We start from the raw sequence: 45,883 nt of genomic DNA, 5'->3' as shown, positions 1-45,883 counted from the left end.
AGCAATTTTACCTAGTATTGCTTTTAACACTACCCTTATCAGCAATTTTACCTAGTATTGCTTTTAACACTACCCTTATCAGCAATTTTACTTAGTACTGCTTTTAACGCACCTCTTATCAGCAATTTTGCCTAGTACTGCTTTTAACACTAACCTTATCAGCAGTTTTACTTAGTACTGCTTTTAACGCACCTCTTATCAGCAATTTTGCCTAGTACTGCTTTTAACACTACCCTTATCAGCAATTTTACTTAGAATTGCTTTTAACACTACCCTTATCAGCAGTTTTGCCTAGAAATGCTTTTAACACCACCCTTATCAGCAATTTTATTTACTATAAGGTTGTCTTCCCATTACAAACTTGAATACATGGAATTCTTTTAATAATATGCCTACGCCTAAACAACATCCTACGATAAAGAGTAAGGATACTGGTATGAATATAATTGTTTTTTCTTGGAATATGCTTGTGTATTGGAATATATATTCAAGTATGATTGGATGTAATAAATATATAAAGAATGAATACATACTTAGGATCTCGACTGAGTTATACATAAATGTTTCAAATTGCGAACTGAAATTGATCAGTAGTAAAAATGCAAAACTAATATATAGTAAAATGCGATAATCCATACTACTTACCATCCAGTAATCGTGATCTCCTACTAATTCAAAAGCTAAATATGCTGCTATTGTTAAAAATATAATTAACGCGATGTTTTTACTTACAAAGTATTTTATTTTAGCGTAATTATGCCCTAAATATGAGCCTAAGAAGTAGTAGAATATCCAACCAACTATAAATGTTTCGGGACTAAATGGATAATATGTCTCCACAAATTTCGTTACGCTGTCTATATTTTGATGACTATATAAATAGATTGTGTTGACGATAAATGCAATGATGAGACTCCATTTTGAATACAATATTTTAGAGTTAATTCGATAAATCAACCAGTTTAATAAGAAGAACTGAATTATGATAATAATGAAATAACCATACCAATTACCTTGAATAACATTCTCTAAAAATTGTTTTAGAAATGAATTATTTAATTTAAGGCTTTCAGAATAACTATAAAATGCACCCATAATAAGATATGGTAGTAAAATGAATTTTAAGCGTGATTTTAAATATCCTGGCTTTAGTTTCTCGTCATAATTTAAAGTTGTTAATAGCTGAGATAATATAATAAATGAAGGTGTCCCGATGATTAATATCATTCTAATCCAATATAGTACTTGGATTTGATTATCATCTGGTTCGTTTGTATTACTAAATTCTGTCAGGACATGCGTTAACACGATCAATAAACAGAGAAATGTTCTTAAATATATAAATTCTATGCGTCTTCCTTTATTCATGATTAAATCCTTTCCAGTTTTTAACGAGTTTGTTAAAGGCATCATCACTTACCATAACTCTTGGAATAATATAGTTGTCATTGTCTGCAACTACTGCTTTTTCTTTCAAAGTAAACCCATATTTGATTGAAGTGTCTGCTTTAAGTTGATCAACTACTTCATCACTCATTTGACCATATGGATATGCAATAGCGCGTGTATTACCATCTAATTCGTCTTTAATATATTGTGTGCTTTTATTCATATCTTTCTTAATACCTGTTGTTTCAGCTGATTTAATAAGTGTTGATGTCTTCTTTTTCATTGAATGCATATTATGTGTATGTGATGCAAAATCCCACAATCCACTGCGTTTCATTTTTAACAATTCTTTTTTAGACGAAAGACTAATATTGTGAAAATCATCAGACCCTACTTTACCTGTTATGACAAATCCTGTAGCGTGTACATCGTATTTTTCCATAATTGGGAAAGCATTGTCGTATATACTTTCATCCATGTCATCAAAGTTGATCCAAACACAATTTTTAGGGAATTTGCCATCTTCTTTATATTTTATAAACTCATCTAAAGTGACAAAGTGAGCTTTATGTTCTTTCAACCACTTAATATGTGATTCAAATTCTGTATCTGTAACACTGTAAATTTTCAATTCTTTACTATTTGAGAAAGCGGATAATAATTTATCAATCCATGTATCTTCTCTAACTCTATGATAATTTAATGCTAGACAGCCATTTTCTTCTCCACCCAATGATTTCTTTTTAGCAAAAGTAACGTCATCATGTGGATACAAAAATATACATAACAAAAAAACGATCATAAATCGTTTACATTTCATCATAAGGTAATACTCTCTTTCTTTTAACATTAAAGATAAAAGTACACATTAAATAAATAATGATGATTGCTGACCCTATCATGAAATAGCTAAAGATTGTAAAGATATCACCTTTGTCAATATTTAAAATCACTCTTACCATTTGGATAAAATGATTATTGTAAGGTAATAACGACCCAACCATTACAAATAAAACTGTTACACAATATAACCAAAGTATTGTTGATGCTATAAATACGATTGTTTCTCTATAAATATTTAATCTTGATTTGACTCTTTTAAGTTCCCTCTGTCTGGACTTGTCCATGTAGCAAACTCTCCTTTTTTACGTTTTAGTGCTTTTGGAAAAGCAACAATCACAACTAACGCATTGATTATCCAATAAAATGTTGGATACCAACTTAAGAAAATAACAAACAAATTATTTTTGCGCTCATACCTACTATCAATCATTAATGAAAGTGTAAATTGTATAATGTTAACGAATGTAAGTAAGAAGGCAGAAAGTAGAAAAATGTTTAATTGATAATCGTAAAAATAATAATCCAAGAAGTTTAACTGGAGAAGTGTGTACGCTAGTATGACAACTATTCCATACACCCAAACTACAGAGAGAATTTGTTCAAGAAATAGTAACCATAATGAAACATTACGTACTTTTAGCATGTTTTTAAAATCTCTTAATATAACTTCGTGCCCTCCTTGAGACCACCTTACTCTTTGTTTCCAAAGTCCATTAAATGTCTCCGGTACAAGCATCCAACATAACGCTCTTGGTTCATATTTAATTTTGTAACCTGATAAATGAAACTTCCATGACACAGCAATATCTTCTGTAATCATATCTGTATCCCAGAAATCATTTTTCTGTAATGCTTTTTTGTTAAATAACGAGAATACACCAGATATTGTATTAACATATCCATTTATTGTTTGTGCTCTTTTAATACTTCCAATCATACTTGCATATTCAATCGTTTGAATCTTGCCTAACAATGTAGACTTATTACGAATACGTGGATTACCTGTCACTGCACCGATTGAAGTGTCATTGACTAAACTTTCAATCATATAATAAGGTGCATCGTCATCGATAATGGTATCTGCATCCACACACATCAAATATGGATATTTCGCAAGTTTAGCTGCAACATTTAAAGCATTTGCTTTTCCTTTATTCTCTTCTAAATTGATGAATTTGATGTGATATTCATCTTCTAGCTTTAACAGTTCTTCTTTCGTGTGATCCGAACTACCATCATTAACGGCGATAATTTCTTTCAGTGGAAAAGATAATCCATCTAAATTCTTAATCGTGTCCGCTATTGTCTCGGCCTCGTTATAACAAGCTATAATAAACGAGATACCTTCTGACGGATGGTAGTTAATATTTTTACGCTTTAAACGCCTTTCGATAAAAATATAATAAATTAATGTCCCAATTATCCAAAAAATCGACATAGTAATGGGATAAGCAATAAAAAACATCAATAATAATTCCATAATTTTCCTCCTAACTAACGACCGGTAGTTTGTCAGATAATTATATCATCTTATTTAAAAAAGGCAATGCGTAATTTATTGAGTGAAATGTAAACGCTATACCAGATGATTTTTAGCTGATTTTGATGTATAGTTATCCATATGAAATAAAGGAGGCAATGGCAGTGAATAATACATCTGAGAAACTTATCCAAATAAGTATGAGAACCTTTTCTGAGAAAGGTTATTATGGAACATCACTAAATAATATTGCCAATGATTTAGGTGTCAAAAAATCAAGTTTATATAACTATATAAAAAGTAAAGACGACCTTTATGGGATATGTTTAGAAAAGTGTATGAAAAAAGGACTAAGCTTAATTGAAAACATTAATACACAATCAGATAATTTACATGAAGAACTTCTCTCCTTTCTTCGAAGATATATATATGATTCTGATTATATGGTGAAATTCTATTTACAATTATCATTTGCGCCATGTAACTTCACAAAAGATATAGAAGAATATAACGATAAATTTGCTGTCGTCTTTAGTGATAAATTAAGACAAATACATTCGTATAATCAACTAAAAATAGATCAAGACGATTTCGTGTTATTTGTTAATATGTTTGTAAACGGTTGGCTTTATAAAAAAGCCTTCGTACAATCAGCAACAACTCCGAAAAAAATTATAAAAGAATTCGAACAACAAGCTAATTTGTTGCTAGATAGTATCCAAAATAAAGAAAAATAAATATATTTTTTTATTACCGCATTCACAACCAAATAAACACATGACTTAAGTTTTGATTATTTGATGTGTAAAGAGGCTGGGACAAATTAATTTGTCCCAGCCTCTTGTCATTATATTTACTCTTAACTGATGAAGTGCTAACTAACAACCCGCTCATATATGATTATTTTATATAAATAAGATAATTTAAATGATGAATTTAAATACATTTGTGGTTAAATTTGTTTTCAAAACCTTTTGAATTATGTATAATTTGATTTAAAAAGAAAAGATGAAATAACTTTTTAAAAATTTTTAAAGTTTTTATTTACAGTTTTTGTTAGAAGTCTATAATTTTCGGGTATTACAATTATAGAATTTGTAGAGGAAGAGGTTTAACAATGGTCATGAAACATGGGAAAGACTATTACGAAGATATTAGTGATGATTTATTATATGTGTCTCAAGAAATTAATCAAAAAATTTCTGATGATGTATACAACTTGTCAGAAGAATTAGACACAATAAAAGAAATTATAGAAAGGTTGGAATCCCCATCAGATTAATTTATGAAAATTTTTTACTATAACTATTCCCATCATTTTTGGGAGTAGTTATTTTTTTATATACATTTCAACTTATTTCACGAACTGAAATAAGCTTTTATTAACGGTATTTCTTGGTTAATCAATTCTGTTTGTGACATATTCAATGCATCTTCTCCCCAAAATGATAAGGCTGATCCTTTCACGTTGTCACTGTCTACTTCTTGATAAGGTTCATTAGTGTAGAAAAACTTATTATATGCATATGCCCAACTTATGTAATCAGCTTGTTCTTCGATATCTGCATTAGTAAATTGATTCGATGGTAAAAAGTATAATGAATAAAAGTTATAATTATATATTTTGAAATCATCTTCCGCGAAATCTTCTACAGTTAAATCTGATTTACTGTTTTCATTTTGTTTCCAATATAAAATTGAGAACGTATCATTTAAAGACTTAATCCCTTCATGCGAAATCATATCGTTCCACATTTGAGGCTCATAACCTTGCCCTGCAGCGTAACTTCCAATGTTATTCATATAACTTATAAAATCACTTTGGTAAGCACCCCCGCCTGGCACTTCATCTCCACCTAATACTATTCTTTGCTGGCCATTATATTTTGGTTGATTAAATAATGTTGTTATTTCACCTATGTGTCGCTTACTTATAGCTAAAGCTTTATCATTTGAGAAAAAATCAAACGTATTATCACTATAGTCACTAATAATTTGATTATACAAATCTTTATCCTCATTCTTTATCAATGATAAAAGAGCTTTTGAATGGGAAGGAAAATCAATATCTGGAACTACCATTACATTCAACTCATTGCTGTATGCTATAAGTGATTTTATTTCTGCTTTTGTTAAATAATTTTCATTTGGAATACCTTGATGCGAGAAATAATCTGACTCGATTGCATAATTTTCATCATCAGAAAAATGCAATTGAAGATATTGTCCATTATTTTCATGAATAGTATCGACTATTTGTTTTAAGGACTCTAATGAGTATTCTTTTCTAGCAATGTCTACCGAAACACCTTCTTGAATACTTTCTGCACTTACATCTTTAAATGAAAAAGCAATGCTAAATAAAAAAGTTATAACAAGTGCAAAAATAAATTTCATATAGCCACCTATTTTCTATAGTTTGTAGAGACTGCGTTGAATATGAAACATATAATAAATGAAATAAAATATTTTTAAAAAAAACAGCAAACTAAATATAATACTAGTATAATGTTTTTACAATAATCAAAAATATGCAATATAATGTTCTTGGTATAGAAGTTCCCCTCTAATCCTAAAATAAACATTTATAATAGAAGAAATTTGTATGAAATAACCGAATTTCGTTTGCACATTAACTTTTAAATAAAATAATTTGTTTTTCCGATAAAATATAAATCATAGATATTATGCAGATTAACTACAGCTTGTATATTTTATAAGTTTGTTATGTAGCATATATAAGTGATTTTTAATAACATGAATATGAGAAACTACTGACAAGGGAGATAAAGAACATGAAGATATCAATTTTTGGTGCAACAGGAAGAGTTGGTCAAGAAATATTGGATCATGCACTTAACGACGGACATGACGTGACAATATTAGTTAGAAATAAAGAAAAAATAGCACACACACATAAACACTTAAATATTATAGAAGGAAATGCCTTAAATAAACGTGATGTGGAAGAAGCAATACAAGGAAATGAAGTAGTGATAAGCGCGCTAGGTACAGATGGTTCAACAACATTAACAGATGTTATGCCGATGATTATTGAAGAAATGGAACAAGAAGGCATCCGTCGCATCATCACAATAGGAACTGCAGGAATATTACAAAGTAAAACAGAAAGTAACCTGTTACGCTATCAATCAAACGAATCAAAAAGAAAAACTACACGCGCTGCAGCTGAGCACCATAAAGTGTATGAGCTGTTAAATCAATCTTCACTAGATTGGACAATTGTGTGCCCAACTTATTTACCAGACGGAGAACGGATTGGTAAATACCGCGTTGAACAAAATTATTTACCAGATAATGCTGTGAAAATATCCGTACCAGATACAGCAGACTTCGCTTATGCTCAAATATCGTCAGATGAATATATTAAAGCACGCGTTGGCATTGCATATTGATCATAGATTTCAATTAGAATATCGCGTTTCGCATTTTCGGGTCGATAAATTTTTTTATCGGCCTGTATTTTGTATTTTCGGGTCGATAATTTATTTTATCGGCCTGTATTTCGCATTTTCGGGTCGATAATTTTATTTATCGGCCTGTATTTTGCGTTTACGGGTCGCTAAATTTTTTTATCGGCCTGTATTTTGCGTTTTCGGGTCGCTATTTTATTTTATCGGCCTGTATTTTGCGTTTTCGGGTCGATAATTTTATTTATCGGCCTGTATTTCGTGTTTCTTGACCGGTAATTTTATTTATCGGTCCGTATTTCGCATTTCTGGACCGCTAATTTATTTTATCGGTCCGTATTTCTCATTTTCGGGTCGCTAATTGAATATGTCCATATAATTGTGTAATAAAATAAGAGCCATATATAGCTCACTTTATTACAATGTAATCGACGAAGAAAAAATTGTAGAGGTGACTATATATGACTCAATTAAATATTAACATAGACTTTGAAGAATCGACACCTAAAACATTACATAAGTATGCTGAAAATGTGCCTTAAACCAGATATATCAACACTTTAAGGGTAACTAGCCACGCCGGCTATAGTTACCCTTATTATCAAGATAAGAAAAAACTATTTTTAAAACCACAAAAAATCAATAAAAATACATTATTTCATTAGCAAATATAAAACATAAAATATAAGAATTATAAAAATAAAGATTGTAATTCCTTTTTTTCTTTTTACATAAGCGTAAATTAAAAGTGCTATGACAGATAAAATAACAGCTAAAGACGTTAACCATCCAATACCAGTTGCATAACTAATAAATACTAAGATTAAATAAAATATAAGTACACCAAAGCTAAAATTATCTCTCAACATAAACAAAAAAGTCCTTTCTAAAATTGAAATAAATGTCAAAAAATGTTAATTTATACAAAAATAGGTTATAACTAAATTATAACTTAATTTTAACTTAAAAAAAAGGAGATAGATTAACATGAAATTCCAAAAGAAAATTACAGTAATAACAAGTTCTGTTGTACTATTATCAACATTAGCATTGCCTATAGCAAGTGAAAAAACAAATATACAACTAGGACACCAAAACAAAAAAGCAGAAGCAGCTGCTGGTTGGAAAAAATTAACTACAACTACAGGAAATACTGCAGGTAAAAATTTAACTACAAAAATGGGTGCTGAAGCAATATTAGGTCTAGTAGGTTGGGCAGCCGGTGGAGCTCCTGGTACAGCAATGGCAATAGGTGGTTTCGACCGACTAAGCGAAGGTGCATTTTCAAAACTTAAAACAGCTTATTATACAGATGTAATATACGAAAGAAAAACACTACATGGCCCAGAATGGAAACATGTAATAACATTTTATAGTAACAAATCAAAAACTAAAAAAGTAGGAACTGCTAATGTTATTCAAAAAACTGTAGTTAAAGGCGAATTAGCTAAAAAAGATAAATAAAATTTTATATGTTCTTTATTCATTTCCCACATTATCATCTTACATATTCAGGTTTTTTTAAGATTCTAACACAAGAGCATAAGGAGAACAATGCCACTACGTTCCACTTAGTATAGCTGAGGTTTCTATTCCACCTTATGCATATTTTTAAAACATCACTGAGCCTAACCCCATAAAGTCATGGTGTACAAGTAATGGTTATCTATAAATAACAATATAAGTAATCACAAAAATAACTATAAAGTCAAAAAAATCAATTCCTTTCTTTGATGAAAGTAAAACATTTTTGACCATGTAGTTATTTTTTATTCCTTCTTGTCTCTTTAAAAACTTTGAAATCATAATGTATAACTTCAAAAACAAATAATAAACGACAAACACAACTAAAAATATAAAAAATAACTTAAACATAAAAATCCTCCTAGATCTAAAACCTTATTTTTCTATTCTAATTTTTCCAAAAAATTTTCTCATCATAAACGTCGATAATATTATTTATTCATCATACACATTATCATTTTAATATAGCTTCTAATTCAAAAAAAAACAGATAGAAATAAATAAATTATATCGACAGTATGAGAGCTCTGTCAGGTGAATCTGCATTTCTCATTTCTGGAGCGCTAATTTTTTTTATCGGCCTGTATTTCATGTTTTACTTCCATCCCACTAGAATGTTTCATATGAAACAGTTCTAGTGGGATTTTCTTATTCTATTTTAGTCAAATATGACTAAACATAATATAAAAAGAATACTCAATATAATAGCTTGCAATTATTTTTTATTATTACCTTTCATTGACAAAATACTCAAACATTTTATAATTGAGAATGTTTCTCACTATAAAATATATAAATTATAAAGGAAGTTGATTTTTTTGGAAATTGTTGCTAACGATTACATTCAAGATATACATAATTATTTTCAAGATTTCACTGTGGAAGATATAGAAATTCTATACAAGAAGGCTTACGACGAAGTTATTGGTCGTGTTAATCAACTTGCTAAATTTGAACATATTGATCAAGACTCTATTTTTAAAGATGCCCGTATTGTGAATGAAATTCGCAATTCTATTCGCAATTTAACGTTGAGTTATATTCAATTTGAACAAGACCATAACCAATATGCTAAGAAATATCATAATATTTTTGAATTTGTTGAGAATGAAGCACTAACTGAGGTCTTTTTTGAACAAAGTGTAACTGAGGGACATCCTTTTCATCCTATGACTAAGACCAAATTAGGTTTAGATATAAATGAGGTAATTAAATATTCTCCTGAATTTCGAAATTCAGTAAAAGTTATTCCTGTATTATGTGACGCGACAATCGTTAATGAAGTCCATACGACTCAAACTAATGAATTAGATAAATTTAAGCAGAGGGTTCATGAATACTGTCAGTCTCATCAAATACAGCTTAAAGATTATTCGTTACTGTTTATTCACGAATGGCAACTCGAATACTTCATGAGACCACAGTTTGAAGACTTGTTCACGAATCAATTTATGATACCTTTATACGATTTAGCTGTTGAAAGTAGTCCGCTATTATCATTTAGAACTTTAGATGTTGCAGAGCTGAATTGTATTGTTAAGACGGCAGTCAATGTACAAGCTACAAGTGCAGTTAGAAATGTCTCTCCCGCTTCTATCCACAATGGCATTGTACTTAGTGAAGCTGTTGAACGTATATACCGTGCAAATGGATATCATAAGAGTTATATCCAACGAGACTTATCTGGCGCTTATTTAAATGTTAATCAAGAGCATGCCAATAAATGTAGTTATATGTTGAGAGAACGTATACCCCATGATACTAATAGCCATCATTTAGTATGTGGTAGCCTTATTACTAAAAGTTTCATTACTAAGAAGCATATATTGATTGAATGCATTGAAACGATAATGAACGCTCAAAATGTATCATTCGAATCTGCTGCTGAGCTATTCTTAACTGAATACGCACATATTTTGTTAGAAGCTACTTATCGATTAATTTTAGAAGAAGGCATTAGTTTAGAGGCACATATGCAAAACAGTACGGTTGTAATAAAAGACGGCATGCCTATCTCTATTTATGTTAAAGACTTTGGTGGTGTAAGACTATTTGATCGAGATATAGACATTGATTCTTCTACTGGATTAATCACTGATTCATTTGAAGATTTATTATCCGTATTCTCTCACTCAGTACTTTATAATCACCTATTCCAACTGATACAAGTATTGGAATCTTACGGTTATAAAAGTGAAGATGGCTATACGATTATTCGAAGTATAATTGCTGAACATCACGAACATTGTGCACCTGAAATAAACATTTTGGAACAACCCGCTTTCAATATTAAATCATTATTAAAAATGAGAATTTTCTCTGAAGGTTACGACTATCAATATACAAAAATTAATAATCCGTTATTCATGGAGGACAAATAAATGCGTTGGACTAACGAGGTATATGCAAATACAGAAAAATACGAGCGCCATTACATCGAACAATGTATACAAGATAGCATTACGATCACATTCAAGAAATTATTAACATGTTTGTATGAAGAAGTCACACATCCCATTACACGTGTAGAAACAGTAAATGATATCTCAGTATTATATATTAGCGATCGTATATACATCACTTACGATTCACGCAATCATCATATTCAAATAATTGAAGGTGAGACTACGCTTAATATTCATGATCCACTTGAATTGATAAATTGGCTTAATCATCACAGCAATGACGCATTTAACTATCATAAATTACTTGTTGAAATAGAAAATCATCTTATCAATCAAGCAATGAGTTTCATTCACTGTTCGCATACACCTAAAAGTGATCATCCATTATTACACAGTGAACAGTATGTCATTACAGGACATAATATACATCCATGTGCTAAGACAAAATTAGGACTATCTTTCAAAGAAATCATGCAATATTCACCCGAATATAATCAAGCTTTCAAACTTAACTGGTTATTCGTTAAAAAAGGATTACTTTATAACAATTTAGAAACATCCGAAATGAATACAATAGCAGAATTTAGTGGCTATACGGGATTAATTCCAGATGGTTATGACTTAATACCTGTTCATCCTTATCAATACGAACATGTTATACCTAATGTTTATCATGAAGAAATTCAATCCAAAGAAATTATCCCATTACAACATAAAGGTGGTTTAGTTAAAAGTACTTCATCATTCCGAACTGTCTGTCCATTAGATGCCATTACACCCATTATTAAACTGCCTGTAAATTCACAAATGACTTCAACGATACGTTCGATAAGCAATAATAGTATTATTAATTCTAAAATTATTGGAGAATATTTTAAATTAATATATAAGACTGACAAACGTCTAAATGATATTAGTTTGCCTGTTTTAGAATATGGCGGTATGACTTACATTCACGAACAAGAAGATAAACAACGTAATTTATCATTTATCCTACGAGAAAATAACACGCAATACTTACAAACACAATCATTGCTTTATACTGCCACATGTTTATTTGAATTTAACGAAAATAACAAAAAAGTTTACATCGATGTTATTGAATCAGCTCGCGAAACGCAAACACCAATCGATTGGTTCGATCAATATACTTCGATATTAGTTGAGACTGCCCTCACACTTATGACGAAATATGGCATTGGCTTAGAAGCACATCTGCAAAATATGTCATTTGAATTTATTCACGGTGTCCCTACTCGTTTACATGTAAGAGACTTTGGCGGTCTACGTATTGATACGAGTCGCGTTCCCGAATGGTTAAAATTAAGCGATGCTTTAACAAACGCTACAACGGATAGCATGTACGAAAAAGTGCAAAACACTTTAATTAGCAATCATTTAAACACGCTCGTTCATCATTTTAGCGAAGATTTTCATTATGATAAGAAACAATTATGGCATCGTATTAATCGTAAATTCAAAGCTGTATTTGAAATGTTAAAAACTCAAAACAGAGAACATACTGAAGCAGATATAAAAGCATTCTACACAGAGACTATAAACGAAAAAGCATTGTTAACGATGCGCATATCAAATGATAAACAAGATATTTATGTACAAAGAGCAAACCCGCTCTTAATGAATGATGAAGTTAAAATTTAATCCTTATCATCGTTTTATAAGTTCTCAGTGTATCGCTCGAACGATTGATTGGGTAGATATTATTGCGTTAAATTGGATTACGTTGCAGCTAACGGGAAGTGCCATCTATATCGCTTATATTAACTTTGCAAGATTAATGCCACAGTTAGCCTTTGCGTTTATTATTGGTAAACTCATCGACACCGTTAGCTCAACAAAGTTAATGTATATCATCCATATATTTAATATGTTGTTAACGGTAAGTGTAGTTTGTGCATTTTGGCAAAAATGGAATATTTATATCATTCTATTTATCATTATGGTGCGGTCCTTCTTCCAAGCAATTGATACGATTCAAAGGAATGCGTTGATTCAAAGTTTCGTGTCACCTGACCGCTTGCATAAAGCTATCAGTTTAAATGCATTAATATTAAATCTTGCGAGATTGATCGGTCCATTTCTTGGTGGTTTATTATTAGCACAGTTGAACTCGAACGTCGTCTTATCATTGCCGATACTAGGAAGTTTAATGGTCATATTACTCAACCAAACTTTACCTGAAGTACATCATCAAAAGAAAGCAAAACATAAAATATGGTCATACTTAAGATCTAAACCAGTTATCATACTGCTGATGTTATCAAGTATGTTCTCAATGTTGTTTGGCTTTTCTTATACGATTATTCTACCTAGTATTGTAGACGAACAATTTGGTAGTCGCACGATGATTTATTCACTCTTTACAGCAATGATTGCAGCAGGTTCTATTATCATATTGCTGATTTTTATGCATTCAAAAGACATGAACAGTATAAAAAGTTTAAAACTATGGACTGTTATATTTATCATCACGATTGTATTACTCATGTTCATAAAAAATATTTATTTATATGCTGCGGTCCTATTATTAATGGGCTTCGCATCACAAGCCTTTAGAACAACTAATAGAATTCTTGTACAACAACATGTAGAAGCTAAATATAGAGGCTCTGTATTATCTATTTCCATGATGGATAAAGGATTCATCCCGCTCGGTGGTATTTTACTGAGCTTTATATTCGAACAGTTCAACATACAAATTGTTTATATCACAATGATTTCTGGACTGCTCTTAACACTCATTTGCGTCATGCTCATGATAAATAAGGAGAATCAATATGAACAGAATAGCTAAGACACTCGATGACCCAAATCATGATTATTATATTTACGATTTAACAGAATTAAAAAATAGAATCAATTGGATAAGGTCTGTTACTAAACATGATATTTATTATGCCGTAAAGGCGAACTCAAATCTCAAAATTTTAGAAACGCTTTTACCTTTTGTTTCAGGATTTGAGGTTGCCTCTTCAGGTGAAATTGAAAAAGTAAGATCGCTTTCTTCAGACATTCCCATTATATATGGTGGTCCAGTGAAGACTAAGAGACACTTAGAATATGCATTAGAAGAACATGTAAAGTCTATTCAAGTAGAAAGTCTATTTGAACTAGATTATTTAAAAGATTTACTTAAAGATTCTAACCAAACTATTGAAGTGATGATTCGAATTAATTTAAGCAATATTAAATCTACAGCAAAGTTGAAAATGGCAGGTGTTCCAACACAATTTGGCATGCCCTACAGTGATATCAATGAAGCCATGCAAATCTGCAAAGAAACGAAGGGTATCACATTCACTGGTTTTCATTTTCATTCAATGAGCAATAATTTAGATGAGGATGCACATGTAACATTCATAGAAAGTGCAGTCGAATTTACAAATCAATATAAAGCACATTTACCTGAAGACTATTCCATCAATGTAGGTGGAGGTATTGGTATAGATTATGATGAACAAAAGCTGTTTGACTTTGACTACTTTGCAACACGTATTCACCACTTACCTCGCTTAACATTTGAATTAGGTCGTTTTGTTACGGGACCAATTGGTTATTATGCAGCAAATGTATTTGATATTAAATCCATGCATGACAAGACATTTGTATTATTAAATGGTGGTACAAATCATTTCAGATTTCCTAAAGCATGGAACCATCATCAGCCTTATGAAATTTTAGAATCCAAAGATACAATTGATAGAACTAAATCAATCATTGATGATACAGTCGTATTTGCAGGTAAATTATGTACCCCTAATGACGTATTCGGCCAACCTTATAAAATTAACCATATAAAAACAGGAGATTGGGTCGTGTTTAAATACGCTGGTAGCTATGGATACGACATCAGTCATTTACAATTTTTATCTCATGAACTACCTGTCATACGCTATATTTAAGCACAACTATACACAGATTTCGTATATCCGAGTTTTATGGTATATTTATCACCATGTTCAGTATTTTAGTTCGAATATATACATAGGTTAGAATCACAATCAAATTTTATATTGACAAAAAAAGGAAATATTTTATAATTGATAATGAAAATCATTATCATAAATTTGACTTAGAAAGAGGTAAAGCAAATGAGAAGACTTTTATCATTATTATTAGTTTTAGTTGTAATGCTTGCAGCTTGTGGTAGTAAGCAAGAGGAATCTTCAAGTAAAGATACGCATGAAGTTAAACATGCTATGGGTACAACTAAAGTGCCTAAAGATCCTAAACGTGTTGTAGTCTTAACAAATGAAGGTACTGAAGCTGTTGTTTCAATGGGCGTTAAACCAGTTGGAGCTGCTAATTCATATACAGGTAATCCTTGGTATAAACATTTAGAAAAGAAATACAAAGGTATTGAGCCAGTTGGTGGAGAAAGTGAAATCAACTTAGAAAAAATCGCTAAATTAAAACCAGATTTAATTATCGGTAATAAATTCAGACAAGAAGCTCAATACAAGAAGCTTTCCGAAATTGCTCCGACAGTATTTTCAAACGAATTACGTGGAGATTGGAAAGATAACTTCAGTTTATATGCAAAAGCTTTAAATAAAGAAGATAAAGGTAAAGAAGTTCTAAGCAATTATGATAAACATGTAGAAAAAGCTAAAAAAGAAATTGGTGATAAAGCAAATTCAGAAGTTTCAATGGTTCGCTTTATGCCTGGAGACGTTAGAATATACCATAAAGATACATTCTCTGGTGTGATCTTAGATGAGTTAGGAATTAAACGTCCTAAAGGTCAAGATAAAGATGACTTTGCTGAAAAAGGTGTTACGAAAGAACGAATGAAAGCAATGGATGGAGACTATATCTTCTACTTCACTTTCCAAGAAGATGATAAGAAAGTATCTCAGTTAGAAAAAGAATGGATAAATGATCCAGCATTTAAAGACTTAGAAGCATCTAAGAAAGGTCATGTCTATAAAGTAGATGACGCTGTTTGGAACACTTCTGGTGGTGTGTTATCTGCCAATATGATGATTGACGATTTAAAGGAAAAGCTAAGTGAAAAATAAATACCTTTGGTGGTTTCTCCTATTCACTGGATTGTTTATCTTACTATTCATCTTAAGTATGATGCTCGGTTATAAACATTTCAGCTTTTTAGATATATGGCATCATTATATCAACGGAGAAACAATTAAAGATCAACGTGTACTCACACATTTAAGACTACCTCGCGCAATTTTGGGCGGGGTTGTCGGTGTTTTAATGGGTATTAGTGGTGTAATGATCCAAACCATTACCCGTAACCCATTTGCAAGCCCTGGCATCATGGGTGTTAACAGTGGTGCGAGTTTAATGGTAGTAATTGCTACTGTTGGATTCGGTATGAACGGTGGATTTCAATTAGCATTTATGGCTTTCATCGGTACAATCATTATTGCAACACTAATCATTTTAGCAACAACCTTACCTTACAAACCGTTTAATGCAATGGAATTAACTTTATTCGGCGCGAGCATTAGTGCATTTTGTATGGCAATTACACAAGGTTTGCTTATTTATAATGAATCAGCAATAGAAGAATTAATATATTGGTTAAATGGTTCTGTTGCTAATAAAAATATCAATATTTTAATCTATATTTGGCCATTCATTGTTGGCGGATTAATCATTGCTTTATACATGGCTAAACCACTCAATTTATATATGTTGAGTGATGATGCACTGAAAGGTCTTGGAGCTAAAATATTAACCATTAAAATATTTACAATGATTGCAGTTGTCCTTTTAAGTGGTACCGCAGTTGCATTAGCAGGGCCGATTTCATTTATAGGTCTTATTACACCACACGTTGCAAAATTGATATGCAAGTCACATAACCACTTTATCGTCATACCATTATCAGGTATATTAGGTGGCTGTCTTCTATTACTAAGTGATATTTTGAGTCGATATTTACTCATGCCGAGAGAACTTCCTGTAGGTATTACAACAGCACTGATCGGTACACCAATATTCATTTATTTAATTCTTAAACGTAAGGAGTTAACAGAATGAAGAAATTAATCACACTAATCATAATGCTCATGTTAACTACTATACTTACGCTCATGTTAGGAGATAGTTTTATCGCGCCACAAAATGTATTAAGCGGCCTCTTTAAATTAGGAGATCCTTATACAAATCTTGTTATTAATACATTAAGACTGCCAAGAGTCTTACTCGCAATCGTAACAGGTGCAGCCCTCGGTATCGCAGGGTGCGTCTTACAATTCATCACTAAGAATCCTTTAGCATCACCAGATGTCATTGGTATATCACAAGGTGCAAATGTTGGGTCTTTAATGTTTTTAATAGTGTTAACAACAAGTACAGAAGCGTTATTATTACCCATTACTTATCAACCGATATTCTCTATGCTAGGAGCTGTCATTATTACAGCACTATTGTACTTTTTAGCTTTAAGAAAAAGTTACAAACGAGACCGTTTAATCTTGATAGGTATTAGTTTTAACATACTTTGTCAGGCAATTGTTATGTTCTTAATTTTGACTTCAAATAAACGTAGTGCCCAAGCACAAATATGGATTACAGGTTCAGTACATCAAGCAGAATATAATCAAGTAATGATTGTAGGAAGTATATTACTCATCGTAATGTTTATACTGTTGTACTATGCAAGATCATTTGATGTACATTATTTAGGAAGAAACCTGTCATTTGCATTAGGTAATCCTTATCAATACATAACCGTCATTGCCCTCATTTCAATGAGTATCTTAATAGGTATATCGATGAGTTACGTAGGTGGCATACAATTTGTCGGATTAATCGCACCACATATTGCAATGAGACTCGGAGGACATCAATTTAGAAATCGCTTGTTATATAGCGCAATCATTGGTGCAATCATTATATTATTGAGTGACTTAATAGGAAGAACCATCTTCTTACCAAAAGAAATCCCAGCAGGAATATTCACAGCACTCATCGGTTCACCATTCTTTATGTATTTGTTAATCAAAAGTAGAAAATAATATAAAAACGAAGAGAATGGGACAAAATAGTTGTCTCAGCCTCTTCGTTTTTTGTTGTATATGGATAGAATGCTGTGGATCTAGGTAAATCTATCCGAATCGCACGAAGACTCTATTTACTAACTAGAATCCTGAGACATTGACTTGTCATAATAGTGTTTAATAAGTATAGAAATAACATATGCCCAAATATCCAAATAACATGTTCATTTAAGCTATATTCAAACATATCCCTTACTGACAATTTTATAAGAAATGGATACAAAATAGTGAAAGTGATTAATAATATTATAAAAAATAGCGGTTTTAAATTAATGTAATTAACATAAATAACAATAGTGAGGATTACTATGATTAAAGTAGTTAAGTAATGGTAGCTCAACTCTTCTATCAAAGTCATATTTTCATAATTCCTTATAAAATCTACGTTTAATAACACGTCAGAAGTATGAAAATTTGTTATTAAATCAAGAATTAAAAACAAAAAATATATAATAAGTGTAAGTATTAAACTTATAATTAATGGCGTTATGATTAAACGTGTTTTACTCATTCACACATCTCCTATACACAAAACAAATTTTTAAGTCATTACATATTTATCCTCTCACCACTACACTTTTTTAGTCTCTTACTATTTCATTCAAAATTTCTATTTGTTTGTCTCTTTCTTTTATAATTGAAGAAAGATTATTGTCATTTTTTAAATTGATTACGCGTATTGCATAATCTTGTATCTCCATATTTTCAGCTCCAATTTATATCTACCTTTCTTATTTATAAAGTTCTTGGAAGGTTTGTTATCACTATTTACTGTAAACCATGATTGTTGTTATTGAACAATAAAATCACTAATAAATCATTCCACTATATACCTACATGGGGTATATGATATACTATGATTATTAACTAATTATTTTAAAATTTTATAAATAGGAGGTTTACTATCTTGAATAAAGAAAACGAACATAATCATGGACACCATAACCATCAAGATCATGAAACCCATGGTGATCACAGTGATCACGCTCATCACCATGGTGATTTTAAAAGTAAATTCTTTATTTCATTAATTTTCGCAATACCTATTATTATTCTATCACCTATGATGGGGATAACATTGCCGTTTCAATTTTCATTCAAAGGTTCAAATTGGATTGTATTAGTTCTTGCTACAACATTATTCTTTTATGGTGGAAAACCATTTATTACTGGTGCTAAACATGAAATTCTAAGTAAAAAACCTGGTATGATGACATTAGTCACGCTAGGTATTTCTGTTGCATATATTTATAGTTTATATGCATTCTATATGAATAACTTTACTAACGTAGCACATACTATGGACTTTTTCTGGGAGTTAGCTACTTTAATTGTCATTATGTTATTAGGTCACTGGATTGAAATGAATGCTGTTGGTAATGCCAGTAATGCTTTGAAGAAAATGGCAGAACTCTTACCTAAGACAGCTATAAAAATAATCAGTGAAGACGAGCGCCAAGAAGTAAAGATATCTGAAATTGATATTGATGATATCGTTGAAGTTAAAGCTGGTGAAAGCATACCCGCTGACGGTATCATCATACAAGGTGAGACATCTATTGACGAAGCATTAGTAACGGGTGAATCGAAGCTCGTTCCTAAAGTATTTGACGATGAAGTTATTGGCGGTTCTATCAATGGTTCAGGTACGATACGAGTAAAAGTTACTGCTACTGGTGAAAATGGCTATCTCTCTCAAGTAATGGGACTTGTAAATCAAGCACAAAATGATAAGTCCAAAGCTGAGTTATTATCTGATAAAGTAGCTGGTTATTTATTCTACTTTGCAGTTAGTATCGGTTTAATTTCATTTATAGTATGGATGCTTATCCATAATGATGTTGATTTTGCACTTGAACGTCTTGTAACAGTACTCGTCATTGCTTGTCCACATGCTTTAGGATTAGCAATTCCTTTAGTTACTGCCCGTTCTACATCTATTGGTGCTCACAATGGTTTAATTATCAAAAATAGAGAATCAGTAGAAACTGCCCGACATTTAAGTTATATCATGATGGATAAAACAGGCACATTAACTGAAGGGAATTTCTCAGTTAATCATTATGAAAGTTTTGATAAACAGTTAAAAGATGAAGATGTATTGAGTTTATTTGCTTCCTTAGAAAGTAATTCAAATCACCCACTTGCTACTGGTATTGTCAATTACGTTAAAAGTAAAAATATTTCCTATTCTAGCCCTAAGGAAGTCAACAACTTACCAGGTGTCGGACTAGAAGGTACTGTTAATAATAGAAAATTAAAAATAACAAATGTCACTTATTTAGATCAAAATAAATTTGATTACAATAAAGACCAATTTACTAAACTTGCTAAAGAAGGCAACTCTGTTAGTTATTTAATTGATGACAAACAAGTTATTGGTGTTATCGCACAAGGTGATAAAATTAAAGAAACTTCAAAACAAATGGTTTCAGATCTATTATCTAGAAACATCACACCTGTCATGCTTACAGGTGATAATAACGAAGTAGCCCAAGCAGTTGCTGAAAAATTAGGTATTGATGATGTCCATTCACAATTAATGCCCGAAGATAAAGAAAATATTATTAAAGATTATCAATCAAAAGGTAGTAAAGTGATGATGGTTGGCGATGGTATTAATGATGCACCAAGTCTTATTAGAGCCGATATTGGCATGGCTATAGGTGCAGGTACCGATGTTGCCGTTGAATCTGGTGACGTCATACTCGTTAAAAGCAATCCATCAGACATTATTAGTTTCTTAAATCTTTCTCAAAATACAATGAAAAAAATGATTCAAAACCTTTGGTGGGGAGCTGGATACAACATTATCGCTGTACCTTTAGCAGCGGGAATACTAGCTTCTATCGGAATAATCTTATCCCCTGCTGTAGGAGCTATACTCATGTCATTCAGTACGATTATCGTAGCAATTAACGCTTTCACACTAAAATTAAACTAATAAGGAGATTTAAAAATGATTAAAAAATTAAGCTTTATTTTATTAGCATCAGGATTGGTATTATCAGCTTGTTCATCAGATAAAGAGGACGAAAACAAAAAAGATAAAAATCACAAGCAAGAAGAAAATATGGAGCATATGGATCATAAAAGCGATAGTAAAGTTCCTAAAGGTATGAAAACTACAGAAGACAGTAAATTTAAAAAAGATGATAAAGTTACGATTACAGAAGGTCATATGCCTGGTATGAAAAACGCTAAAGGTACGGTTAAAGGTGCATATGAAACTTATGCTTATGAAGTAACTTATACACCTAAAGATGGCGGAAAAAAAGTTAAAAATCATAAATGGGTCGTTAATGAAGAAGTAGCAGATGCACCTAAAGAAGGATTCAAAAAAGGAGACACTGTTAAATTAGAAGCAGACCACATGAATGGTATGAAAGGCTCAGAAGCAAAAATAGATGATGTAAACAAAACAACTGTTTATGTAGTTGATTATAAATCAACGGAAGATGACAAAATGGTTAAAAATCATAAATGGATGACAAGCGATGAACTAAAAGCACGTTAAATATAAGTTTATTAATTTTATCAAACAAAAACCTAGTATTTTCAAGAAAAAGATAAGAAGTTGGTAAAAAAGAATTAATTATAAACATAGACTAGTATATACAATTAAAGATTCATCTATCTTAATTATTTCTTGTAGGTATCATTACTGACTATATAATGATTTGAGGCTGAGACAAGTTAATTGTCTCAGCCTCTCGATTTTTTATTTATATTTTCTTATTTCCTACTTTATAAACAAACTTAATATCATCACAACAGCAAATCCAACAAAGCCAATTATTGTTTCCATTACTGTCCATGTCTTGAGTGTTTGCTTTTCTGTCATTCCGAAGAACCTATTTACTAACCAGAATCCTGAGTCATTTACGTGTGATACTGCTGTGGATCCTGCCGCGATTGCGATTGTTATAAGTCCCAACACTGGCTGTGATACTGACATGTCAGCAATTATTGGTGAGACAAGTCCGGCTCCTGTTACCATTGCTACTGTTGCAGAACCTTGTGCTACACGAACGAACAACGAGATTAAGAATGCTACCATTACTATTGGTAAGCTCGTTTGTGCCATAAATTCACCCATTACTTTACCAACACCACTATCAATTAAAGTTTGTTTGAATACACCACCCGCACCGGTAATCAAGATAATAATACCTGCTGGTTCCAATGCTTTAGTTGCAATTTCTTGTAATTCGTCTTTAGTGTAACCTCTTCTAGTACCTAATAACCAAAATGTTAATAATACTGTAATGATCAATGCTATAAAAGGATGACCAACAAATGTAAGAACATCTTTAACCATACCGTCTGGCAAAACGACACCTGATACGGTATTAATTAATATTAAAATTAAAGGAATTAAAATCAGACTCACTACTAAAGCAAAGCTAGGTAGATCTTTTTCTGATTTAATACCTTTTACTTCTCCATGCAGTTTTGCGATATCTGGCATTTCGATATGTACTTTCTTACTGATAAATGTTCCAAAAATTGGACCGGCTATAATCATTGCAGGTATACCAGCAATTACACCAAATAGTATAACCCACCCTAAGTCTACCCCTAACATTTTAGCTACTGTAATCGGTCCAGGTGTTGGTGGAACAAATGCATGTGTTACAGCTAAACCTGCTAATAAAGGAATACCATAAAAAAGTATAGGCTTCTTAGACTTTTGAGCTAAACTATAAACTATTGGGATTAAAATAACTAAGGCCACATCTAGAAATACAGGTATAGATACAATGAAGCCAGTTATACCAAGTGCCCATTGCGCCTTATTGTCACCAAATTTATTAACCATTGTTAAAGCTAATCTCTCTGCACCACCAGAAACTTTTAACACTTCACCAAACATGGCACCAAGACCAACAACAACAGCTATAAACCCTAAAGTACCGCCCATCCCACTTTCAACAGTTTCAACTATTTTGTTTAAATCCATACCTGAAGCTAAGCCAATAAGAACACTTGAAATAAGTAGCGCAACAAAGGCTTGTAATTTAGATACCATAACTAAATAAAGTAGTACACCGATACCTATTACTGCAATCAATATTAAGTATAAATCACTATTCATTTTGCCCCTCCTCAGTTTATCTATCTCTTAAAGTGGATCCATTCCAAATAAATCTCTTAAAAATTAAAGCGCTTACATGTATTATTACAATTTTATCTTTTAACATTACATATTTCAATACGTTTGTTATGTATTATAAAATCATGAGCATAACTAGCTATTTTTAATTTAAAAGTATTGCTACATTGTACAACTTCTTGTACAATAATGATCAAATAAGTAAGGAGGGATATTATGACAGTTAGAACGTATTCTTATGCCCGTAATAATTTTCGAGAATTAATTGATAAAGTAAATAACGATAATGCTCCTATTACAATTACTACAAATGAACATAATGCTGTCTTAATCTCTGAAAGTGATTATAACGTTATAATGGAAACTTTATATTTACAACAAAATCCTTCTAATGCAAGACACTTATCAGAGTCAATTGCAGATGTAGAAAGTGGTAATACCGTTAATAAAGTAATTGATGTTGATGAGTAAATTAGATATTACATTCTCACCTCAAGCATTTAAAGATTATGAGTATTTTCAAGAAAAAGATAAACAGTTAGTAAAAAGAATCAATCAACTTTTAAAAAGTATCTCCCGAGACGGCGTTTTATGTGGAATAGGAAAACCTGAAAAACTAATAGGCAATTATTCTGGTTATTATAGTAGAAGAATTAATCATGAACATAGATTGGTATATACAATAAAAGATTCATCTATCTTAATTATTTCTTGTAGGTATCATTACTGACTATATAATGATTTGAGGCTGAGACAAGTTAATTGTCTCAGCCTCGATTTTTTATTTATATTTCTTTATTTCCTGGGTAATCTCAATGTGTTGATCTCTTTTTTGAATAAAGACACGTGCTGCAAAGTTACATATTCATTTACTTAACTAATACTTCTACCTGATTTCTCACACATTTCTTAACGGATTCTGAGACTTGTTCTACGACTCTTTTGTCTAATGAGTTTGGTATGACATAGTTTGTATTGAGTTCGTCGTCTTCTATTGTTGAAGCGATTGCTTTGGCTGCGGCAATTTTCATGTCTGTTGTTATGTGTTGTGTTTGTGCGTCTAACACACCTCTAAATATACCTGGAAATGCTAATAAGTTGTTGATTTGGTTAGGATAATCTGAACGCCCTGTTCCAACAACTGATGCACCTGCTTCATATGCTTCTTCTGGATATATTTCCGGTGTTGGATTTGCTAATGCAAATATGATTGGATTATCGTTCATTATTTTTATATGTTCTTTTGTTAATGCTTTTGGTCCAGATACGCCAATGAATACATCTGCATTTTGTATAACGTCATCTAGTGTGCCTCTTTGATTATCAATGTTAGTATATTCCGCAATTTCTCGTTGAGTACTGTTTAGCCATGTTTCAGATTTGCTTAATACACCTTCTAGACTAACCAATGTGATGTTTTTATAACCCGCTTCTAACAATAATTTAGCTATAGCAATACCTGCGGACCCTGCTCCGTTTATAATGATTTTTGCATTGATATCTTCGTTTTCTACTACTTTAAGTCCATTGATTAGTGCTGCTAGTACTACAATTGCTGTTCCATGTTGATCGTCATGAAATACTGGGATATCTAATTCTTCGATTAATCTCTTCTCTATTTCAAAGCAACGTGGTGCGGATATGTCTTCTAAGTTTATTCCAGAAAAATTAGGTTGTAATGCTTTAATTATGGAAATGATTTCTTCTGTATCTTTTGTATCTAAAGAAATTGGAAAAGCATCAACGTTTGCTAATTGCTTAAATAGAATACTCTTACCTTCCATTACAGGGATTGCCGCTTTTGGACCAATATCTCCTAAACCTAGTACAGCAGTTCCATCTGTAATAACAGCTATCATATTGCCTCGCGCTGTTAATGTATTAGCTCTTGTTTCATCATCAGCAATTGCTCTACTAACTTCTGAAACACCTGGTGTATAAACAACACTTAAATCTTCTACTGTATTCACTTCAACTTTACTTGTAATTTCTATTTTACCTGCATGTTCATTGTGTAGATTAATAGATTCGCTATATTCGCTTCTATCTGTCATTTTAAATTCTCCTTATATTTTTTGTTTTTTAACTCAATAATTTTAATAGTAATGATGCTAAAATAACTGTAGACACTCCCCCGATTCTCGTTGCAACTTGTGCAAATGGCATGAGTGCCATACGTTTAGAAGCTGATAATATCGCAACATCTCCTGTACCACCTAATCCACTATGACAACCTGTAACAATAGCTGAATCAACTGGATACATTTTCATTAATTTACCTACAAAATATCCAGAAGCGATCATTGTTAATACGACTGAAGCACATACGACTACATATGCTGGTGTAACAATTTTCACGACATCTTCTAAAGGAATATAAAGCATGCCAAGACCTACCATTAATGGCCAAGTTAAACTTGTAGATATGAATTTATATAAATTGTGTGCACCATCTTCCATTTTATGTGGCATCACTTTTAAACATTTAATTAGCGTTGCAAATAAAATCATAATTACAGGTCCAGGTATACCGATGAACTTTTGACCTAGCGTACCCACAATAAAGAAACTACATGCTATAAGTAACCCTGCGCCCATAAGTGAGAAATCAATAACTTTTTCTTTCTCTTGCTCTTCAAGGATTTCATCACCATTTTTTGATCTTACTAACTTGCCGTTTCCAGAAAGGTGAGTTTTCTTTTCACCTAAGCGCATCATTAATCCAGCGCAAATTACTGCGAAAATATTACCGATAACTGCTGCTGGAATCATTTGAGAAACGAATGACTCTGCAGAACCACCTAATATAGATGAATATGCAATTGATAAAGGTAGAATACCTTCGCCAATTCCACCACCGATAATAGGAACAACAATATAAAATAAAGTATGTTGAATATCATAACCAAGTAGAAGGCCAACTAGTAGACCTGCAGATACTGCTAAAATAGTACCAACGACTAAAGGTACAAACATACGTGTAAATCCTTGAATCAATACTTTACTATTCATACCTAAAATACTTCCTACAACAAGACAAGAAATATAAAAATACAAAAAGTTAGACGTCTTCATTAAAGTCGTAACCGCTTCCATTGAAGACGTATTAATTACATCTAAGAACACTAAAATAGAAGGTACTAACAAAGCTAAAATCGCTGGACCTCCAATTTCCTTTAAAATTGGAATCCTTTGGCCAAGATCACCAAGCAATATTCCTAAAATCATAATGACAGCAAACCCGCCTATCATGTCTGCTGGTAATGTATTATATATGGATGCAGTTAATATAATTGCTGCTAATATAACGTAAAGTGGTAATGGTAATACACCCACTTTAGCTTTTAATAACTTGTCCCCAATATTTTTAAAATTATTTTCAAGCGGCATCTCACTTTGAGTAAGCGCTTTCAAATTTGTCTTCGTGTTCATAAATATCCCCCTTAATTGATATAAGCTTATTTTATGTAAAGCTTATAAAAATTTATAGGTTATGAAATTTTAATTATCTTTTTGTAATTAAAAAAACCAAACTAAAAGTGATGTAGTTTGGTTTATACTATATACGATTTTAAATATTTTAAGTTATCTTTTTTAAATTTATAGAAATAAATTGGGCGACCGATACCATATGTTAAGGATTCTTCTAATACATCGATATCAGTTAGAAATTTTAAATATTTTCGGACGGAAACTCGTGAAATATTTGTGATTTTTGAGATTTCATCTGTTGAAAATTCACTTTCTTCAAAGTAATTCATTTTCTCAATTATTATTTGTAGTGTCTCTTTTGTTACACCTTTTGGTAATTTAAGATCTGACTCCAATTGAATCGTAGTTTTATTTAAAAGGGCTGCATCTATATCTGCTTGTTTAATATGGCGATTTTCATTATAAAAATTTTGCCCTTGCTTGTATTTTAACAATGATTTTTTGAATCGCTCAAATTCAAAGGGTTTTATTAAATAATCTACTGCTCCATAACGAAATGCTGTCTGTATATCTTCTACATCTGAGGCTGCAGTAATTAATATAGCATCTATTTTATAACCTTGTTCTCTTACATATTTCAAAAATGTTAAGCCATTTTCTTCTGGCATATAAATATCGAGCAATAATAAATCTATTTCTTTAGTTTTTATAACGCTCATTGCTTCTGTAACATTTTGTGCAATATCTACTAATGCGTGAGGATCTATTTTTTCAATAAATTGTCGATTGATTTGAGCAACCATAGGGTCATCTTCTACAATAAGTATGTTTAACATTTATCTTCTTCCTTTTTTGGATAGTTTATAACGACTGAAAATTGTACATTACTTGCTTCATTAGAATCAATTTTAATATTACCTTTAAGCTTTTCAACGCTTTGTTGAACTAAATGTAAACCATATCCTCTATTTTCGCCTTTAGAAGAAACACCTTTTTCAAAAATTTGATCATCTAATTCATTTTCAAGTATTAATCCTGAATCAATAACATCAATCATTAATTGTTCATTTTCGTATTTCAAATGTACATCAATCGTTTTCTTTTTAACAGAAGAAGTCACTAGGGAGTCTATACTATTATCAATTAAATTACCTATAATCGTAATCATTTCATGTGTGATGTATGAATAATTTGGTTCAGGAATTGTTGTGTGATTCATAATAGATAGCTTAATATTCTGTTCTCTCGCTAAACTTAATTTACCAATTAAGAAACCAGCTAACACTGCGTCTTTAATTTTAGACGTAATATCTCCACTTTCTTGGCTGCCGAGTTCAACTATTTCATGTATGTATTGCTTCAAATCATCATAATGTTCCATCTGTAGCATACCAGAAATAACATGTAGCCTATTACTAAACTCATGTGATTGTGCTCGTAAAGTATCAGCGTATGTCTTAACACCAACTAATTGTTCCGATAATTTATTCACTTCAGTCTTATCTCTAAAAGTCGAAATCGCACCGACTGTTTCATCCTTAACAATAAGTGGCACTCTGTTCACTAATATCTTTAAACCATTAATGTTCTGTTCTTTATCACGTTCAGGTTTACCAAGTTCAACAACTTTTGGTAATTGTGTAGAAGCCATATAATCATTAATCTGCATACCAATAGGATTATCCTTTAGACCAGCCTTTTTAAAAATATCCATTGCAGACTTATTTACTAAATTAATTTTACCTTCCTTATCAACAGCTACAATGCCTTCATGAACAGACTGTAACATTGTATTTCTTTCTCCCAGTATTTTCGCAATATGGGAAGGCTCTAATCCAAGTAAAATTCTCTTAATATATCTAGACAACAAATATGCACCAATGGCACCGACAAACAATCCGATAATCGATCCAATAATAATTTGCTTATTACCATCCGCTAGAGCATCAGACACACTTTTCATAGGCACACCAACAGCAACAACACCAACTTGTTTACCATCAGAATAAACAGGTGTAAAAGACCTCAAAGACTTTCCAAGTGTCCCCTTAGAAATCGAAGAACTCACATGACCATTGAGAGCATCCTTCTCATCCCCACCTTTAAAATGCTTTCCAATCAAATCCTCATTAGGATGAGATTTTCTAACACCATTCATATCCATAACAACAATAAAACTCACATCCGTCGACCGTTGAATATCAGAAGCATACTCTTGTACCTTCTTGCTACCATCATTGTCCACCAAAGCCGACTGAACAACCTCAGATCTTGCAACCGTCTTACCAATAACCTCAGCCTTCTCCTCAGTCGTCTTATGAATTGTGTCCTTAATCGTATTGCTAATCAATATACCAGTTATCAACAAAGAAAACAGAACCACAATACAGACCACAATAATAACTAATGTACTTAACTTTAATCTCTGTTTCCTCAAAACCCAAAACCGCCTTTAGTTATAGTTAGTAAACATTTAACATATGTAATTAATTAGTAAAAATATATCATACTATCAGTTATTTTGTTTATTATTGTAGAAGAATTAATTATGAACATAGAATGGTATATACAATAAAAGATTCTTCTATCTTAATTATTTCTTGTAGGTATCATTACTAACTATATATTGATTTGAGGCTGAGACAAATTAATTGTCTCAGCCTCGATTTACGTAAAGTATTTGAAATTAATGATAATACTTCTGCTTTTTCAACAATTTATTTTCACAGTTTTTTATACTCTTTTGCAATTTCTTTTCCAATTTCTATTGAACAAGTGGCTGCTGGTGATGGTGCATTTAAAACATGTAATGAATGCTTACCTTTTTCAAAAACAAAATCATCTAATAATGTACCATCATTTAACATTGCTTGTGCTCTTACACCTGCTTCTATTGGTTTGATATCTTCATTTTTTATTGAGGGAATGAGTTTTTGTGCATTTTTAACAAAGGCTTTTTTATTAAAGGATCGATAATATTCTCCTAATGCTTCTTTTATATTTTTTAATCCCATCTTATATAACCCAGGAAATTTTAAAATTTCTAGTGTTTCATTTTTATGAAAATCTATTTTTCCATATGCTTCTTTTTTTAATCCAAGTACCGCATTTGGTCCGACATCAACCCCTCCATCAATCATGTTTGTAAAGTGTACTCCTAAAAAAGGCAAATCAGGATTTGGTACTGGATAAATCAAAGTATTTACATATTTTTCAGCATTAGTATTAAGTTGATAGTATTCTCCTCTAAATGGAATGATTTGAATAGCTGTATCTACACCACTCATTTGAGCAATTTTATCACTATATAAACCAGCACAATTAATTATATTTTTAGCTCTGAATTTTTTACTATGGCTTCCTACAATAATATTATCCTCTGACACTTCAATGTGTGTCACTGGAGTATTAAATTCAACTTTTCCACCTAATTCTTCAAATAATAATTTAAATTGTTTTGTTACTTTTTTATAATCTACAATCGCCGTTTCTTCTACTTTTATACCACCTACTGTATTCACATATGGTTCAATCTTATTTACTGCTTCCGCATCTAGTAATTTTACTGAAAGTCCATTTTGTAGTCCTCTTTCATATAATTCATGTAATTTTTTTAACTCTTCTTCAGCTGTAGCAACAATTATTTTGCCACATTGATTAAATGGAAGTTTGTATTTTTTACAAAAATCAATCATAGATTGTGAACCCTTTTTACTAAATTCAGCTTTATGTGAACCTGGCTTATAATAAATGCCTGAATGAATTACTCCACTATTATGACCAGTTTGGTGTTCTGCAAAACTCTTTTCTTTTTCTAATACTAAAATATCTAACTCAGGATTTTGTAATTTTAAATGATATCCAGTACTAAACCCAATAATACCTCCACCAATAATTACTACATCAGTTTTCATAAAATCCTCCTTACACATTAATATCACAAGCTTCTACTTCAATTCCAACATTCTTCATACATATCACCTGCACCTTATATCGCCCAATTTCTTTCTCATTGTAACTAAATGTTTTTTCATTGCTTTTTTTGCATTAGATTCTTCTTGATTTTTTATGGCATTATATATAATTTCATGCTCTTTAATTACACTTTCTCTTTTTTCAATCATGCCTTTATTTAAATTCAATGAATATTCCAATGCATTTAAATGGATTTCTTCTAAATTCTCAAAAGTCTTAATCATATATTGATTTTTAGTACATTGCACTATGCATTTATGAAAATTATAATCTGCTTCTAAACCAAGTGCATATTCATCTTGATGTGCTTTTTTATATTCTTGAAATGCATAATCAATAAATGTCATATCTTCTTCAGTTCTTCTGATAGCACAAATTCCAGCAGCTTCAACTTCTATAATGGTTCTCATTTCCAAAATATCAAGCAAATCTTTATCTGAAAATCTTCCAAAAGCATGCTGTCTAAAAGAATCTGAAGCATCATTATTTATAACATAACTACCTTTACCTTGAAATGACTCAATATATCCGATAGAATCAAGCTTGCTTAGTGCCTCTCTTATAGGATATCTACTTACTTCAAATTCTTTTGACAATATTGACTCTGAGGGTAGTCTGTCACCTATTTTATATTTATTATTTTTTATTCTTGTAACTAGCTCTTCAAATATAACTTCTGATAAACGCTTTGAACTATCATGTTCCATTTAGGATACGCCTACCTTCTTAGTTTTAATATAATGCATCCCAATTATCAAAATAACACCTATAATTCCAATAATACTTGTTATCATTTCAGGGAAAATAAGCATTACAGCAAACGCTATAAATAAAATTCTTTCTATTATATTTAATTTAACTAATAAATAATTACCCATACCTACTACTAAAGCGTATATACCAACTAATGAAATAACTATTGTTACAATTAATTCACCAATATTAATATTACCAGTTGGATTATTTAATAATAGCTCTGGATTATATACAAGCAAGAATGGAATAATAAATCCAGGTAGCGCTAGACGTAAAGCTGTCCAAGATGTTTTTACTGGATCAGCATTTGCTATACCTGCACCAGTATATGCTGCTAGTGCAACTGGTGGTGTTACATTAGACATTGCTCCAAAATAAAATACAAAGAAATGAGCTGCAAGTGGTTCCACTCCTGCTTGAACTAAAGATGGAGCCACAGTAACTGCAACTACTATATATAGAGCAGTTGAAGGTAAACCAAAGCTTAGTACTATACAAGTTATCATAACCATTATTAATATTACTATTAGGTGTCCACCTGCTATATCAATAACATTATAAGCAAGCATAGACCCTACACCTGTCATACCTACAGTAGCGATTACTATACCAACCGAAGCACAGGCTAAAGCTACTTGAATTGAACCTTTAGCACCATCAATTAAAGCTTCAAAAAACTTTTTAAATGTTACTCTTGTTGATTTATCCTTAGTTAAATATGAAGCTAATATTGCGGATATAATACCGGAAAACCCTGCAAATATTGCTGTTTTTCCTATTAATAATGCTACAATTACAACTATAATTGGTAATAGCAACGCGCCTCTTTCTTTTAATACCTCTCTAATTAAAGGAATGCTGTCTTTACTTACCCCTTTTAATCCTTTCTTCTTTGATTCTGTGTCAATTGCCCATACTAAAGCAATATAATAGAATAATGCCGGTATAATACCTGCAAGGACTATCGTTGTATATGGCACACCAAGAAAACCTGCCATTATAAATGCAGCAGCCCCCATAATAGGTGGCATAATCATACCACCAGTTGAAGCTGCAGCTTCAACACCACCAGCAAACCTTGGTGTTAGTCCAATATTTTTCATTAAAGGAATTGTAAATGATCCAGTAGTTGCCACGTTAGCAACTGCACTACCATTTAATGATCCAGTTAAAGCACTTGTAATAACCGCTACTTGTGCAGGACCTCCACGACGCTGACCTGCTATAGCTAATGCTAAATCATTAAATAATTTACTTGCACCACTTACTCCTAAAAATGCTCCAAATAAAATGAATAACATAATGTATGTTGCTGCAATTGATAGCGTACTACCAAATATACCTTCAGTAGTCATATAGAAACGATATAATAATCGTTTAATACTAAATCCTGAATGTGCAAAATCGATAGGAAAATAATTTCCGTATAAGGCATAAATTATTGCAAATATACTTAGTAATGGTATGAAAATTCCAATCGTTCTTCTTGTAATTTCAAATAACACTATGATAGCTATGACAGCAAATATGTAATCAGTTGTATTTGCTTGTGATGCTCTATCAACATGTAAAGTAGTGTAATTAAGAATAATGTATCCAATACCCACTATTGTTAAAACAATGAAAATTATATCAACAACAGAAGGTCGTGTTTTTTCAACTCCTTTTTTACTAGTTGGGTATAACATAAACCCTAGTAATACTATTAGTATTAAGAATATTGAATTTTGATGAAAAGTCTGTAAGTTTAAAAAGCTTGAGGCTGATAAAACAAATATAGACAAAATAATTGCTATGCCATTAAATAAATATTTACTGCCACCTTGTAATTCTCTAACTTGAGACATCACTTCTTTTTCTACTTTATTTTTCATCTTGATTACCCCCTTCTTTTTCTTTAACTTCTTCAGGGATTAATCTGTCATCAATTTTAAGACCTTTTTCTTTATAATATCGATATGCTCCTTCATGCAAAGGCGTATTTAAACCATTAAGAGCAGTCTCTAATTTCATTTCTTTCGCTGAGTTATGTACATCTATCATGAAATCACGATTTTCATGTAACATTTTCGTTAAGTTATAAACCATATCTGGGTCCATCTCTTTAGTTGTTACGAGTATATTTGGTTGTGCAATCGTTTGAATATCTTTTTTCTGTTTTGGATATGTACCTTTTTTAATCGTATAACGATACCAAGTATCTACTTGGCTATTAATATCTTTCATTTGTTTATCAGTAACCTCTAAAATCGATGCATTTACTCCTGAAGCATACATATCTGTTATAGATGATACAGGTACACCTGCTGGTAAGGAACCACCATCTAATCTTCCATCTCTCATTGCTGATATTGTTTCTTCGTAACCTAAATATTCAGGTGAAATATCTTTTTTTGTTTGTCCTATACCTTTCATCATCATTAAAGTTGACTGTTCAGTACCACTAGCTCTAGGTCCCACTGAAAATGAACTTCCTTTTATGTCAGCAATTGTTCCAGTTTTTACATCACTATTTTTCAAGACAAAGTGTTCGACATTTGGCCAAATCATACTCATTGAACGTAATGAATCATATTTTTCATCTTTGTAAATACCTGTTCCTTGAGATGCTTGTGTTGAAATCAAACCTTGTAAAATTGAAAAGTCGGCTTCATTTTGTTTCATTAAATCAATATTTTCTACTGAACCAGCAGAAGATTGACCATTAAATTTAGTATTTTGATCTCGATAATGTTTAGTCCATAGTTGCCCCATGCCTACTCCTATTGGGTAATAGGTACCTCCTGTTGATGCAGTTGCAATGTTATATGTTTTCTTTTTTTCAAAATTACATCCAGCTAATATTAATGCCATACATATTAATAAACTCATCAAGCGAAACTTCATAAATAATCCCCCCTAAATTTAAATAAAGCGCTTTCACTTGTATTACAAGTCTATATTGTAATTTTACTTTTTTCAATGAATTTTTAAATATATGCAATTATTCATTCATCATTATATATATATTTCTAATTTTTTCAGATATAAAATTTCACTAAAATCATCTAAAATTGCACCTTTCTTGATCGTAAATTTACATTTTATTACCGTAGCGGCAATATTTTGTTAAAATATAAATAAATACGATATTTTGGAGGTAATATTTTGAAAAAACAAATCGAAGTTGTTGGTGCTATCATTTTTTCTAATAATAAAGTTCTTTGTGCGCAAAGAAATGAAAATATGAGTTTACCTCTAATGTGGGAATTTCCTGGTGGTAAAGTTGAAAAAGATGAATCTGAAATTGATGCATTAAAACGTGAAATAAAAGAAGAAATGTTATGTGATTTAGAAGTTGGAGAGAAAATCACATCTACTGCTTATGAATATGATTTTGGAATTGTTAATCTTCATACATATAAATGCAAATTAAAAGAAAAGATGCCTACTTTGACTGAACATAAAAGTATTAAATGGCTAGAGGTTAATGAATTAGAATCGTTAGAATGGGCGCCTGCAGACATACCTGCTGTGAAAATTATTGTAGATGAGGGATAACAATGAATAATTTATTAGAAGACTTTAATCAGTCACTACATAAAGGATTTATTGATCGTACTATCTCTCATAAAGGTAATTTCATGCCTAAATTATTGATTAATAATAAAGAAGAGAATGTACTTTCAACGATTATTAATGAACTATATAAATGTAAATCATTTACGATTTCAGTTGCCTTTATTACTGAAAGTGGATTAGCTAGTTTAAAATCACACCTTTATGATTTAAATCAAAAAGGCATTAAAGGTAAAATCATTACATCTAACTATTTAGGGTTTAATACACCTAAAATGTATAAAGAATTATTGAAACTTAATAATGTTGATGTCAGACTGACCGATGTCAACGGATTCCATGCTAAAGGTTATGTATTTGAGCATGAACATTATGCTTCTATGATTGTTGGAAGTTCTAATTTAACTTCGAATGCACTAAAAGTAAATTACGAACACAATATCTTACTTTCTACTCAGAAGAATGGTGATCTTGTTTATAATGTAAAAGCGCAATTTGATGAACTATGGGAGAAGAGTTCCCCACTATCAAATGCCTGGATTAAAGAATATGAACTTACATATGATGAGCGCAATTTAAAGAATGCTATACGTATTACACAAGAGCAAAATGAAATTCAAAATAATATCAATCAAGCTGTTAAAATCGAACCGAATATAATGCAAAAAGAAGCTTTACATTCATTAGCTGAACTTAGAAAAAGTGGTAAAGATAAGTCACTCATTATTTCTGCAACTGGTACGGGTAAGACCATTTTGTGTGCACTAGATGTCAGAAGCTATAATCCGAATAAATTTTTATTTATTGTTCACAATGAAGAAATCTTAAGGAAAGCAATTGAAGAATTCAAAAAAGTACTACCTTTTTCCAAAGATGAAGACTTTGGATTATTAACTGGTAAAAATAAAGCCATTCATTCCAAATATTTATTTGCTACAATTCAAACATTATCAAAAGATGATATATACAGTCAGTTTGATCAAAATCATTTTGATTATATCGTTTACGATGAAGCTCATCGTTCTGCAGCTAAGTCATATCAGAAAGTGTTCAACTATTTTACTCCTAATTTCGTTCTAGGAATGACCGCTACACCAGAAAGAACAGATAACTTAAACATATTTGAAATGTTTGATTACAATATCGCTTATGAAATCCGATTACAAAAAGCTCTCGAAAGTGAAATACTTTGTCCATTCCACTATTTTGGCGTTACTGACTATGTTCGTGATGGTAAAGCTACTGATGATTTTAGTAGTTTAACTGATTTAACTTCCAATGAAAGAGTCAAACATATATTAGAAAAAACTCAATACTATGGATACTCTGGTGATGAATTAAAGGGACTTATTTTTGTTAGTAGAAAAGACGAAGCAAAAGATTTAGCTGAAAAATTAACATTACATCAAGTACCTTCAAGAGCTTTAACAGGTGAAGATAATTCAGAAAAACGACAAGAAGCGATCGAACAGCTTAAATCAGGAGAAATCAATTATATCATTACCGTTAATCTATTTAACGAAGGTATAGATATTGCGCCTGTAAACCAAATTGTTATGTTGAGAGAAACTGAATCTAGTATTATCTTTATTCAACAACTTGGTAGAGGACTTAGAAAGAGTGATAATAAAGAATATGTAACAGTTATAGACTTTATAGGTAACTATGAAAAGAACTACCTAATCCCTGTCGCTTTATCCGGTGATCAATCACAAAATAAAGATAACTATAGAAGATTCTTAACTAGTAATACTGTCTTAAGTGGTGTTTCAACAATTAACTTTGAAGAAATCGCTAAAAAGAAAATATACGATTCACTCAAACAAGCCAAATTAAGTGCAGCATCTCATATTAAACAAGCCTATAACGAAGTAGAACAAAGAATAGGTCGAATGCCTTTACTCATGGACTTTATTAGACAGAACTCTATAGATCCTAGCGTCATATATTCATCTGAAAGTAACTATAAAAATTATCACGAATTTCTTGTTAAATCAAAGAAAATAGAAGACCAACTAACTGAGAATGAAAAGTTGAATTTAACATTCTTATCTAGAGAAATAGCACCCGGACTAAAGAACGTAGATCATACAATTTTAAATGCAATAATCGAAAGACCACATAAAATACAAGAACTATTAACACTCGCACAAAAAGTAGATCCTAAAGTTACACTTAAAGATATCGAAACAACTTTAAAAATATTAGACTATAGCTTCTATAGCGTTACAATAAACAAAACATATGGCGAGCCAATCATAACAATTTCAAACGATGAAGTAACATTAACAAAAACATTTGCGGCATCACTTGAAAACCTACTTTTCAAAACATATGTAGAAGATATAATCCAATTAGCACAATATAATAACACAACACATCATGGAAACCAAAACCGTCTCATCCTATACAACAAATATACAAGAAAAGATTTCGTTAAATTACTAAACTGGGATAAAGATGAATCCAGTACAATCTATGGATATAAATCTAAACATAATACCCTACCCATCTTTATCACATATCATAAACAAGATGATATCAGTGATAATACAAAGTACGAAGATGAATTCCTTAGCCCAGACGAACTCAAATGGTTCACAAGATCAGACAAGACATTAAACTCAAAAGAAGTAATCGAAATTATGGCACATAAAGAAAAAAATATAGATATGTATATTTTCGTTAAAAAAGAAGATTCAGCAGACGGAAAAGAATATTATTTCCTAGGAAAAGCACACTATCTAGAAGGCACAGCAGAACAAACAATCATGCCAAACGAAAAGAAAAACAACGTCGTAACGATGACATTATCCATGGAAAAACCCGTTCAAGATGAAATTTATAGGTATATAATTGAGGAATAGAAAGCTTTACAAATAAAAACACTTTCCATAAATTCAATAAGAATTTATGGAAAGTGTTTTTTATTTCTAATATAGGCTACTTTTTTACTTTGACCATTTAATATTTATACGGATCCTCAACGTCATTTTTTGTTTCTTGTTCTTCTACATAATCTTCACTATCATTACTATTTTTTTCATTAGTTAAAAAAGGATTTTCATCTTGAAAACTTTCATTATTTTCTTCAAATTCATTATATAAAGAAGTTTTTGGTTTTCTTCTAATTAACATTGTACCTGCTATAATCCACATAATTACCGCAACCCAATTTAATATAATCGATAATATACCTATAACTATCAATATAATACCTGCTACTCTTGTTTTTTTATCTGTCCAAACTATAGAAGTTATTGCAAGACCCATTAAAATGACTCCCCAAATCAATTCAATTATCATAAATCCAGATAAAATGTTTAATGTAGATTTGGCTTCATCAATAGAAATAGAGTTACTGTTCATCATGTCTATAACAGCACCATCACTATTTGAATACCATAATAGCAATCCACAAACTAATAAGATTAATATTTGGACCGCTATACCTATCCAAATAAAAGTACGTTCAGTTGTTCTTTTAATCATTTTTCTATAATCTCCTTAAACTTATTTTTCATTTACCTTCTGAGTTTCCATTTCTTTAATTTTGGTAATTACTCGATCAACCTCTTTATTCTTATCCTCATACCAATCAATCGCCCATATTCTATGAATATCCCAGCCTAAACTATTTAATACACTCGGTTGTATAACATTTCTATCATTTGATGTTTGAGATTTATAATAGTGTTCACCGTCTATTAAAATTGCTAAGATATATTTATTTGGGTTACTTGGATCAACAATAGCTAAATCAATTTTATATTCTGAGTTTCCTAAATGAACTTTTGATTCTATATTATGCTCTAAAAGTTTTTCTTGAAGAATTGTTGCAATTCCATTTTTATCATCAGTTAAATTATTTTTAATTGCAGGTAACGACTTAGCATTCCTAGCATATTGGAGAAATCCTTTTAGACCTCTTACACCTTCAGATTTAGTACGTTTAAGATCAATATCTTCAGGATCAAAAGAAGAAATTACTTTCATTTCTTTTCTAGCTCTGGTAATAGCTACATTCAATCTTCTCCATCCACCATTTTTATTTAATGGACCAAAATTCATTGTCATGTTATTGTTCTCATCTGGACCAAAAGTAGTTGAAAACAAAATAACGTCTCTTTCATCACCCTGAACATTTTCTAAATTTTTAATAAATATTGGTTCTGAAGAATTTTGGTTTTTATGATCCAAATCTGGGTTGTCAACTAACACTATATTAAACATATCTTCAATGAGATTCTGTTGCTGTATATTGAAAGTTATTACCCCAATAGAATCATCACTATTGCTTTTCAAATGTTGAATTAACACATCTACAACTGCTTTAGCTTCTATCTCATTATTTCGATGACTACCTCTTTTGTATATCCCATTAACATTTTCGAAAAATACTTTAGATGATAATGCATCTGAAGAAGGATACGTAAATAGTGAACTGTTGTAATATGTTAAATTACTATAATGTATTAGACTTTCATGATTAGAACGATAATGCCATTTTAAATATTTCTCAGGAAAATTTGAAGCCAGACAATCATCTAATAAACTTTCTAAGTCTTCTAATTCAAGATTATCTTCATCTCTATTATTCGAACTAAAGAACGAAGTCGGAGGCATTTGCTTTGGATCTCCAACAATAATACAATTTTCTGCTCTAGAAATTGCTCCAATTGCGACATCTGTTGGAATTTGAGATGCTTCATCAAAGATAACTAAATCAAATTTTGGGAATTTTGGATCAATATATTGAGCGATAGACAATGGACTCATTAGCATTACTGGAAATATATCTTGGATAATATTTGAAGTATTATTAAAGATTGTTCGAATTGATTGGCCTCTTCCTCTACTTCTTATCGCTTTTTGTAACACTAAGAAATCTTTTTCAAATGCTTCATTAGCACGTTTATTAGTTAAGTTTTGTTGCATTTTATATATTGTGTTTTCTATAGTTACATCACTAAATTCTTTTTCTTTATTTTTTAAAAGTTGAATTTTTTGTTCTAGTTCAAAGCTATTAAAAGAATCTAAAGTATAATTCAAAGTAAAATACTTTTGAATAAGTTTTTCAATTAAATCCTTCATGATTAATTGAAATAAATTATTATCTTTTGAGTTTTCGATAAATATATTCCTAACATCAGTATTTAAAATTTCTTTTAATTTATCAAATTGTTCATTTACTAATGTCCAATGTTTAAAGTCAATATGTCCCTTCAACCATAAATCGATTTTCTCATTTAATTCATTAAGCTTTAGATCTTCTAACTTACTTTTACTATATTTATACTCTTCGACTAGAGTATTTGTCGCCTCATTCACTACAAGAAATTGTTCTTCTAATATTTTAAATTCATTTGTGTAATTTATTTTAAAATTAAGTATATCTTTAATTTTATTTTTATCTTTATTATCTAATGAATGTATATTCAACTCATTAATAAATTGTATTTGATTATTCAATAAATCTAAATCAGTATTTTTACCTTTCCAGCTATCACCGAAAGATTTAATAAAGTTTTCATTACTCTTTTGTAAATCATTTCTAGCTTTTTGATATTCCTCAATTATTTTAATATCATTTACAAACTCTTCTTCTGTTAAGTTTCCACTTTGGAGCAATTCAATTTCCAAATTACTAATCAATTTATTAAGTTTTTTATTTTTGAAAATTTTATTTTTTAATGTTGTATATTCTTCACTTAAGTATTGGGCATTAATATTAAGTACTTTTTCATTATATTTGCCTAATATCAATTTATTAGTGTTAGTATAAGTTCTTAATAATGAACTAGCATATTTATACGCTTTATCTAATGATATATTCTGATATAAACTATACATTTCTTCACTGATTGATACAGAGTATGTATAATTTTTTAAAGAATTTATTACTCTATTAAAATTATACAAATCTTTGATAGTGTTTATATCTTCATTACTAAAATGTTTGCTAATTGTTTCATTAATTATAGGTATTGCATTTTTTATATTTTCTAGTAAAGTTGAAAATTGATCTTTTTTAGAAATACTATATTTATTTACTTTAAAGTCTTTTAATGGGTGTTGATTAATACCATATTTTAATTGATTTATTGTTTTATCTATAATTGATGTGATATCTTTTATTTTCCTAATATCTTCATTTTCTAGGTTCTCAACTATTTTTGGATTTAATGTTATAATTTTTGGAACTTTTTCAAATTGTTCATGCATTTGTATTAATTCGTATAAACTATACCCACTTTTTTGTCTGCTATGAAGTGCTTCAACATAAGTACTAAGCTCATTTTTCAACTCATAAAGTTCATTTGATTTACTTTCAACATTTAATGTTTTCATCTCATAGTTTTGATTCATGCTTACTTCTATTTTTTCTAAAAATCTAGACTTTCTTGTTTTATTAGAATGTAACTCTAGTGTAAAATCTTTTAATCCTAAATTTGTTAAACGATTATTAACTACATTTAAAGCTGCTTGTTTTTCTGCAACAAACAATACTTTTTTACCTTTATTTATGTTATGAACTATCATGTTCGTAATAGTTTGTGATTTACCTGTACCTGGTGGACCATGTAGTACAAAACTACTTTTTTCACTTGCTTTTATTGCTTCTAATTGAGAAGCGTCTACCGAACTTCCTATGCTTAATTCATGCGGTTTATCTGTTTTTTCTATATTACGAGCACTTATATCTTCTAGTGATCTATCAATTTTATAATTCCCATTTATCAATGCTTGTATATTGAAGTTTGAATTAATTTCTTCTGCTCTGTTTTGTAAATCATTCCACATAACAAATTTACTGAATGAAAAGTTACTTATTGTAGCAATCTCTTCAATATCCCAACCATCTTTATCCATTATTGCCTTTCTTATAGCAGAAAAAAGCAGTGGAATATCAGTCCCTTTTTCGTCTTTAGGTAACTCTATTAAGTGTCTTAAGTCTATATTGAATTTTTGTCTCAAATATTCAACTAGTGTAATATTAAACTGTGGCTCATCATCACTTAATTCAACAAGCAGCTTACTTCCTGCACTTTTTTTCTCCATTGATAACGGCAATAAAAGTAATGGTGCATTATAAACTTTATGAATATTTCCAGGTTCACACCATTTTAAAAACCCAATCGCTATATACAGTGAATTCGCTCCATTTTCATCTAAATTCGATTTAGCTTTTCTATATATCGATTTAAGTTGTTTTTCTAGAGCATTCTCTGTTAGAAAACTTCTAAGTCTATTTTCTTTAAAATCATCATCAATGATATTTTTGAATTCTGCTTCAAGTAACTTTGCATTAAAAATATGATTTCCAGATTCTTGGAATGTTATACCTTTAGGTTTTTCTATAATTTTAAAATGTTCATGAATAGATAATTCGTCTTCTAATGTAGCAACATCATATACCATTAATTGTATAGAACTTTTATTCATTCTGAAATTTATCATGGGATTTCTCAATGTTAGATCTAATAAATTTCTACTCCAAATATCAGTTTTTTCAACTGGATTAACTTTAAATTCAATATCTCCAGTTCTTTCAATAATAGTATTAGGTGCATCTGTAACTGTTTCACGAACCCCATAATCTTCCATTATAAAATCCGATTTATTTTCTTTACTCAATACAGGTGTAATACCATAATTTCTACCGCATTTCACATCAACAACTCCTTCAAAATTATAAGGAGTTAAAATATTTCTCTTAGCCATACGAGTAGACTCTTCAAATGATATATCTCTACCGTTAACTATTGATGTTGTTTCAACTACGTCAATATCTTTAATATCATCAGACAATCTTTTAGATAATGCAGCAAAATCAGAAATGTATGGTTCAGTGAAAGACTTATCTAACAACCAATATCCTGCAAATGCATGACCATGTATAAAAATAACTAATGAGTGTATTCCAACTGCTTCTAAACATGCAGCAAAAAAGAATGCTAAATCTAAACAGGTTCCATTTTTATATTGAATAATTTCTTGAGGATATCTTATATTTTGTCCAAATCTTTCAAAACTTGCTGGTGGGTTTTTATAAGCTATATTTTCTTTTTGTAACGAAGCATAAATGGCTGCAACTTGTAATCTAACGCTCTCGCTATCTCCTGTTTGATATCCATTAAAACTTGGATCTCCAGTCCATTCTTTCAGTTTCATTCCCGCTTCAGAAACTACTCTCCTTACTTCATTTTCATTTGGTACTATATATGCACAAGTTAGAGAAGGATATATCTGCGTACCTAACCAATGTTGGTAAGGTAGTATATTAATTTTATATGGTTGTTTAAAAATAGTATTGTTTTTCTCATCTAATAACTCAATAAAAAAGTGTGTAGTAATTTTTTCTATTATTTCCCTAAAAAAATCATAATTATAATTAATTTTGGGTTTTTCAATAGTGAATACATCATCTTTTTCAATGTAAGGTATTTCTTGTTCAAATTTGTATATAAAGTTGGTATTCGAATATATCTTTAACTTTAAATTCTCAAAATCCCTATCTTCGTTTAAATTCAAAAATTGAATATCTTTGATAATAGTATAATCATTTTGTGCTAATGAATAATTAATCATATCCACAAAATCAACTCTTATATCAATATCCAAATTTTCTACTATCATTCTCTCCATCATTATTCATCCCCAATCAAATTGTACTTCATATCTTAATAATAATATTATTATACTATAAGTGTTAAATGAAAATAGGATATATTACAAATATTTCAAGATTTTTCAAAATTATTTAACATAATAAAGTTGTTTTCATTATTCATGAATTTTAATAACTCTTCTCAGCAACAAACAATTATGGTGTCATATCTAAAGATGAATTTTTAGAGTTCTACAAAAGTGGGATGTATTCTGATAAAGCAAGTACATTTGATAAGTTAGCCTTACCTCAGTCTACTTGTTAGACTGAGGTTTCTTTTATTTTATTACTAAGCAATTCCACTTTTCCCTACCACTTACTCACTTATATTTACCACTTAGCGAAATGATATAGTTTTTTTCAACGAAATTTGTTTTACTTTAGTTAAGGAGGAGGACATTATGAAATATAAAGTTAACTATGACGCTTCTTTAGAACAAGATGATTTAATCATCAACTGTCATCCTGACAATCAGAATATAGAAGAAATGATTCAATTAATACAAACTCATGCAGATCAAACTTTCTATCCTGTTAAAAACAGGCGTGATGAAACGCATATTGTGAAACAAAATGATATTTATAGTTTTCGTATTGAAAACAAACTATTAAATATCTATACATTAAATGGACAATATATTTATAATGAAAGGCTTTATAAATTAAAAAAGCATTTAAGTGATAATTTTTTACAAATATCCAAATCAGAAATCATAAATGTAACTTTTATAGATCATTTAGTACTAAATAAAAGTGGGATTATAGAAATTAAATTTATTAATAATGATACAACTTTTTCATCAAGACGATATTTAAAGGAAATTAAGGAGGTATTAGGTTTATGAAACGTTTATGTAATGGTGCGATAATAGGCATCTCAATTGGTGTCATTATTTCAATTATTTTCTCTCTATTGTTTGCTAGTGGTGGTTATGATCCTGTTAATCCACATTCTTATATGGGTGAAATTTACTTTGAATATTTAGATGATATCCAAATTATGATAATAGCCGTATGTGTTTGGGCAATGATAGGTATAACATTCAGCCTAAGCACATTAATATTTACACACCTTAAATATTCTAGAATCATAACGACTATTCTTCATTTTCTAATCATGTTAATTATATTTTTCCCATTAGCTATACTAGCAGGATGGTTCCCCTTCAAAGTGTCGGCAATATTAATTTTCTTCATCACATTTATTGTGGTTTACTTTATTATTTGGACAATACTTAATAAGAAAAATAAAAAAACAATTAATGAAATCAATACTTATATTAAAGGGAAAAGGGTTGATCAAAATGAATAAAGGAAGATTTACAGTAGTTCCCGAAAAGGATGTCACTGTATTTTTAATAGGCGTTCACATCAACAAACCTTTACAAGTCCATAAATGGCTACCTGTCATTTTAGCAATGCCAGCGATGCTTAAAGAATTATCAAATCATAAATCAATAGGCTGTCTATCATTTGAAATGTTCTTTAAATATAAAGGCGTAAATATCATACAATACTGGGATTCAAACGAATCATTATTAACATATTCAAAAATGCCTAAACACTTAAAAGCTTGGAAAAGATTTAGTAAGCAACTTAAAGGTAATAATGCAGTAGGTTTTTATCACGAAACATATAACGTTAAAGAAAATAATTATGAAAATATTTATCTTAACATGCCTAACTTTGGATTAGGAAAAGCAGTATCCCCACAAGAAGTAACAACCCGCACACATTCAGCAAAACAAAGACTACAAGTAAAACAATAAATCATACTTATACAAAACAAACATCCCAACCCGAAAGATTTAATTTCGAATTGGGATGTTTTTATGTTGTGGATAATGAGTTATAAATTTAGTTCTTACGTCTGAATGAAACTAATACAATTCCAAGTACCATCAAAATCATTATAATAAACGTAGTTACTATAGGATGATTTTGGATAGCTTCACCAGTATTTGGTAAAACACCTTGTTTATTTTCTTTATTTTTTTCATTCTTGTTTTGTTCTTTCATAGTTGAATCTTCCGGCTTAGACTTCCCTGACGTAGATCCTTCTGTCGTCGGTTTACCTGTTGTTGGCTCTTCCGTTGTCGGTTCTTCTGTTGTTGATTCCTCTGTCGTCGGTTCCTCTCTCGTCGGTTCCTCCGTTGTTGGCTCTTCAGTTGTTGGTTCCTCTCTCGTCGGTTCCTCCGTTGTTGGCTCTTCAGTTGTTGGTTCCTCTGTCGTCGGTTCCTCTGTCGTTGGT

General features: G+C 30.6%; 39 protein-coding genes and 1 pseudogene. 22 read left to right on the top strand and 18 right to left on the bottom strand.

All coding sequences use genetic code 11. The features are described 5' to 3' along the window. Nucleotides 1-327: 327 nt before the first annotated feature. Genes LQ609_RS10930 through pgaC form a run of 4 tightly spaced genes read right to left on the bottom strand, consistent with a single transcriptional unit; the run spans nt 328 to nt 3,712 of the window. Nucleotides 328-1,368, bottom strand: coding sequence for an acyltransferase family protein (locus LQ609_RS10930; RefSeq protein ID WP_208143459.1), 1,041 nt, complete (start codon nt 1,366-1,368; stop codon nt 328-330). Continuing rightward, nucleotides 1,361-2,212 (bottom strand): intercellular adhesin biosynthesis polysaccharide N-deacetylase, encoded by an 852-nt coding sequence (icaB, locus tag LQ609_RS10925; protein ID WP_239734740.1) that lies wholly within the window; start codon nt 2,210-2,212, stop codon nt 1,361-1,363. The genes LQ609_RS10930 and icaB overlap by 8 nt, the downstream gene beginning before the upstream one ends. After that, nucleotides 2,199-2,516, bottom strand: coding sequence for an intracellular adhesion protein IcaD (gene icaD / locus LQ609_RS10920; RefSeq protein ID WP_078357495.1), 318 nt, complete (start codon nt 2,514-2,516; stop codon nt 2,199-2,201). Before icaD ends, icaB begins: the two co-directional genes overlap by 14 nt. Further along, nucleotides 2,468-3,712 (bottom strand): poly-beta-1,6-N-acetyl-D-glucosamine synthase, encoded by a 1,245-nt coding sequence (pgaC, locus tag LQ609_RS10915; protein WP_239734739.1) that lies wholly within the window; start codon nt 3,710-3,712, stop codon nt 2,468-2,470. The genes icaD and pgaC overlap by 49 nt, the downstream gene beginning before the upstream one ends. 164 nt (nt 3,713-3,876) lie before the next feature. Between pgaC and LQ609_RS10910 the strand changes: the two genes are divergently transcribed. Further along, entirely contained in the window at nt 3,877-4,449 is a 573-nt protein-coding gene (locus tag LQ609_RS10910) for a TetR/AcrR family transcriptional regulator (RefSeq protein ID WP_239734738.1), read from the top strand. 380 nt (nt 4,450-4,829) lie between these two features. Then, entirely contained in the window at nt 4,830-4,994 is a 165-nt protein-coding gene (locus tag LQ609_RS10905; RefSeq protein WP_157946496.1) for a hypothetical protein, read from the top strand. Nucleotides 4,995-5,071: 77 nt separating this feature from the next. Here LQ609_RS10905 and LQ609_RS10900 read toward each other — a convergent pair whose 3' ends face one another. Next, a complete protein-coding gene (locus tag LQ609_RS10900) occupies nt 5,072-6,109 on the bottom strand; it encodes a family 20 glycosylhydrolase (RefSeq protein WP_239734737.1) in 1,038 nt (345 codons plus the stop codon). 398 nt (nt 6,110-6,507) lie between these two features. Between LQ609_RS10900 and LQ609_RS10895 the strand changes: the two genes are divergently transcribed. Beyond that, entirely contained in the window at nt 6,508-7,128 is a 621-nt protein-coding gene (locus tag LQ609_RS10895) for an NAD(P)-dependent oxidoreductase (RefSeq protein WP_107509538.1), read from the top strand. A gap of 1,002 nt (nt 7,129-8,130) precedes the next feature. Continuing rightward, nucleotides 8,131-8,607, top strand: a complete 477-nt coding sequence (locus LQ609_RS10890; protein WP_208143455.1) for a hypothetical protein — start codon at nt 8,131-8,133, stop codon at nt 8,605-8,607. Between the two features lie 198 nt (nt 8,608-8,805). On the opposite strand, the gene LQ609_RS10885 is transcribed toward LQ609_RS10890, so the two are convergent. Beyond that, nucleotides 8,806-9,018, bottom strand: coding sequence for a hypothetical protein (locus LQ609_RS10885; RefSeq protein ID WP_208143454.1), 213 nt, complete (start codon nt 9,016-9,018; stop codon nt 8,806-8,808). 467 nt (nt 9,019-9,485) lie between these two features. Here LQ609_RS10885 and LQ609_RS10880 point away from each other — a divergent pair, with 467 nt between their 5' ends. The 10 genes from LQ609_RS10880 to LQ609_RS10835 all read left to right on the top strand — a co-directional run bounded on the left by LQ609_RS10880 (nt 9,486) and on the right by LQ609_RS10835 (nt 21,792). Beyond that, nucleotides 9,486-11,048, top strand: coding sequence for an IucA/IucC family protein (locus LQ609_RS10880; RefSeq protein WP_239734736.1), 1,563 nt, complete (start codon nt 9,486-9,488; stop codon nt 11,046-11,048). Next, on the top strand, nt 11,049-12,734 hold the full coding sequence (locus tag LQ609_RS10875; RefSeq protein WP_239734735.1) for an IucA/IucC family protein: 1,686 nt from the start codon (nt 11,049-11,051) through the stop codon (nt 12,732-12,734). Next, nucleotides 12,715-13,887, top strand: coding sequence for an MFS transporter (locus LQ609_RS10870; protein ID WP_239734734.1), 1,173 nt, complete (start codon nt 12,715-12,717; stop codon nt 13,885-13,887). Before LQ609_RS10875 ends, LQ609_RS10870 begins: the two co-directional genes overlap by 20 nt. Then, nucleotides 13,871-14,995, top strand: a complete 1,125-nt coding sequence (locus LQ609_RS10865) for an alanine racemase (RefSeq protein ID WP_078357503.1) — start codon at nt 13,871-13,873, stop codon at nt 14,993-14,995. Before LQ609_RS10870 ends, LQ609_RS10865 begins: the two co-directional genes overlap by 17 nt. A 189-nt stretch (nt 14,996-15,184) precedes the next feature. Then, nucleotides 15,185-16,114, top strand: a complete 930-nt coding sequence (locus tag LQ609_RS10860; protein WP_078357504.1) for an ABC transporter substrate-binding protein — start codon at nt 15,185-15,187, stop codon at nt 16,112-16,114. After that, complete coding sequence (locus tag LQ609_RS10855) at nt 16,104-17,102, top strand: FecCD family ABC transporter permease (RefSeq protein ID WP_078357505.1); 999 nt, start codon at nt 16,104-16,106, stop codon at nt 17,100-17,102. Before LQ609_RS10860 ends, LQ609_RS10855 begins: the two co-directional genes overlap by 11 nt. Then, nucleotides 17,099-18,082 carry a FecCD family ABC transporter permease gene (locus LQ609_RS10850; protein ID WP_239734733.1) on the top strand — a complete coding sequence of 328 codons (984 nt, stop codon included), beginning with the start codon at nt 17,099-17,101 and terminating at the stop codon, nt 18,080-18,082. Before LQ609_RS10855 ends, LQ609_RS10850 begins: the two co-directional genes overlap by 4 nt. Nucleotides 18,083-19,010: 928 nt before the next feature. After that, nucleotides 19,011-21,068 (top strand): heavy metal translocating P-type ATPase, encoded by a 2,058-nt coding sequence (locus tag LQ609_RS10845; protein ID WP_420798271.1) that lies wholly within the window; start codon nt 19,011-19,013, stop codon nt 21,066-21,068. 15 nt (nt 21,069-21,083) lie between these two features. After that, the gene (locus LQ609_RS10840) at nt 21,084-21,641 is read left to right on the top strand and encodes a YdhK family protein (RefSeq protein WP_078357509.1); all 558 of its coding nucleotides are present in this window, start codon (nt 21,084-21,086) and stop codon (nt 21,639-21,641) included. A 73-nt stretch (nt 21,642-21,714) separates the two neighbouring features. Continuing rightward, nucleotides 21,715-21,792, top strand: a complete 78-nt coding sequence (locus LQ609_RS10835; RefSeq protein ID WP_256681906.1) for a type II toxin-antitoxin system YoeB family toxin — start codon at nt 21,715-21,717, stop codon at nt 21,790-21,792. 74 nt (nt 21,793-21,866) lie between these two features. On the opposite strand, the gene LQ609_RS10830 is transcribed toward LQ609_RS10835, so the two are convergent. Continuing rightward, nucleotides 21,867-23,222 carry a GntP family permease gene (locus LQ609_RS10830; protein ID WP_107509548.1) on the bottom strand — a complete coding sequence of 452 codons (1,356 nt, stop codon included), beginning with the start codon at nt 23,220-23,222 and terminating at the stop codon, nt 21,867-21,869. A 234-nt stretch (nt 23,223-23,456) separates the two neighbouring features. Between LQ609_RS10830 and LQ609_RS10825 the strand changes: the two genes are divergently transcribed. Together LQ609_RS10825 and LQ609_RS10820 are read left to right on the top strand one after the other, a co-directional pair. After that, on the top strand, nt 23,457-23,711 hold the full coding sequence (locus LQ609_RS10825) for a type II toxin-antitoxin system Phd/YefM family antitoxin (protein WP_239734732.1): 255 nt from the start codon (nt 23,457-23,459) through the stop codon (nt 23,709-23,711). Next, nucleotides 23,704-23,970, top strand: coding sequence for a Txe/YoeB family addiction module toxin (locus LQ609_RS10820; RefSeq protein WP_239734731.1), 267 nt, complete (start codon nt 23,704-23,706; stop codon nt 23,968-23,970). Before LQ609_RS10825 ends, LQ609_RS10820 begins: the two co-directional genes overlap by 8 nt. A gap of 139 nt (nt 23,971-24,109) precedes the next feature. Here LQ609_RS10820 and LQ609_RS10815 read toward each other — a convergent pair whose 3' ends face one another. The 4 genes from LQ609_RS10815 to dcuS all read right to left on the bottom strand — a co-directional run bounded on the left by LQ609_RS10815 (nt 24,110) and on the right by dcuS (nt 29,109). Next, nucleotides 24,110-25,294, bottom strand: a complete 1,185-nt coding sequence (locus LQ609_RS10815; protein ID WP_239734730.1) for an NAD(P)-dependent malic enzyme — start codon at nt 25,292-25,294, stop codon at nt 24,110-24,112. A gap of 28 nt (nt 25,295-25,322) precedes the next feature. Beyond that, nucleotides 25,323-26,672: a 2-hydroxycarboxylate transporter family protein gene (locus LQ609_RS10810; protein WP_208143446.1), complete on the bottom strand. Its 1,350-nt coding sequence runs from the start codon at nt 26,670-26,672 to the stop codon at nt 25,323-25,325. Between the two features lie 122 nt (nt 26,673-26,794). Then, nucleotides 26,795-27,508, bottom strand: coding sequence for a response regulator (locus tag LQ609_RS10805; protein WP_078357512.1), 714 nt, complete (start codon nt 27,506-27,508; stop codon nt 26,795-26,797). After that, nucleotides 27,502-29,109 (bottom strand): DcuS/MalK family sensor histidine kinase, encoded by a 1,608-nt coding sequence (dcuS, locus tag LQ609_RS10800; protein WP_239734729.1) that lies wholly within the window; start codon nt 29,107-29,109, stop codon nt 27,502-27,504. The genes LQ609_RS10805 and dcuS overlap by 7 nt, the downstream gene beginning before the upstream one ends. 89 nt (nt 29,110-29,198) lie before the next feature. Here dcuS and LQ609_RS10795 point away from each other — a divergent pair. Next, nucleotides 29,199-29,291, top strand: a pseudogene (locus tag LQ609_RS10795) (type II toxin-antitoxin system YoeB family toxin); the annotation flags it as partial. 104 nt (nt 29,292-29,395) lie between these two features. Here LQ609_RS10795 and lhgO read toward each other — a convergent pair. The 4 genes from lhgO to LQ609_RS10775 form a co-directional block, all read right to left on the bottom strand. Then, on the bottom strand, nt 29,396-30,586 hold the full coding sequence (lhgO, locus tag LQ609_RS10790; protein WP_239734728.1) for an L-2-hydroxyglutarate oxidase: 1,191 nt from the start codon (nt 30,584-30,586) through the stop codon (nt 29,396-29,398). A gap of 63 nt (nt 30,587-30,649) precedes the next feature. Beyond that, entirely contained in the window at nt 30,650-31,354 is a 705-nt protein-coding gene (locus LQ609_RS10785) for a FadR/GntR family transcriptional regulator (RefSeq protein WP_078357515.1), read from the bottom strand. Further along, nucleotides 31,355-33,277 carry a TRAP transporter permease gene (locus LQ609_RS10780; protein ID WP_239734727.1) on the bottom strand — a complete coding sequence of 641 codons (1,923 nt, stop codon included), beginning with the start codon at nt 33,275-33,277 and terminating at the stop codon, nt 31,355-31,357. After that, complete coding sequence (locus LQ609_RS10775) at nt 33,267-34,289, bottom strand: TAXI family TRAP transporter solute-binding subunit (protein ID WP_078357517.1); 1,023 nt, start codon at nt 34,287-34,289, stop codon at nt 33,267-33,269. Before LQ609_RS10775 ends, LQ609_RS10780 begins: the two co-directional genes overlap by 11 nt. A 261-nt stretch (nt 34,290-34,550) precedes the next feature. On the opposite strand from LQ609_RS10775, the gene LQ609_RS10770 reads away from it, so the two are divergent. Beyond that, complete coding sequence (locus LQ609_RS10770) at nt 34,551-34,943, top strand: (deoxy)nucleoside triphosphate pyrophosphohydrolase (protein ID WP_078357518.1); 393 nt, start codon at nt 34,551-34,553, stop codon at nt 34,941-34,943. 2 nt (nt 34,944-34,945) lie between these two features. Further along, on the top strand, nt 34,946-37,828 hold the full coding sequence (locus LQ609_RS10765) for a DEAD/DEAH box helicase (protein ID WP_239734726.1): 2,883 nt from the start codon (nt 34,946-34,948) through the stop codon (nt 37,826-37,828). Between the two features lie 97 nt (nt 37,829-37,925). Here LQ609_RS10765 and LQ609_RS10760 read toward each other — a convergent pair whose 3' ends face one another. Both LQ609_RS10760 and LQ609_RS10755 read right to left on the bottom strand, forming a co-directional pair. Next, nucleotides 37,926-38,453, bottom strand: a complete 528-nt coding sequence (locus tag LQ609_RS10760; protein ID WP_239734725.1) for a DUF4064 domain-containing protein — start codon at nt 38,451-38,453, stop codon at nt 37,926-37,928. 21 nt (nt 38,454-38,474) lie between these two features. After that, on the bottom strand, nt 38,475-43,610 hold the full coding sequence (locus LQ609_RS10755; RefSeq protein ID WP_239734724.1) for a DUF4011 domain-containing protein: 5,136 nt from the start codon (nt 43,608-43,610) through the stop codon (nt 38,475-38,477). 423 nt (nt 43,611-44,033) lie between these two features. Here LQ609_RS10755 and LQ609_RS10750 point away from each other — a divergent pair, with 423 nt between their 5' ends. Genes LQ609_RS10750 through LQ609_RS10740 form a run of 3 tightly spaced genes read left to right on the top strand, consistent with a single transcriptional unit; the run spans nt 44,034 to nt 45,401 of the window. Further along, on the top strand, nt 44,034-44,477 hold the full coding sequence (locus tag LQ609_RS10750) for a LytTR family DNA-binding domain-containing protein (protein ID WP_239734723.1): 444 nt from the start codon (nt 44,034-44,036) through the stop codon (nt 44,475-44,477). Then, nucleotides 44,474-44,944 (top strand): DUF3021 domain-containing protein, encoded by a 471-nt coding sequence (locus LQ609_RS10745; protein ID WP_239734722.1) that lies wholly within the window; start codon nt 44,474-44,476, stop codon nt 44,942-44,944. Before LQ609_RS10750 ends, LQ609_RS10745 begins: the two co-directional genes overlap by 4 nt. Beyond that, nucleotides 44,937-45,401 (top strand): DUF4188 domain-containing protein, encoded by a 465-nt coding sequence (locus tag LQ609_RS10740; RefSeq protein WP_239734721.1) that lies wholly within the window; start codon nt 44,937-44,939, stop codon nt 45,399-45,401. Before LQ609_RS10745 ends, LQ609_RS10740 begins: the two co-directional genes overlap by 8 nt. An 88-nt stretch (nt 45,402-45,489) precedes the next feature. On the opposite strand, the gene LQ609_RS10735 is transcribed toward LQ609_RS10740, so the two are convergent. Then, a partial coding sequence (locus LQ609_RS10735; protein ID WP_239734720.1) for an LPXTG cell wall anchor domain-containing protein occupies nt 45,490-45,883 on the bottom strand: 394 nt, incomplete at its 5' end.

Source organism: Mammaliicoccus sp. G-M28 (genome assembly GCF_022386595.1).
GTDB lineage: Bacteria > Bacillota > Bacilli > Staphylococcales > Staphylococcaceae > Mammaliicoccus > Mammaliicoccus fleurettii.
Note: the sequence above shows the minus strand (reverse complement) of the source record. Positions and strands in the feature narration are given on the sequence as shown.

Excerpts from the sequence above, each read along its gene's own strand:
- LQ609_RS10930 (WP_208143459.1), bottom strand. The coding sequence starts at position 1,368 with ATGAATAAAGGAAGACGCATAGAATTTATATATTTAAGAACATTTCTC.
- icaB (WP_239734740.1), bottom strand. The coding sequence starts at position 2,212 with ATGATGAAATGTAAACGATTTATGATCGTTTTTTTGTTATGTATATTT.
- icaD (WP_078357495.1), bottom strand. The coding sequence starts at position 2,516 with ATGGACAAGTCCAGACAGAGGGAACTTAAAAGAGTCAAATCAAGATTA.
- pgaC (WP_239734739.1), bottom strand. The coding sequence starts at position 3,712 with ATGGAATTATTATTGATGTTTTTTATTGCTTATCCCATTACTATGTCG.
- LQ609_RS10905 (WP_157946496.1), top strand. The coding sequence starts at position 4,830 with ATGGTCATGAAACATGGGAAAGACTATTACGAAGATATTAGTGATGAT.
- LQ609_RS10900 (WP_239734737.1), bottom strand. The coding sequence starts at position 6,109 with ATGAAATTTATTTTTGCACTTGTTATAACTTTTTTATTTAGCATTGCT.
- LQ609_RS10895 (WP_107509538.1), top strand. The coding sequence starts at position 6,508 with ATGAAGATATCAATTTTTGGTGCAACAGGAAGAGTTGGTCAAGAAATA.
- LQ609_RS10890 (WP_208143455.1), top strand. The coding sequence starts at position 8,131 with ATGAAATTCCAAAAGAAAATTACAGTAATAACAAGTTCTGTTGTACTA.
- LQ609_RS10885 (WP_208143454.1), bottom strand. The coding sequence starts at position 9,018 with ATGTTTAAGTTATTTTTTATATTTTTAGTTGTGTTTGTCGTTTATTAT.
- LQ609_RS10875 (WP_239734735.1), top strand. The coding sequence starts at position 11,049 with ATGCGTTGGACTAACGAGGTATATGCAAATACAGAAAAATACGAGCGC.
- LQ609_RS10870 (WP_239734734.1), top strand. The coding sequence starts at position 12,715 with ATGATGAAGTTAAAATTTAATCCTTATCATCGTTTTATAAGTTCTCAG.
- LQ609_RS10865 (WP_078357503.1), top strand. The coding sequence starts at position 13,871 with ATGAACAGAATAGCTAAGACACTCGATGACCCAAATCATGATTATTAT.
- LQ609_RS10860 (WP_078357504.1), top strand. The coding sequence starts at position 15,185 with ATGAGAAGACTTTTATCATTATTATTAGTTTTAGTTGTAATGCTTGCA.
- LQ609_RS10850 (WP_239734733.1), top strand. The coding sequence starts at position 17,099 with ATGAAGAAATTAATCACACTAATCATAATGCTCATGTTAACTACTATA.
- LQ609_RS10840 (WP_078357509.1), top strand. The coding sequence starts at position 21,084 with ATGATTAAAAAATTAAGCTTTATTTTATTAGCATCAGGATTGGTATTA.
- LQ609_RS10830 (WP_107509548.1), bottom strand. The coding sequence starts at position 23,222 with ATGAATAGTGATTTATACTTAATATTGATTGCAGTAATAGGTATCGGT.
- LQ609_RS10825 (WP_239734732.1), top strand. The coding sequence starts at position 23,457 with ATGACAGTTAGAACGTATTCTTATGCCCGTAATAATTTTCGAGAATTA.
- LQ609_RS10820 (WP_239734731.1), top strand. The coding sequence starts at position 23,704 with ATGAGTAAATTAGATATTACATTCTCACCTCAAGCATTTAAAGATTAT.
- LQ609_RS10815 (WP_239734730.1), bottom strand. The coding sequence starts at position 25,294 with ATGACAGATAGAAGCGAATATAGCGAATCTATTAATCTACACAATGAA.
- LQ609_RS10810 (WP_208143446.1), bottom strand. The coding sequence starts at position 26,672 with ATGAACACGAAGACAAATTTGAAAGCGCTTACTCAAAGTGAGATGCCG.
- LQ609_RS10805 (WP_078357512.1), bottom strand. The coding sequence starts at position 27,508 with ATGTTAAACATACTTATTGTAGAAGATGACCCTATGGTTGCTCAAATC.
- lhgO (WP_239734728.1), bottom strand. The coding sequence starts at position 30,586 with ATGAAAACTGATGTAGTAATTATTGGTGGAGGTATTATTGGGTTTAGT.
- LQ609_RS10785 (WP_078357515.1), bottom strand. The coding sequence starts at position 31,354 with ATGGAACATGATAGTTCAAAGCGTTTATCAGAAGTTATATTTGAAGAG.
- LQ609_RS10780 (WP_239734727.1), bottom strand. The coding sequence starts at position 33,277 with ATGAAAAATAAAGTAGAAAAAGAAGTGATGTCTCAAGTTAGAGAATTA.
- LQ609_RS10775 (WP_078357517.1), bottom strand. The coding sequence starts at position 34,289 with ATGAAGTTTCGCTTGATGAGTTTATTAATATGTATGGCATTAATATTA.
- LQ609_RS10765 (WP_239734726.1), top strand. The coding sequence starts at position 34,946 with ATGAATAATTTATTAGAAGACTTTAATCAGTCACTACATAAAGGATTT.
- LQ609_RS10760 (WP_239734725.1), bottom strand. The coding sequence starts at position 38,453 with ATGATTAAAAGAACAACTGAACGTACTTTTATTTGGATAGGTATAGCG.
- LQ609_RS10755 (WP_239734724.1), bottom strand. The coding sequence starts at position 43,610 with ATGGAGAGAATGATAGTAGAAAATTTGGATATTGATATAAGAGTTGAT.
- LQ609_RS10750 (WP_239734723.1), top strand. The coding sequence starts at position 44,034 with ATGAAATATAAAGTTAACTATGACGCTTCTTTAGAACAAGATGATTTA.
- LQ609_RS10745 (WP_239734722.1), top strand. The coding sequence starts at position 44,474 with ATGAAACGTTTATGTAATGGTGCGATAATAGGCATCTCAATTGGTGTC.
- LQ609_RS10740 (WP_239734721.1), top strand. The coding sequence starts at position 44,937 with ATGAATAAAGGAAGATTTACAGTAGTTCCCGAAAAGGATGTCACTGTA.